This is a genomic window from Streptomyces sp. H39-C1 (assembly GCF_027158125.1).
GTDB lineage: Bacteria > Actinomycetota > Actinomycetes > Streptomycetales > Streptomycetaceae > Actinacidiphila > Actinacidiphila fildesensis.
Genome location: NZ_JAPVLS010000072.1, coordinates 1 through 51175, shown reverse-complemented (window position 1 = coordinate 51175; position 51175 = coordinate 1). Strand labels below are relative to the sequence as shown.

Sequence of the window (51175 nt, the reverse complement as noted above, 5' to 3'; positions counted from 1 at the left end):
TCCGCGGCACCCCGCTGCAGGTGCCCGAGATCTACGCGCGTTCGTCCCCGTCGAGTTACGCCGCCTCGGTCCGGGCACCGCTGCTGGTGGTCGCCGCGACCCAGGACGCCAAGTGCCCGCCGGAACAGGTCGAGACGTATCTGGCGGCGCTGCGCGCCTCCGGCGTCCGGCACGACGCGCTGTGGCTGGACAGCGGTCATGACGGGCACGACGGCGGCGACCACGTACAGGTGCTGCACCGGGCGCTGGTCTTCCTGGACCGGCATCTGCGCGGCCCCCGTCGTCCGCAGCGCGCCGCGTACGAAGAGCTCCCCGCCCCGTCAGGGGTGGGGGCCAGGGGACCGGCGGCCGAACCCGCCGGTTCCACCCGCCGGAACGCAGAGAGGAGGTAGCCACCATGCAGAAGGACGTCATCCACAACGATCCGCTCGAGGACGAGGCGGAGAACCGGAAGCCGGGCGTGGGGGTGGTCATCAGGATCCCCTTCCGTAACGCCGACGAGCCGGAGAACAGCTGAGTCCGGAGGCCGGCCCGGCTCAAGCCGCCGGGCCGGCCCACTCCGCACCACCCGATGCACACCGTTACCGAATCCCTGTGCTGAACCCCTGTGCGACGAGGAAGAGAAGAAGCCGTGCGCGTACTCCTGGTGAACATGCCCTGGTCCCCCATCGACCTTCCGTCGCTCGCGCTGGGCATCCTCAAGCGCAGCGTCGACGAGAAGACCCCCGGAGCGAGTGCGGAGGTGTTGCACGCCAACCTCGAATACGTGGACTGGATCACCCGACGGCGGGAGTTCACGCTGGAGGACTACGAGTACTTCTCGCTCTCCTCCTACTTCATGGGATGCGGCGACTGGGTCTTCTCCGCCGCCCTGTACGAGGACCCGCAGTGGCGGGTCGCCGAGTTCACCGAGGCGATGAAGGGCCGGCTGCGCAAGGAGCGCATGGCCATGACCCTCGAACTGCACGAGGACGCGGCCGAGTTCGTCCAGCTGATGGCCGACCGGATCGTGGCGGCCGAGCCCGACGTCGTCGGCTTCACCTCGACGTTCCAGCAGAACACCGCGGCGCTGGCCGCGGCCAAGTACGTCAAGCGCATGGCCCCGCACATCCGCATCGTCATGGGCGGCGCCAACTGCGACGGCGCGCAGGGCGAGTCGGTGCACCGGAACTTCCCGTTCGTCGACTTCGTGATCCGCGGCGAGGGCGAGCAGACGTTCCCCGCGCTCCTGACCGCGCTCCAGGAGGACACCGACCTGACGAAGGTCCCCGGTCTGTGCCACCGGGTGGACGGGCGGAGCGTGGCCAACCCGATGAGCACCGTGCCGATGCCGCCGGCCGCCATCCTGCCGCCCGACTACACCGGCTACTTCGAGCGGCTGGCCGCGTCGAAGGCCCGGTCCTGGGTGGAGCCCAAGCTGGTGGTCGAGGGCGCCCGCGGCTGCTGGTGGGGCGAGAAGCACCACTGCACGTTCTGCGGCCTCAACGGCTCGTCGATGCAGTTCCGCAGCAAGAGCCCGGACACCTTCTACGAGGAGATCATCGGCCTCGCAGAGAAGCACAAGGTGCTGGACATGTACGTCGTCGACAACATCCTCGACATGGGCTACCTCAGCACCGTCCTGCCGCGCATCATCGAGAGCGACTACGACCTGCGCATGCACATCGAGATCAAGTCCAACATGCGCGTCAACCAGCTGCAGATCCTCGCCGACGCCGGACTGATCTATGTGCAGCCCGGCATCGAGAGCCTCAACAGCCGGGTGCTCGACCTGATGGACAAGGGGGTCAGCGGCACCCAGAACGTGCGGATGCTGCGCGACGGCGCCGCGGTGGGGCTGTCCATCTCCTGGAACTACCTGCACGGCTTCCCCGGCGAGACCGCCGCCGACTACGACGACGTCATCGCCCAGATTCCGGCACTCGAGCACCTCAACCCGCCGGTCGACCTGTCGGCGCGGATCGCCATCGAACGGTTCAGCCCCTACTTCAACAAGCCCGAACTGGGCTTCTCCGAACTGCGTCCCGCGGAGCCCTACCGGCTGACGTACGACCTGCCGGAATCGGAGATGCTCGATCTGGCGTACGTCTTCGACGTGCCTCCGCGCGGCGTGGGCGACGAGACGGTCAAGCCGCTCAACGACGCCCTTGCCGCCTGGAAGACGAACTACCGCAGCAGCCGTCTCACCCACGCGGACCTCGGTGACCGCGTCATCCTGGTCAACCGCCGGCGCGCCTTCGACTGGACCACCCTCGAACTCGCCGACCCCGTCCAGGTGTCCGCGTTCCGGCTGCTGGAGCAGCCGCACTCGCCGGCCGCCCTCACCCGCAAGATCGCCGCCCGTAACCCGGGGGTGGCGGTTACCGAGGCGTCGGTCGCGGAGCTGCTGCTCGAATGGCGCCGGCTGGGAGTGGTGTTCACCGACGGCGGCCAGTACGTCCACGTGGCGCCGCCGGCGGTCAACGAGGACATGCTGCGGCTGGACTTCATGCGCTACGCCCACCAGGTCCGGCAGGTACAGCCCCCGGCCCTGGTGTGACCGGCCCCGGCACCTTCTCGTCGCCGGATCGGCACCGGCCCCGCACACAACAGCACCAGCGTCCGCGCACGCGAAGGAGACTCCGTTGAGCATCACCACCGACACCACCCGGCCACCGGCCACGCTGACGATCACCGCCTGGCGCGACCACGATCCGGCCGCCTGCGAGCTTCCCGGCATGCTGCTGGGACGGCTGGAGGTCCAGGGCGGCGGATCGGCGGCGGTCCGGCAGCTGTGGGACCAGGGCGCGCGCCGGGTCGAACTGCCGGGCGTCGTCGATCTGACCGACCCCACCGCGGCCGCGGACACCGTCCGTACTCTGTGCCTCATCCGCGATCTGACCGCCCGCGCCGTCTACGTCGACTGGCGGCTGCGCACCGGACCGGATCCGGAGGCCTGGCTGCCGCTGAACCATCTGCACCCGCCCCTGGAGGTGGAGGGTCCGCCGGACCCCGAGGAGGTGGTGCGCCAATGGCGCGACGGGCACTACCTGTGCAAGTGCATCTGGCGCAACGGTCCCGGCTTCGTGCAGATCCGCGACCGGCGCTGGGGCGAACTGCACCGCTTCACCGCCGAGGAGCCGCACTACCACCGGGCGATCACCCTGCTGGAGCACGGCGCACCGGCCGCGGAGCTTCCCGCGGACGTGCTGGCCGACTTCCGCGAGGAGCGGCTGATCGGTGAGGTCGGCGAGCTGGCGTGGTGGCTGCCGTACCGGATCCAGCGCTGGATCCACACAGCGATGGTGGTGTGAGCTCCGCTCTCCTTCAGCTGGTGTCGTGGCGGCCTCCTGCGCAGGCGATCGATCGTAACGATCGAAAAGCGATCGATATGATAGAGGCGTAGAGTGCGGTCAGTGTCGTGAGCGGATCGCACACGGCCGGCCATTGCTGCCGCGACCAGGGGGAATCCAATGCGGATGCACGTCGACCAGCGTCATGAACTGGTGCTGAAGCTCGTCCGCGAACGGGGCAGTATCCGGGTCGCCGACCTGGCCGCCGAGCTGGGCGTCTCCTCCGTCACGCTACGCCGGGACGTGGAGACGCTGGCCGAGCAGGGGCGGGTGCGCAGGCTGCACGGATCGGTCGTCTGGCCGCACGATCCGCAGGCCGCCGACCGGGCCGCGCCGAGCGCTCCCGCCGCCCCGGCCGGCGGCGGCCAGGGGCCCGTGATCGGCATGGTCGTGCCCACCACCGACTACTACTTCGCGGCCGTCGTCGCCGGCGCCCGCGAGGCCGCCGCCGCCCGTGGCGCGCGCCTGGTCATCGGCCTGTCGCAGTACCTGCCGCACGAGGACCGCGCGCAGGCCGCGCGGCTGCTGTCGACAGGCGCCGACGGGCTGCTGCTCACCCCGAGCTGGGGGCACGGCGTGCCGGAGCCCGGCCAGGAGGAGTGGATCGCGCAGCAGGGCGTCCCCGCCGTGCTGGTGGAGCGCTGGGCGCCGCTCGGCAGTCCGGCGGCGGCGCTGGACCGGGTGCGTACCGACCACGCGCACGGCGCCGCGCTCGCCGTGCGCCATCTGGCCTCGCTCGGGCACCGTACGGTCGCGCTGGCCGCCCAGGAGAGCCCGACCGCCGTGCAGTTGGCCATCGGGCACGCGGCCGCGGTCGAAGCGCTGGGACTCGACCCGGCCCCCCGGTCGCCGCTGGAACTCGAGCCGTCGCGCGACGAGTCCGACCGGTTCGACCGGACGTTGGAGTACCTGTGCGACGCGGTCGGCAAGCACGGGGTGACGGCGACGCTGGTGCACAGCGACGCGGACGCCATCGTGCTCATCCCACGGTTGCAGGCGCGCGGTGTGCGGGTGCCCGAGGACCTGGCCCTGATCGCGTACGACGACGAGGTCGCGGGTCTCGCGGATCTGCCGCTGACGGCGGTCGCCCCGCCGAAGCGCGTGGTCGGGGCGCTCGCCGCCGACCTGCTGCTCGACCGGCTCGCGGAGCACTCCCAGGGGGCCCCGGCGCAGCCGCGCCGGCATGTGGAGCTGCTGCCGGAGCTGCGGGTACGGCAGTCCTGCGGTGCGGCGGCCGGTAGCACGCTGAGCGAGTGATCGCAGTTATCTGATCGATATTCGATCTAGACGATCGAATCACTCATTCGCTCTTGACGGCGATCGATGTTGCGCAAATGATGGCCTGCATTCACCTCATCTGTCGGGGTCACCGTAGGAGCACGCGCAATGAAGCCCATCTCCCAGCCCACCTCCCGTACGACCCGTCTCGCGCTCGCGGCCGTTGTGGCCTCCCTCGCGCTGGCCACCACCGCCTGCGGTGGGGACAAGGCCGCGGCCGGCGGCGCCGCGCCGGACGCCAAGCCGGTCACCCTGACGTACTGGGGGTGGGCCAAGGGGGCCCAGGCGACCGTCGACGCGTTCAACAAGACCCACAAGGACATCCACGTCAGGTACTCGGAGATCGCCGGGGGTCCGGACGGATACTCCAAGATCACCAACGCGGTCAAGGCCGGCAACGCCCCCGACGTGGCGGGGATCGAGTACACCCAGCTTCCGGAGTTCGCCAGCCAGGGACTGCTCGAGGACCTGACCGAGCGGGCCGGCGACACCGTCAAGCAGAAGTTCCCGGCCTCCATCCAGGACCTGGTGACCTTCGGCGGCAAGACCTGGGCCGTGCCCTACGACGTCGCGCCCCAGCTGTACTACTACCGCACGGACCTGTTCCAGAAGTACGGCATAGCCGTCCCCAAGACCTGGGCAGAGTTCAAGACCGCCGGCGAGAAGCTCCAGCAGGCCGACAAGAACGTGCACATCGCGTCCTGGCCCGACAACGACGCCGTGCTGCTCGCGGCCCTCGCCTGGCAGGGCGGCGGCAAGTGGTTCAGCACCGAGGGCGACGCCTGGAAGGTCGGCATCAACGACGCCGCGTCCCAGAAGGTCGCCTCCTACTGGCAGGGACTCGTCGACAGCGGCGTCGTCAACTCCATCCCGGCCGGCAGCGAGGACGAGACCAAGGCCAGGACCTCCGGCACCGTCGCCAGCTTCCTCGGTGCCTCCTGGAGCGCGGGCGGCATGACCGTCGCGATGCCGAAGCTGAGCGGCAAGTGGGGGATCGCCCCGCTGCCCACCTGGGACGGGAAGCCCGCCAGCGGCGGCTACGGCGGCACCACGTACGCCGTGCCGAAGGGCAGCAAGCACGTCAAGGAAGCGGCCGAGTTCTCCCGGTGGGTCACCACGGACGCCGCCGCCGTCACCGCCCGCCTCAGCTCGCTGACCTCGCCGAGCAGCGCCCTGCCCGCCAACGTCGAGATGCGTGACGTGGCCGCGAAGGCGTTCAAGGGCGGGGCCTACTACGCGGGCTTCGACGTCTACAAGATCACCGGTGCGCAGGTCGACACCATCGTCCCGGGCTGGACGTTCGGCCCCGTGCAGATCGCGACCAACACCGCCATCACCGACGCGGCGGCCAAGGGAAACCTGACTCAGGGACTGACGGCAGGTCAGGCGTCCGCCGAGAAGGGCATCAAGGAGCGCGGGCTGAACCTGGTCAAGTGACCGCCGGGCCGGCGGGACCGCCCGCCGGCCCCGTCGTCCGGTCTCCGGCCACCCGCCGGGCACGCGCTGACGTGCCCGGCGGGCCCCACTCCCCACGACCCCGCTCCCAAGGAGTCCCCCGTGGCAGTACCACTCGCCCGGACCCCGCGCCGCCGCGCCGCCGCCCGACCGGGCCAACGCGGCGCCGTGACCGTGCTCCTGGTCCCGTTCTTCGCCCTGTTCGGCCTCGTGATGGTGGCGCCCATCGGCTACGCGGTGTGGATGAGCCTGTTCCAGGAACGCTCCTCCGGTCTCGGCTTCGGCGGCACCGAACGCGTCTTCTCGGGCCTGGGCAACTACTCCAGAGCCCTGTCCGACCCGGCGTTCCGTACCTCGTTCCTGCACATCGCCGTGTACTGCGTCGCCTACATCCCGGTGATGATCGGCGGCGCGCTCGTCCTCGCGCTGCTCCTGGACTCCGCTCTCAGCAGGGCGAAGCGCTTCCTTCAGCTCGCCCTCTTCCTGCCGCACGCGGTGCCCAGCATGATCGCGGCGATCATCTGGATCTACCTCTACACGCCGGGCCTCAGCCCGGTCACCGGCTGGATCGAGAGCCTCGGCGGCAACTGGGCCTTCTTCTCCGCCGACCACGCGCTCTCCTCGATGATCAATATCGCGGTGTGGCAGTGGATCGGCTACAACATGGTCATCTTCTACGCCGCGCTGCAGGCCGTCCCGCGCGAGACGCTGGAGGCGGCGGTGGTCGACGGGGCGGGCGAACTGCGGATCGCCTGGCAGATCAAGGTGCCGGTGATCCGCTCGTCCGTGGTGCTGACACTGCTGTTCACCTGCGTCGGCGCGGTCCAGCTCTTCAACGAGCCCAAGATCCTCTCCAGTCGGGCCTCCTCCCTCGGCTCGACCTGGTCACCGACGATGTACATCTTCAAAGCCGCCTTCGAACGCCATGACTACGGTCTGGCCGCCGCGTCCTCGCTGCTGCTGGCCCTGGCCGCCGCCGCACTCTCCTTCATCGTCACCAGGATCGGAAACCGGGGGAAGACGGCATGAGCACCCTTGATCTCGACGGCCGCCAGGCCGTCCCCGGCACGCTTCCGGCCACCCCCGTTCGCGAAGCGCCCGGGCCGGACCACCGCCCCACCGGACGCTCCCGGCGCCGGCGCCCCACCGGCGCCCTGCTGTCCCGGGCGGCAGTCAACGGCCTGCTCGCCGTCGCCGCCCTCTACACCCTGATGCCGCTGGCCTGGCTGCTGATCGCGGCGACCAAGGACCACGGCGATCTGTTCGGCACCGGCGGCTTCACCCTCGGCGCGTTCCACCTCTTCGACAACCTCCGGGCCGTGTTCACCGCCGACGGCGGCATCTACGGCCGCTGGCTGCTCAACAGCCTGCTGTACTCGCTCGTGGGCTCGCTCGTCTCGACCCTCATCTGCGTGGCCGCCGGATACGCCTTCGACAAGTACCACTTCGCGGGCAAGGACAAGCTCTTCGGTGTCGTCCTGGCGGGCATCCTCGTACCCGGCACCGTCATCTCGCTGCCCATGTACCTGCTCGCCTCCGAGGCCGGCCTGGTCAACACCTACTGGGCGGTGCTGATCCCGTCCCTGGTCAACCCGTTCGGGGTCTATCTGGCCCGGGTCTTCTCCGAGGGCTACATCCCGAACGAGGTGCTGGAAGCGGCCCGGATGGACGGCGCGGGCGAGCTGAAGACGTTCCGTACCGTCTCGCTGCCCATGCTGGCGCCGGGCTTCATGACCATCTTCCTGTTCTCGTTCACCGGCAGCTGGAACAGCTTCTACCTGCCGCTGATGATGCTCAACGACCAGCACCTCTACCCGGTCGGCCTGGGCATCTACAACTGGAACACCGTCGTCGTGAACAACCCCGAGTACTACAGCCTGGCGATCACCGGAGCCCTCGTCGCCGTACTGCCCCTCATCGCCGTCTTCATCGGCCTGCAGCGCTTCTGGCGCTCCGGCCTCACCGCCGGAGCCGTCAAGTGAACCGTCCCCGCACCGTCCTGGCCATGAGCGCCGAGACCCGGGACTCCGTCCTCGACCCGGCCGCGCTGCGCCGGCTGGAACGCACCGTGCAGATCGACACCGGCCTGCTGGCCGTTGACTTCAGCCCCCGTGACACCGCGCTGACCAGGGCCCTGAGCGAAGCGGAAGTGCTGTTCACCGGCTGGGGCTGCCCGCCTCTGACGCGGCAGGCGCTCGCCGGGATGCCCCGGCTGCGCGCCGTCGTGCACGCGGCCGGCTCCGTCAAGGGCCATATGACGGAGGCGGCCTGGGAGTGCGGCATCACGGTGTCCACGGCCGCGGCCGCCAACGCGCTGCCGGTCGCCGAGTACACGCTCGCCGCCGTCCTGTTCGCCAACAAGCGCGTCCTGGCGGGCGCCGAGGCCTACCGGCGTACCCGCGACCGGGTCCGGTTGCTCGAACATTTTCCGACGGTCGGCAACTACCGCCGCACCATCGGCGTGGTCGGCGCTTCCGCCGTCGGCCGCCGCGTCATCGAACTCCTGCGGCCGTTCGATCTCATCGTCCTCGTCCACGACCCGTATCTCGAACCGTCGGAAGCGGCCCTTCTGGGCGCGACCCCGGTCGAGCTCGACGACCTGGTGCGGCGCAGCGACGTGGTCACCATCCACGCCCCCGAACTGCCCGAGACCCGGAACCTGTTCGGCGCCGCCAGGATCGCCCTGATGCGGGACGGCGCCACGCTCGTCAACACCGCGCGCGGTTCGCTCGTCGACACCCAGGCGCTCACGGCCGAACTCGTCTCCGGCCGCCTGCACGCGGTCCTGGACATCACCGTCCCCGACGTCCTCCCGGCGGGCTCCCCGCTCTACGACCTGCCGAACGTCCTGCTGACCCCGCACATGGCCGGCTCGCTGGGCGGCGAACTGCGGCGGCTCGCCGACACGGCCATCGATGAACTGGAGCGGTACGCGCAGGGGTTGCCCTTCGCGCACCCGGTGCACGCCGCCGCACTCGTGCACTCCGCCTGATCCGTCTCGTCCGCCACCACCGGCCACGTACGTTCCGCCCGAGAGGAAACCCCGTTGTCCGAGCCGTCCCAGCCCGCATCCACGCCGGAGAAGGCGCGTCGTGTCCTGGTCGTCGGGATCGACGGTGTCCGTCACGACGTCCTCCTCGCGCTCCCGACCCCGCACATCGACGCGGTCGCGGCCGCCGGCTTCCTGGCCGCCGTCGAGGTCGCCGACGGCACGCCCACGATGTCGGGGCCGTGCTGGGCCACGATCACCACCGGGGTCACCGTCGACAAGCACGCGGTCTGGAGCAACGACTTCTCCGGGAACCGGCTCAGGGTCTTTCCCGACTTCGCCACCCGCCTCGCCCGGCAGGACGGCAGGCGCACGTATGTCGCCGCCGGCTGGGACCCGCTGGTCACCGTCGCGAACGGCGGGCCACTCTTCGCGCACCCGTCCCGGCTGAGCTACAGCGCCCCGGCCGCCGACACTCCCCAGGCGTGGGAGGACTGCGACGAGCAGATCACCGAGGACGCCGTGCGGGTCCTCGGTACCGACGACTCCGAGGCCTCGTTCGTCTACCTCGGAGCCCCGGACGAGACCGCCCACTTCCTGGGCTGCGGGGCGGAGTACGAGCGGTCCGTCGTCCGGGCCGACGAGCGGCTGGGCCGCATACTGGCCGCCGTTCGCCACCGGGCCGGCTACGACGACGAGACCTGGACGGTGATCGTGGTGACCGACCACGGCCACGTCCGGGCCGGCGGCCACGGCGGTCGGTCGGGCGCGGAACGCACCGCCTGGGTGGCCTGCTCAGGACCGGACGTCACTGCGGGCCGCACCCCGGACCGGGTACGCCACGAGGACGTGGCGGCGCATGTGTACGCGGCCCTGGGGCGGACCGCCGACCGGCACTGGACGCTCGACGGACGTCCGTTCACCGCGGCGCCGCGCGCGGTGCTGTTCGACATGGACGGCACCCTCGTCGACACCGAATCCCTGTGGTGGCAGACGGTCGCGGCGCTCGCCCAGGAGCTCGGCCACGAACTCGGCGACGCGGACCTGCCGGCCGTCCTGGGCCGGAGCGTCCACGACACCGCCGCCCATCTGCACGACGTCACCGGCACCGGCCGCGAGCCGGCCGGGCTCGCCGCCGAACTCGACCGCCGGTTCCTCGCCGCCGTCCAGGAGCGGACCGTCGCACGGCCCGGTGCCGTCGAACTCCTCGACCTGCTGGAACGCGAGGGCGTTCCGGTCGGGTTGGTGTCGGCGTCGCCGCGAAGTGTCATGGACGCCGTACTGAAAACCCTGGGCGCGTACCGCTTCCAGGTCACCGTCGCCGAGGGCGAGACCCCCGCCACGAAGCCGGCCCCCGATCCGTATCTCGCCGCCGCCGGGTCACTCGGCGTGCCGCCCGCCGCCTGCGTCGCGGTGGAGGACACCCCGGTCGGGGTGGCCTCGGCGGAGGCCGCGGGCTGCGTCGTGCTCGCGGTGCCGTCGCTCGCACCCATCCCCGCGGCGCCCGGCCGGACGGTGCGCGGCAGCCTCGAAGGGATCGACTTCGACTGGCTGAGGACGCTCGTCGCCGCGGGGAACGCGTCAGGACCCCTCAGGCAGGGTGGTTGAAGTAGCGGTCACCCTTCTCGATGAGATGGGACGAGTAGATCCAGCCCAGAGCGGGCTTGCCGCGGAAGAGTCCGACGTAGTGCCGGGCGGTGTCGACCACGACGGGCCGGGCGAAGCAGGCGAACTGGTTGCGCTGCTTCTCCTCCGCCCACGCCATCGCGGCCGGATCGACGCGCTCGCTGACGAGGACGGGGAAGACGGCGACCCCGGTCTGCAACCCCACGGGGAGGCCGCCCTTGTTCTTCTTGGCGAAGCTCAGGGTCTGCGTGGTGAACGTGTCAATGGTGGCGGCGGTTATCTCGGGGACGGCCGCGGCGATCGTGAACACATGCAGATTGGTGGCCATCCAGCGCAGCCGGAAGTCGGACCGCCGGCCGACCAGCACGCGGACACCGGACCAGTCCTGCCACTGCGGGTTGCAGCCGTCGGCCGTCAGCCGGCTTTCCACCGCGGCCAGATAGTTTCGTGGTGACTCTTCGCTCATGGACGCGATTGTCCCCGGAACCGCCGCCCCCGTGAAGATCCCGGGAGGGGCGGACCCGAACCGGGTCCGCCCCTCCGTACGACCGGGCGGGCTCCGCCCGTTACACGGAGGAGGAGGCGGGAACCTCGGACCGCGCGGGGGTCACGGAACCGGTGTCGTTGCCGTCGTGCGAGCCGGAGGCGAAGACCGCCGCGGCCGGTGCGACGGCCGTCGCGGTGTTGTTGGCGGCGATCCGCCCGAACAGCGCGTCGAGCGACCAGCGGCCCGGGCCGGCGACGACGATCAGCAGAAACGTCCAGGCGTACAGCGCGGCCGGCTCGCCGCCGTTCTGGATCGGCCACAGGGCGTGCTGCTGGTGCTCGGTGAAGTACGCGTAGGCCATCGAGCCGGAGCAGATCAGCGCGGCGTACCGGGTCCCGAGGCCGAGCATCACCAGCCCGCCGCCGACGAACTGGATCACCGCCGCGTACCAGCCGGGCCACGTACCGGCCGCGACGGTCCCGCCGCCGAACGCACCACCGAGGACACCGAAGAGCGAAGCGGCGCCATGGCACGCGAAGAGCAACCCGACGACGATCCGGAACAGCGACAGCACCTGCTCCTGAGCGAGGGCGGCCGACGTCCGTGAAGTGGAGAAACGCATGGGGGGTCTCCTACGGCAGAAAGGGAGGTACCGATGCGGGAAGAGTAGGAAGATTGGTTGAAGCCGGGCTTAAATCCCGTGCGGCACCCGTGTGTCGCCGACCGCGGTACAGCCGAATGGTGGAACGGCGTGTTGACGCCCACGGCATGCCACCCCACCGCCAAGGGCGCGGGGGCACGGCTCAGTGCGGGAACGTACGCGGCGGCCGCTGCCGGGGCAGGTCGTCGCGGAACTCCGCTATTCGGCTGCTGATCTGACGCACGAGCTGGGTGTCCTCGATGCGGTCGAGGTAGCGGGAACGGCGAGCGACACCGTCCAGATCGAACGAGAAGTACAGGGTCATGAGGGGGTTGATGAAGAGTTCGGAACGCCGGGTGCGGTCGGTGAACCGCACATCGCCGAACTCCCCTCGTACCGCCGCGGCGATCGAGCCGTTGACGATGCTCGGGTGCACGGCGGTCTCCGCCTGGGCATGGGCCACCGCGTCCAGGTACAGGGCGCCCTCGGGGGTGTCCCGGGGGACGGACAGCGCCCCGAGATACGCGCCGTCGCGGTCGAGAGCGGCGATGTTCTCCAACACGTGGGAGTGGTTCACCCCGTGGTACGCGTCGATGCCGAAGCCCAGGCACACGACGAGCCGGTTCGGTACCGCGAGTCCGCGCACGGCCGCGAGGCTCGCCATGTCCTCCTCCGGCGTGCCGAGCCCCGACTCGTCGCCGCGCATGAGGATGTCCGTGCCCCCGTCGACCAGCACGATCGCATCCACGGCGAGGTGGCCGACCAGCGCCTCGTAAGCCGCCCGCAGCGGCTGCACCCCGATCGACGGGAAGGCGTACACGGTCTCCGGCATGCCCTGCCGCCGCAGCCAGCGCGCCAGCGTCCGCTCGGGAAAGTACTCCGCGGCCGACACGGTGTCCGGCCCGATCTCGGCGACGTCCGGCGCGAGCCACACCTCGGAGTCGAGCCCGTGGAGATCGCTGAACGAGAAGTTCGCCAGGTGGACGTCCTTGCCCTGGGCCCGGAGCGCCAGCGCCAACGGCAGACCGGCGTACACATCGAAGCCACCGCCCGCGCCGGCGATGAGCACCCGGCGGGCCGGTCCGAGGCGGGCGAAAAGGGGCGGTACGGCAAAAGAGGACATGGCAGGGGATCGTACCGGCGTAGCCGGAACCCGGAGGTGCTGTGGTGTATCCCTGGGCGTGGAGGACGGATCCGGCGCTGCCCGGACGCCGTCCCCGCATCACCCGAAGGGAGCCGCCGCCGTGGCCACTGTCCTGCGTGATGCCTGGAAGACCCTGGTCCCTGATCTCGACAGCCGGCATGGGCCGCTGCCACCGCTGCTCCTCGCGCTGACCGTCGTCACTGGGCTCGTCGACGCCTTCAGCTATCTGGTGCTGGGACATGTCTTCGTGGCCAACATGACGGGCAACGTCGTCTTCATGGCCTTCTCACTGGCCGGTGCCGAGGGCTTCTCCCTGATGGCCTCGCTGGTGTCGCTCGCCTCCTTCGTCGTGGGGGCGGTGATCGGCGGGCGGAGCGCCAACCGCTTTCCGGACCACCGCGCACGACTGCTGCTCGCGGCGACCGCCCTCGAAGGCGTCCTCGTCCTGGCGGCCTACCTGAGCAGCGAACTGACCGCCGATCCACCGTCCACGGCCGCCCGCTATCTGCTCATCGTTCTGCTCGGCCTGGCCATGGGCGGGCAGAACGCCGCCGCCCGACGGCTGGGCGTCCCCGATCTCACCACCACGGTCCTGACGCAGACCATCACCGGTATCGCCGCCGACGGGCGGCTCGCGGGAGGCACCGCCGGCAAGACCGGCACCCGTGCCCTGTCGGCGATCGCGATGTTCCTGGGAGCCCTGGCCGGCGGACTGCTCATCCACAACTCCGACCCGGCGCTGCCGCTGCTGATCGCCGTTCTGACACTGGCGGCGATGGTCGCGGTGGCGGCTCTCCAGGTCCGCTCCACGCGGCCCTGGATCGCCGCCTGACGCCACTACGCGTCCGCTACGCGTGCGGAGGCGGTGTCACTCCGTGCCGTGCACCGGCCGCCAGAGCGGGTACATCGCCTCGGGGTCGAAGGGCAGGGCCAGCGGCTCGCCGAGATCGGTGTAGCCGTGCCGCAGGTAGAGCTTGCGGCTGGCGGGGCTGGTCGCCTCCAGATAGGACGGGCGGCCGGCCCGGTCGAGCGTCTCGTGGTGCAGCCGGAGCAGCAGCGAGCCGATGCCGTTGCCCTGCAGGTCCGGGTGGACGACCAGGAACGCCAGGTGCTCGTAGTCGCCGAGATCGGTGGGATGGGCGCGCTCCATGGCCTCATCGAGCTCGTGGAACCGCCCGACGTGCTCCTGGCACGCGGCCGACAGCAGCTCGTCGTAGCCCTCGATGGCGGGGGAGGGCTCCGGGAGCCAGACCGCGGCGGCCCGCAGATCGTCGGTCACATGGACCGTGCCGTGGCGCAGCGCGTGTCCGACGAGGATCCGGAAGAAGTGCGGGAAGATCGCCGGGTGCCGTTCGCGCACGGGGACCAGCCAACTGTGCAGCGGCAGTTCGTCGAAGACGGTCGCCAGGAGCCGGGCGACGGTCTCCTCCTCGGCGATGACGGCCTGTCGGACGGATATCCCGGTCACGCGCGCACTCCTATGGTCGGCTTCTGGCGGCCGGGCCAGATCCTATCCGCCGTCCGTCGGCAACCGGTCATCGACCAGGGCGACTTCCCCCTCCGCCCCGGGCCGGCGGGGGAGGGCCGGTGCCGATTCCGTAGACTCCGGTTTCGGAACGGGGCCGCCGTAGCGGCCGCCGCACAGCCGCTGGGCGGGACGACGTACGCCTGAGTCCATGAATGCGAGGCAGACCGATGACCGCCGATCAGCACCCGTACCCCCTCATTCCCGGCACCACGGGTTCGGAGACCGCCGATTCCGTCGACGAGGCGCACGCCGTCCGGTCGTCGGTCCGCCGGGACGCGCGGGGCATGGTGCATCACGAGGCCGAGGAAGCGCTGGAGAAGGCCCGGTCCGAGGAGGACGGTGGCGAACACGGTCGGGATGGCGAGGACGGCGAGGACGGTCCCATCAGCCCGGCGGTCGAGGAGTGGGAGCGCATCGTCGATCTGCTCACCACGCACGCCGGCCCCTACGACCCGGACTCCGATCCGTTCGTGCAGGGCGAACTCACCGCGCACGCCAACCGGGCAGCGGCCCGGCGGACCGAAGGCAACGGCAACACCAACGGCACCGACGGCACGGACACCGGCGAAGCCGGCGCCGATGACGCCAGGGACACCCTGTTGCGCGCGCTGGCCCGTACCGGGGTACGGGACGGAGCCGGCAGCGAGAACGAGTCCGTGGTGTCCCGGATCGTCCAGGCCGACCCGGCCGCCGCGCTCGCCGTGAGCCGCTGGCTCGACGCCGCCTTCGCCTCCGGCCGCGCCCGGACCGAGGACTGAGGACCGGCCTTCTCCAGGGACCTAGCGCCGGCCGAGCAGAGCCATGTCCGCCTCGTCGAGTACGAGGGCGCCCGCCGCCATGTTCTCCGCCAGGTGGGAGAGCGAGCCGGTGCCGGGGATCTGAACGATCGAGGGCGAACGGGCCAGGCCCCAGGCGATGGCCACTGGGATCGCGGTCGCACGGTGCCGCTGCGCGACCTTGTGCAGGTTCTCGTCGGAGAGCGGGCTGTGACCGCCGCCGAGCGCGAAGAACGGCATGAAGGTGAAGAACGGTATGAAGGTGCAGGAACCGGCGCGCGAAGCGTGGGGCACGGCAGTGGAATCCCGGGGCCGAGCAGTGCGGGAGGGCCGTGGGGTTGGCTGCCGGGCCGGGCGGTCCGGCAAGGGCCGTCCAGTTGGTACCACAGTGTTGTGCGCCGGCGTGGGCAACGCCGTGTGGATGAGGCGGGAAACCGTATGGGGCTCCGGAGCCGGCAGGCGGCTCCGGAGCCCCACGCACGTTTCCCCGAGCCGTGGCCGGTTGTCCGTCCGCCCGGGACCGGGCGCCGGGGTCCGGTGCGGAGCTCAGGGGGAGGAGACTGCACCAATGACAGTTCAACGCCGCCCGCTGGGCACCGGACCGCTCCCCGACACCGATCCGGACGAGGGGCGGGCCCAACGGGCGATGACGCCCGCCGAACGCGCGGCCGCGGAAGCGGCGAGAGCGGCGGTGGAGGAGCAGCTTCCGGCGGAACCGGCGTCCGTGAGGCGCCCACTGGGCGACGGCTCGCAGCCGGACGCCTGATCCCGGGCCGCCGCCCTCGAAACCCCTGACGCATCGGCCGGCCGTCAGGGGCCGGGCGGCGTGGCGGCCTGGAGTCGTCCGCGTAGGGACTGTTCTCGCGCGGGCTCCGCGGATCACCGGGCTCCGGATCACCGGGCCCCGGACCGCCCGAGCCCCGGATCACCTGGTTCCGGTCATCCGGGTTCCGGATCACCCTCCGCGCCGTCGCCGTGCTGCTCGTACCAGCGCCGGATCCGTTCCATCTTCCAGATCACCGCCCGGTCGATCTCCTCCGCGCTCAGCCCCGTGGCGGCCGACAGGGTGTCAGGACCGATGAGGTCCTCGGGGCGGCCCTGCAGCGCGCGGCTGATCTTTCCCGCCCACAACTCCTCGGCCACGAACGGGCGCCTCCGGTACTCGTCCCGCAGTGCGGTCAGGTGCTCGGGCGAGCAGACGACGATCAGCCGCTTCCCGTCCTTGCCCGGATCCCGGGCATGCACCGCCGAGGAGTCCGGCACCAGATCGAGGCGGCCCTGCGCACCGATGCGCTGGCCGCAGAGGTCGCAGATGTCCGGGAACGGTGCGGGCTCGTCCGATGCCATACCCAAGGGCTACCCCGAAGTAGCGCGCCGATAGCGGCCCACCCGCCGGCGTGGGGTGGTCACGGGGGCGCTCGTCGCGGGCCGGGCTCCCAGCGCCCACGCGGCCCGGAATCCCCACTCTAGAGACATGGGATGTCTCAGTCCAGCCCACCCCTGCCTCGATGGAGACAACCGCGCTTCCTTTTGTTCAAGATGGCATCGCACAAGCGATATTGGCCACTTGCCTTGGGGTTCGAGGGCGACGTAGAGTCCGAGCGAAAGTCGAGACATCGGATGTCTTCCAGGCTCCGGTTCTCCACTGCCCGCGCTCCACACCCCGGCCGATCAGAGAGAAAAGCTCCGTGAAACTGCTGCGCTTCGGCGCCTCCGGCCATGAGCGGCCGGGCGTCCTCACCGACGAAGGTGCGGTGCTCGACCTGTCGGCGCTCACCTCCGACATCGACGGGGCGTTCCTCGCCTCCGGCGGTCCTGACCGGGTCAGGACCGCGCTCGCCGCGGGCACCCTGCCCGTCGTGGACGTCACGGGGCTGCGGGTGGGTGCCCCCGTCGCGCGCCCCGGCAAGGTGGTCTGCGTCGGCCTCAACTACCGCGGTCACGCCGAGGAGACCGGCGCGGCCATCCCGCCGCGACCCGTGGTCTTCATGAAGGATCCGGGCACGGTGGTCGGGCCGTACGACGAGGTACTGATCCCGCGCGGATCGTCGAAGACCGACTGGGAGGTCGAGCTCGCGGTCGTCATCGGCAGCCGGGCCCGCTATCTGGAATCGCCGCTGCACGCTCTCGACGCCGTCGGCGGATACGCGGTCAGCAACGACGTCTCGGAGCGCGAGTTCCAGCTGGAGTTCTCCCCGCAGTGGGACCTCGGCAAGTCCTGCGAGACGTTCAATCCGCTGGGCCCCTGGCTGGTGACGCCGGACGAGGCCGGCGACCCGCAGAAGCTCGGCCTGCGGCTGTCGGTCAACGGCACGCAGCGGCAGAACAGCGCGACCGGCGACATGATCTTCGACGTGGCGTATCTCGTCTGGTACCTGAGTCAGTACATGGTCCTGGAGCCCGGCGACGTCATCAACACCGGCACTCCGGCGGGGGTCGCCCTCGGCCTGCCGGGGACCCCGTACCTGCGCCCCGGCGACACCGTGGAACTCGCCATCGACGGTCTCGGCGCGCAGCGTCAGACGTTCGCCCAAGCGTGAGAGGCCCGTTCATGACGCCGACCACCGCCCGGATCACCGCGGTCGACACGTACGACATCCGGTTCCCCACCTCGCGTGAGCTGGACGGCTCGGACGCGATGAACCCGGATCCCGACTACTCCGCCGCGTACCTGATCCTGCGCACCGACGCCGGTGACGGGCTGGAGGGCCACGGGTTCACCTTCACCATCGGGCGGGGCAACGACGTGCAGGTCGCCGCGATCGACGCGTTGCGCGGGCACATCGTCGGCCGGCCCCTCGACGCCCTGTGCGCCGACCCGGGATCATTGAACCGCGACCTGATCGGGGACAGCCAACTGCGCTGGCTCGGCCCGGAGAAGGGCGTCATGCATATGGCGATCGGTGCCGTCGTCAACGCGGTGTGGGACCTCGCCGCGAAGCGCGCGGACAAGCCGCTGTGGAAGCTGCTGTCCGACGCCGACCCAGAGTGGCTCGTCTCCCAGGTCGACTTCCGCTACATCGCCGATGTCCTCACCCGTGAGGAGGCGCTCGGCCTGCTGCGCCGGGCCGCGCCGGACCGGGCCGCGCGTGAGGCGGACCTGCTGCGACGCGGCTACCCCGGATACACCACCTCGCCCGGCTGGCTCGGCTACTCCGACGAGAAGCTGACGCGGCTCGCGCGGCAGGCCGTCGCCGACGGCTTCACCCAGATCAAGCTGAAGGTCGGCGCCAACCTTGGTGACGACATCCGGCGGCTGCGGGCCGCCCGTGCCGCCGTCGGTCCCGACTTCCGGATCGCCATCGACGCGAACCAGCGGTGGAACGTGGGCGAAGCCATCGAGTGGACGAAGGCGCTGACCGAGTTCGACCCGTACTGGGTCGAGGAGCCCACCAGCCCCGACGACATCCTCGGCCACGCGGCGGTGCGCGGCGCGGTGGCGCCGGTCAAGGTCGCCACCGGGGAGCACGTCCAGAACCGCATCGTCTTCAAGCAGCTGCTGCAGGCGGAGGCGATCGACATCCTGCAGATCGACGCTGCCCGGGTCGGCGGCGTCAACGAGAATCTCGCGGTCCTGCTGCTCGCGGCGAAGTTCGGGATCCCGGTGTGCCCGCACGCCGGCGGGGTCGGACTCTGCGAGTTGGTGCAGCACCTGTCGATGTTCGACTACGTCGCGCTGTCCGGTACGACCGAGGACCGGGTCATCGAGTACGTCGACCATCTGCACGGGCACTTCGAGAACCCGGTCGTCATGCGGCGCGGGCACTATGCCGCGCCGCTGGCACCCGGATTCTCCGCCGAGATGCTTGCCACGTCGATCGAGGAGTACACCTATCCGGACGGCACCTTCTGGGCCGCCGATCTCGTCGGCCGGGAGACCGCGGCATGAGTGACCTTTCCGTCGGGAACAGACACAGCCGGGAAGAGACACGGAACGGGCCCCAGCAGGATCAGGCCTGACCACGAACAGGCACGGAGGGAGACCCGCCATGAGAGTCGCGCTGCACACGAAGGTCCGCGAGGACCGCATCGAGGAGTACGAGGCCGCGCACCGGCAGGTGCCGGAGGAACTGGTCACCACGATCCGCGCGGCCGGTGCCACCTCATGGACGATCTGGCGCAGTGGCACCGACCTCTTCCATGTCCTGGAGGTCGAGGACTACGCGGCGATGATCGCCGAACTGGCCAAGCTCCCGGTCAACGTTGCCTGGCAGGCCCGGATGGGTGAGCTGACGGAGATCGCGCACGACTACTCGGCGGGCGGCTCCGACGCGTCGCTGCCTGTGGTGTGGGAGCTGTGACCCGGATGCGCATCGTCGATTCCCATCACCATCTGTGGGACCTGGCGGTCCGCGACCAGGACTGGATCACGGGTGACGCGCTGGCCCCGCTGCGCCGGAACTTCGCCCTGGCGGACCTGGAGCCCGAGGCGCGTGCCGCCGGAGTCGAAGCGACCGTCGTGGTCCAGACGGTCACCGTCCCGGAGGAGACGCCGGAACTGCTGGCTCTCGTGAACGGCGACAACCTGGTCGCCGGTGTGGTGGGCTGGGCCGACCTGACCCACCCGGGCATCGCCGACACCCTCGCCGCCCTGCGGGAACTGCCGGGAGGCGACCGGCTCGTCGGCATCCGGCACCAGGTGCAGAGCGAGCCGGATCCGCGGTGGCTGCTGCGCCGGGACGTGCTGCGCGGGCTGGCGGCCGTCGCCGCGGCGGAACTCGTCTACGAGCTGGTGATCCTTCCGCACCAGCTGCCCGCCGCGTACACGGCCGCCGAGCTGCGGCCCGAGCTCACCTTCGTCCTCGACCATCTCGGCAAGCCGCCGATCGCGAGCGACGAACTCCGACCCTGGGCCGATACCGTGCGCCAGCTGGCCACGCTGCCCAACACCGTCTGCAAACTCTCCGGGATGATCACCGAGGCCGACTGGGACACCTGGACGACCGCCGGTCTCGCACCGTACGCGGACACGGTGCTCGACGCGTTCGGCCCGGACCGGCTGATGTTCGGATCGGACTGGCCGGTCTGCCGGCTGGCCGGCTCGTACGCCCAGGTCGTCGCCACCGCACGGGAGCTGACCGGCTCCCTCGGCCCGGCCGAGCGCGAGGCGGTCTTCTCCGGCACCGCCACCCGCGTCTACGGCCTGTGACGGAAGCGGACCAGGAGTGGGCCGGGAGCGGGACCAGAATCGGGACCAGGAGTGGACCCGCAACCGGCCACCCGCCCTTCCAAATGGCTGATGGCTTGGAAAACCATTAGGAAGAGGTTTACAGTCGGGACCATGGACACCTCGGATCCGCAGCCCGGCGCGCCGCTGCTCGGTGAGCCGCTGCCGGTCGAGCTGATGAACACCGTCTGGGCCGACCGGGACGGTCTCCATGACGCGCTGGCCGACACCGACGACCTGGCGCGATGGCTGCGAGCCGTGGCCCCGCGCTTCGAGCCCGCGCTCGCCCTGGACGAACCGGCCGCGGCTTCCGGGCCGTCGCTGCCGGCGCCGCTCCTGGACCGGTATCAGCAGCTGCGTGACGCGCTGCGGCGGCTGGCGGCCGTCGTCACCGAGGACCCCCGCCCGGCGGCGGCCTCGGCGGCTCCCGATCTCGCGGCGGCGGTGGAGGCGGTCAACCAGGCCTGCGCCTACGCGCCCGAGTGGTCGCGGCTGGTGTGGCCCGAAGGGGGAACGCCGTCCCTCGCCACAGCCAGTGCGCCGTCACACGCCACCGCGGCGGCCGCAGCCCTGTCGCGGATCGCGGAACAGGCCGTCCAACTGTTCGCCGGACCGGACCGGGGAGCGCTGCGGGCCTGCCGGGCTCCCGGCTGCGTGCTGTATTTCGTGCGGGCCCACCCCCGCCGGGAATGGTGCTCGGCGAACTGCGGAAACCGCGCCCGCGTCGCACGCCACTACCAACGGCACCACGCCGATTCCCCCGCGTAGTTCGGTCGGGGCACGACCCGGCCGGCTGAACGGTCGGCCGGCCGGGTCGTGCGTCACTGATCAGGAGCAGCTGATGATCAGCGAGGTGATGACGGTGCAGGTGCGGGTGGCGCTGTTGTTGGCGGAGTTCAGGTCGACCGGCGCACTGGCGGTGCGGGTCGCGGTGACGCTGTAGGGCAGGTTGAGCGACAACAGGCCCACGGGGACGGTGAAGTGGCGCGTGGTGGCGGCGCCGGAGGACAGCGTTCCCACGGTGCAGTTGATGTGGCCCGCGCTGACACCGCAGTCACTGGAGGTGGCGGTCATCGGCGTGGGCAGAGCCGCGGTGACCGCTGCGGAGGTCAGTGCGGAGGGACCGTGGTTGGTGACGGTCAGCGTGTAGTTGATCTTCCCGCCGAGCAGTCCCGGCGCGGGGCCGGCCACCAGGGCGACACTCACATCGGCGGCGGCGTAGGTGAAGTGGTCGGCGGCACTGACGGCACTGGTGCCGGCCGCCGTGGTGACCCGCACATCCACCGTGCCGACCGTGCCCGCCGGAGCGACCGCGGTGCAGGAGGTCGGCGAGCAGGTGACGGCGGCGGCGTTGTGCCCGGCACCGAAGGTGACCGCGGTGGCGTCGGACAGGGCCGTACCGGTGATGGTGACGGTGGTGCCGCCCGCGGGCGGGCCCGTGTTGGGGCTGACCCCGGTCACGACGGGCGGCGGAACGGGCGCGACGGTCGTACCGATCGCCACGCCGATCGGGTTGCGGCCGACCGCGGTGGTGGTGGCGACCGCGGCGGTCGCGGTGTCGATGACGGAGGCGGTGTTGGAGCCGAGGTTGGCGACGTACACATGGGCGCTGTTCGGGGTGACCGCCACGGCGGTCGGGCTGGAGCCCACCGGTGTGGTGGCGACGACGGAGTCGGTGGCGGTGGTGTCGATGACCGACACGGTGTTGGAACTGACGTTGGGTAGGTAGACATGCGCACCGTCCGGTGCCGCCGCCACGCCCTGGGGGCCGAAGCCGACGGGAATGGTGGCGGTGACGGTGTTGGTGGCGGTGTCGACCGCCGACACCGTGTTGTCGCTGGCGTTGGCGACGTAGGCGGTCGTGGCACCCGCCGGGACCGCGTGGGCCGGGGCGGCAACCGCCGTGAGGCCGGTGAGGCCCAAGGCGGCCGACGCGGCCAGTGCGGTGAACCTCTGACGCCTTCCGGGATGCGGATTTCTGGCGAGACCCTGGCACTGCCTGGCGAATTACGGACCGTGTCCACCCGCGCGGGTGGGCGCGCCCGGGACCCGGTTCGGTGCTCGGTTCGTGGCGGCCGGGACGATAGGCTGATCAACGCCACATGCCGCACTTCCGGCGTACGGTCGCGGCCGGGGGGCCGTCCGACCGGCCGGGACGGCAGGGGGAAACCTGCGACCGATGGACGGTCTCTACGCCAACTACATGCACCGGCCTGCCCTCGCACTGCCTCCGGGCACGAGGGCCGGGGAGGATCCAACGTGTCACGCCAGGTACACACCGTCGGTCCGGACCGGCCGGATGCCTTCCGCACCATCGGTGAGGCCCTGGAACGGGCCCGGTCCGGAGCCGTACTGCGGATCCTCCCGGGCAAGTACGAGGAACGGCTCACCATCACCTGCTCGGTGACCCTGCTCGCCGCCGAGGGTCCCGGCACGGTGGAGATCGCCCCCCGGCACGGAACCGCCCTCACTCTCCTCACCGACGCCGTCCAGCTGACCGACCTCGGACTGCGCGGCTACGATGCCGAGCTGCCGGTCGCCGACACACCGCGCGGCCAGCTCGCCATGGACGGCTGCGACATCACCGGCTCCGCCTGGACCGCGATCCTCAGCCGTGCGAGCGGCTCGCTGGCACTGCGCGACTGCCGGATCTCCAACTCGACCGGTGCTGCCGTGGTGATCACCTCTGGCGCGGAGAGCTACCTCGAAGCCTGCGTCATGGAGAACCTGGGCACCTCCGGTGTGGTGATCGCCGAACGCGGCAGCGCGACGGTACGCCGCTGTGTCCTCCGCGACGCCCGGGGGAACGGCATACTCGCCAACGGCGAGGCGCAGGGCGTCGTGGAGGACTGCCGGATCTCGGGAACCGAGAAACCCGCGGTGGCGCTCGAGGGCGAGAGCGCCCTGCGGGTCGTCAGGACCGAGGTGCACGACGCGGTGGTCGGCGTCTACATCACCTCCGGCGGCCGCAGCGTCCTGGAGGACGTGTCGGTCACCGGAACCACCGGCCACGGCTTCGTCCTCACCGCCGGCACCGCACCGCACCTCACGCGCTGCCGGAGCGAACGCACCCGCGGCCACGGCCTGCTGGTGACGGACCGGGCCCGTGGCACGTTCGAGGAGTGTGTGTTCCACACCGCCGAGGGCGCGGCGATCCGGGTCGCGGGACCGTCCTCGCCGGTGTTCACCGGGATCCGGGTACAGAACAGTGCCGCGGTCGGCGTGCTCCTGGAAGAGGAGTCGGCCGCGGAGTTCGACGGACTCGACGTCGAGGGAGCCGGGGAAGCGGCCGTCCGCGTCCGGTCCGGCGCCGCTCCGGTGCTGCGCCGCGTACGGATATCCGACGGCGCGGGACCCGGGGTCGAGGTCACGGCCGGCGGCCGCGGCCGGCTGGAGGACAGCAGCATCGACCGGTCCGGCGGAGCGGCGATCCGGGTGGAGGTGCAGGGCACCCTCAGCGTGGCCGGCACCGTGGTGCGCGCGCCGGAGGGTTTCGGGGTGTCGGTGGGGTCGTCCGGCACGGTCACGCTGCGCGACTGCGATGTCGAGGGCGCCGTGGCCGGGGGCGTCCTGGTGGAGGACGGGGGAGAGGTCGCGGCGACCCGCGTCCGGGTGGAGAGGTCCGGAACCCACGGAGTGCTGGTCGCGGCCGGCGGCCGCGCCTCGTTCACCGCATGCGAGGTGTCGACGAGCGACGGTGACGGGATCAGGGTGCAGAGCACCGGGCCGGTGACGATCACCGCCTGCTCCGTACGGGAGAACCGGGACAGCGGACTGCGGCAGACGGTGGCCGGCGAACGGCTGGTCGTGGCGGAACTCGACAGTTCGGGCAACGGAGTTCCCGACATCTGGGGCACCCCCGAGGCCGCGCGGGAGGCGGGCGGTGGCCGGCTGCCCGCCGGGACGGCACCCGCGCCGGTTCCCGGGCGCGCGACCGAGGGTCCGATCGGCGAACTGGAGGCGCTGATCGGCCTGGCCGGCGTCAAGCAGCAGGTGCTGACACTGATCAATCTGAACCGGCTCGCGCAGCGCCGGGCGAGCCTGGGTCTGCCGCTGCCGCCCATGAGCCGTCATCTGGTGTTCGCGGGACCGCCCGGCACGGGCAAGACCACGGTCGCCCGGTTGTACGGCAGCATCCTGGCGCAGCTGGGCGTTCTGCGCTCCGGTCATCTGGTGGAGGTGTCGCGGGCGGATCTGGTGGCGCAGGTCATCGGCGGCACCGCGATCAAGACCACTGAGGCGTTCACCCGGGCGCTGGGCGGTGTGCTGTTCATCGACGAGGCGTACACCCTGCTCTCGGACGGGAAGGGTTCGGGCGCCGACTTCGGCCAGGAGGCGATCGACAGCCTGGTCAAACTCATGGAGGACCACCGCGACGACGTTGTGGTGGTGGCCGCGGGCTACGGCCCCGACATGGAGTCGTTCCTGGCGTCCAACCCGGGACTCGCCTCGCGGTTCACCCGCAGCATCGAGTTCGTCGACTACACGACCGACGAACTGGTCACCATCGTCGACAGCATGTGCACCGCGCACCGCTACGAACTGGATCCGTCCGCCCGTGAGGCGCTCGTGGTGTGTTTCGACCGGATCCCGCGGGACGCGCTGTTCGGCAACGGCCGGACCGCGCGCAAGACCTTCGAGGAGATGGTCGACCGGCAGGCGTTCCGGCTCGCGGAACTGCCGGACGCCAACGAGCGCGACCTGACGCTCCTGGTGGCCGAGGACGTCGGGGTCTCCACGGAGGACGACACCGCCGGAACCGCCGGGCCCGGACCGCTGGACAGGCTCCAGGCGATGGTGGGTCTGGCCGCGGTCAAGCGCGAAGTGACGGACCTGGTCAATCTGCTGGCGACGACGAAGCGCCGGACCGAGGCCGGGCTGCCGGGTCCCCGGATCAGCAACCATCTGGTGTTCGCCGGGCCGCCCGGCACCGGCAAGACCACGACCGCCCGGCTCTACGGGGAGCTGCTGGCCTCGCTCGGGGTACTGCCGCAGGGCCAGTTGATCGAGGTGTCCCGGGCGGACCTGGTCGGCCGCTACATCGGGCACACCGCGCAGCTGACCCGGGAGGCGTTCGACCGGGCGCGCGGCGGTGTCCTGTTCATCGACGAGGCCTACGCGCTCACCCCGGAAGCGGGGAGCGGCTCGGACTTCGGGCAGGAAGCGGTGGAGACCCTGCTGAAGCTGATGGAGGACCACCGGGACGAGGTGGTGGTGATCGCGGCCGGCTACACCGAGGAGATGGACCGCTTCCTGGCGTCCAACCCCGGTCTGGCGTCGCGGTTCACCCGGCATGTGGAGTTCGAGAACTACACGTCGGAGGAACTGGTCACCATCGTCCGCGACCACGCGCTGGCCAACGGGTACGAGTGCGCTCCGGGAACCGCGGCCGTGCTGACCGAACTCTTCGACGCGGCGCCCAGGGGCAGATCGTTCGGCAACGCCCGGCTGGCGCGGCAGACGGTCGAGGCGATGATGACCCGTCAGGCGGGCCGGGTGGCCGCGCTGGCGGAGCCCGATGTCGAGGATCTGCGCATGCTGCTGGTGAAGGACATTCCGCCGGCCGGTGCCCGGCACGGAGTCGGCGGATGAGTACGAACGGCGGCCGGACGGAACCGGCCAACCGGCGCGACCCCGAGGAACACTGCGTGAATGCCACCGTCCCCGCCCGTCCGCGCCCCTTCGCGCAGCGCCGCTGGCCGGCCGCGGCCGCCGGTGCGGTCCTGCTGACCGTCGCCGCCGTACCGTCCGTGGCGTCCGCGGACGGGATCGACCTCCCGCCCGTCCCGACGGCGGTGGACCGGGACAAGCCGTGCACAGCTGCCTCGTCGACGGTGGCCCGCGCGGTTCCCTGGGCGCAGCAGAGCCTCGATCTCACCCATGTGTGGAAGCTCGGCCAAGGCGCTGGAGTGACGGTCGCGGTGGTCGGCACCGGTGTGTCCGGCACCGCGCCCACCCTCACCGGACAGGTGTCCGCGCTGGGGGACGCCGGTACGGACTGCGTCGGCCACGGTACGTTCCTGGCCGGTCTGATCGCCGCGCGGCCGAGCGCGGGCCAGGGATTCTCCGGGATCGCGCCGCGCTCCCGGATCCTCGCGGTGCGCGGTACGGGTGATCGCGGGGAGCCGGACGCCGGCCGGCTGGCCGCCGGAATCACCTCGGCCGCCGACGCGGGCGCCAAGGTCATCGTGGTCGGAACGGCGCTGTCGAAGGAGACCCCGGCACTGCGGGCCGCCGTGCGGCACGCGGTGGACAAGGACGCCCTGGTGGTGGCCCCCGCCGCGCCGGAGACCTCGTCACCGGACGCCGCACCGGCCCCGGCGTATCCGGCGGCGCTGCCCGGGGTCCTCTCGGTGGTCGACACGGGCCCGGAGGGCGTCAGGCCGCAGAATGCGCCGGTGCCGGAGCGGGCCGATCTGTCGGCGCCGGGCGACGGAATGGTGAGCGTGGGACCGCGCGGCGGCGGCCATTGGACGGCGTCCGGCAGCGCGGAAGCGGCAGCCGTGGTGGGCGGGGCGGCGGCGCTGGTCCGTTCGTACCACCCGGAGCTGACCGGGGCCGGGGTACGGGACCGGCTGCTGGCGACGGCGTACCCCGGAGCGCAGCCCGCGCTGGATGTGTACGCCGCGGTCTCGGCGGTGCAGCCGCCGAGCGCGCGCCCCGAGCGAGCGGTCGGGCCGCGCACGGTAGCGGTGCCTGCCGCGGTCGTGGGCGGCGGTGCGCGGCACACCGCGCTGCTCGTCGCGGGCGGTGCGGCCGGTGTACTGGTGCTTTCCGTGGTGCTGATGACCGTGGTTCCCCGGGGCCGTGCCCGCCGCTGGCGGCCGGGTACCTTCGGAGCCTGAGCACATACACCGGGACGCCCGGCCGCCGGAGCGGCGGCCGGGCGTCCCGGGATTCCTCCGGTGCGGTCGCCGGCTCCTGCGGAGCGTCCGGGAGCGCCAGTTGGACCATCGTCGTCCTGCGGCGGGCGATCCGCAGCGCCCGGCCCGGCGGCAGGGTGCGCGGCTTGACGTTGCCGAACAGATATCCCTCGGCGGCCGGGCAGGACATCAGCAGGGCGGGTGTGTTGACCTCCTGCATGCGGCGCAGCAGGGCGTCGTTGAGGCCGCGGCCCGCGCCGGCCGCCGAGCGGGCGACGATCACATGCAGTCCGACCTCGAAGCCGAGCGGCAGATGCTCCAGGATCGCGTCGAACGGGCTGCGCATGGCGGTGGAACCGATCATGTCGTAGTCGTCGACCAGGACGAAGATACGAGGCCCGGTCCACCAGTCGCGCAACCGCATCCGGGCGGGGGTGATGTCCTCGCCGGGCAGCCGGGTGGTCATCGCCCGGCCGGTGCCGTCGATGAGGTCACGCAGCGGGTCGGCGGAGACCGCGTGTCCCAGCCGGTACTCCTCGGGAACGGCGTCGATCAGACCGCGGCGGTAGTCGACCACCAGGACCTTGGCCTCGGCCGGGGTGTAGCGGTCGGTGATCGCCTTGGCGACCAGCCGCAGGACGGACGTCTTGCCGCTCTCGTTGTCGCCGACCACGATCAGGTGCGGGTTGTCCGCGAAGTCGTGCCACACGGGGGCGAGCAGATCCTCGTCCACCCCGATGGCCATCCGCAGATCGCCGTCGGGTGCGGGCATTTCGGTGGCGCTGAGTGAGGTCGGCAGCATCCGGACCCGCGGGGCCGGCGGGGCATCCCAGCTCTCGGCGACCGCCTCGACGAACGCGGCCACGCCCTCGGAGAGGTCCTCGGGATCCTCGATACCGTCGATGCGCGGAAGCGCACCGAGGAAGTGGAGCTTGTCGGGCGTCAGCCCCCGGCCGGGTACCCGCGGAACCGCGGCGGCCTTGCGGATGTCGATGCCGGACTCCATGGGGTCGCCCATCCGCAGTTCGAGGCGGGTACCCGTCTGGTCGCGGACGGCGGGGGAGAGTTCGGCCCAGCGGGCGGTGGTGATCACCACGTGCACGCCGTAGTTGAGGCCACGGCCGATGACCCCGTTGACCACGGAGACCAGGTCGTTGAAGTCGTTGCGCAACGTGGACCAGCCGTCGATCACCAGGAAGACATCGCCGAACGGCTCCTCGGGGAACTCCCCGGCCGCGCGCCGCCGGCGGTAGGTGGCCATCGAGTCGATCCCGCGCTCGGCGAAGAACAGCTCGCGCTGGTTCAGCAGTGAGGTGACCTCCGAGACGGTGCGGCCGATCCGCTCGGTGTCCATCCGGCCCGCGACGCCGCCGATGTGCGGCAGGCCGGTGAGCCCCGCTAGGGTGCCGCCGCCGAAGTCCAGGCAGTAGAACTGCACTTCGCGCGGACTATGGGTGAGGGCGAGAGCCGAGATCAGGGTGCGCAGCAGGGTGCTCTTGCCGCTCTGCGGACCGCCCGCGATACCGACATGGCCGCCGGCTCCCGACAGGTCCACGGTGAACAGTTCGCGCTGCTGCTCGAAGGGCTTGTCGACGATGCCGACAGGGACCACCAACCGGGCCCGTACCTGGGGATCGGAGACGGTCAGTCCGTGTGCGGCGTCGGGCTCCAGCGGCGGAAGCACCTGGTCGAGGGTGGGTGGCAGACCCAGCGGCGGCAGCCACACCTGGTGGGCCGCCGGTCCGGCGTCGGCGAGCCGCTCCAGTGCGACGGAGAGCAGCGTCTCCCCGTTGTCGGGTTCCGGTCCGACGGGATCCGGGTCCGGGTCGGGCGTCGAGGGAAGATCGCGGGGGACCGTCCAGGAGGTGGTCCAGGGCACGATCTGGCCGGCGACCCGTGACGGTGGAATGGCACCGGCCCTGCTGCCGCGGTGCGGTCCTGACACGTAGGCGGCCCGGAAGCGGGTGAGGGCTTCGACTCCGCTCTTGAGGTAGCCGCTGCCGGGCTGCGGCGGCAGGTGATAGGCGTCGGGGACGCCCAGAACGCCGCGGCTCTCCATCGCGGAGAAGGTGCGCAGTCCGATCCGGTAGGACAGATGGCTCTCGAGTTGGTGCATGCGCCCCTCGTCCAGGCGCTGGGAGGCGAGCAGCAGGTGTACGCCGAGGCTGCGCCCGAGCCGTCCGATCATGACGAACAGTTCGATGAACTCCCGGTGTGCGGCGAGCAGTTCGCTGAACTCGTCGACGACGACGAACAGCGAGGGAAGCGGGGCGAGCGGTGTCCCGGCGGCGCGGGCCTTCTCGTACTCCAGAACCGAGGTGTAGTTCCCGGCCTTGCGGAGCAGCTCCTGCCGACGCATCAGTTCACCGTGCAGGGCGTCCTGCATACGGCCGACCAGCGCGCTCTCGTCCGCGAGGTTGGTGATGACCGCTGAGGTGTGCGGCAGGCTGTCGAGTCCGAGGAAGGTGGCGCCGCCCTTGAAGTCGACCAGGACGAAGTTGAGTGTCTCCGAGGAGTGGGTGAGGGCCAGGCCCAGCACCAGCGTGCGCAGCAGTTCGCTCTTGCCGGATCCGGTGGCGCCGATGAGCATGCCGTGCGGTCCCATGCCGCCGAGCGCCGACTCCTTGATGTCCAGCTCCACCGCGGTGCCGTCCTCGCCGATCGCGATGGGCACCTTGAGCCGGTCGGGACCCTCGGCGCGGCGCTGCCACAAGGTGGCCGGTACGTGCCGCCGCAGATCGGGGATGCCGAGCAGGGCGGTGAGTTCGGTGTCCGCGGCCATCGGCTCGCCGGCATCGGTGTTGATGCCCACGCGGTACGGGGAGATCAGGGCGGCGAGGCCACGGGCGCCGACCGGTCCCAGCGCGTCGGGGCGGCCCAGGTCGGTGGTCTGTTCCTTGCGTTCGCGGTCCGTGCGGACCAGCCCCACCGTCCCGTCGTCCACCTGGAGCCGCAGGGTGGTGCGGCCGGGCTTCCAGGACAGTTCGCCGGACAGGTCGATGACCACGGTGTTGCGGTAGCCGGGGCCGTCCGCACGGTGCCCGCCGGGAACCTTGCCGCCGTCGACGATCAGGACGGTGTACGGCTCCTCCCTGCCGGGCATGGCCTCCGGGTCGAAGGGCGATCTGGCGGTGAAGTCCGCGCCGAGCCGGTCCTCCAACTCGCCGAGGGTGGCACCCACCAACCGGGCGGGGCCCGCGCCGTCCTGCTCGCCCGGGTGCTGGGTGTGCGGCAGCCACTTCACCCAGTCCCACTCGGCGCGCCGTTCGTCACTGACGCACAGCGCGATCCACAGATCCTCGGGCGAGTGGAAGACGGCGAGTTGGGCGAGCATCGCGCGGACCAGGGCCCGGCTCTGCGCCTCGTCACCGCGCAGCAGTACCCGTGACCAGGCCCGCAGATACAGCGCGATGGGCTGGTCGGGCACGGTGCCGTAGGCCCGGATGAAGCTGCGCAGTGCGTGCGCGGACAGCGGTTCCAGGTCCTCGACCGGCTTGGTGGACATCGGTGCCAGCCGGACGGACAACCGCTGGTCGCCGACCGCGACCCGGATCTCGGCGAAGTCCTCGTCGGTGGGCCGGCGCTCCCAGAGCCGGGTGGTGCGGACCAGGGCCCACAGTCCGGCCGGCTCGGGATGGCGCCAGGCCAGGGCGAGTTGCTGTTCACCGATGGTGCGCCGGACCCGGCGCCGGGTCTGGGCCAGGTACCGCAGGTAGTCGCGGCGCTCGCCGCGCAGCCGGCGCTTGCGGTCTCCGGAGGTGCGCACCAACTGGCCGACGACCATGGCGACGGAGGAGAGCAGCATCAGGCCGATCGCCATGTAGCTCATGACGGTGGCCTCGCCGGGGCGGACGAACATCAGCAGCATCGCGACCGAAGTGAGTCCCATCGGCAGGTACATCCACATCGCCGAGGAGTTCGGCTGGGCCTCCGGGAGCGTCGGCGGCTCCTGCAGACTCAGCTCGCCCTGGGGCATGTCGGGACCCCGGCGCCGGGCAGGCCGCCGGAACAGAACCGTGCTCAAAGGGGAAGACTCCTACGGATCGGGGCTCTGTCCTGCCAAGGCGCTCACGCGCGGGGCGAAGCCATCTGCGTACTGGTTTCGCACGACGATCGATCGTCCAGGGATCTCCGCGTCACGGGTTTTCCCATGGCGTGGCGGCGGACTGCGAACGACGGGCTGGTCTGGCTGAGCCGATCCGGGGAACCCCTTCCCGATCACGGCTCAGGGAGACCGTACGTCAGGAGTGCGCCCGATGGCGAGCTAGGGTCTCGAATCACCGCTCTGTCATGATGCTGTCCGATCGTCAGGTGATCGTGAGGCAACGCCACAGCGGTAACGTGCCTCCTCATCCTCGGAACAACCCCTCATCGAAGTGTGGCGCTCCCATGACTGAATCCACGGTGGCCGGCCTGTGCCGGCTGACGGTCCGCACCCCAGAAAGGGTCGTTGACCTGGCAGTACCCGTCGCGGTCCCGATCGCCGACCTGCTGCCTGCCCTCGTCTCCTACGGTGGCGACGACTTGGCGGAGAGTGGCCTCGAACACAGCGGCTGGGTACTCCAGAAGCTGGGCGGCGAGCCGCTGGACGAGGAGAGCACCACACAGTCGCTGGGACTTCGCGACGGCGAAGTGCTCTACTTGCGGCCTCGCGCCGAGCAGTTGCCCGAGGTACATTTCGACGACCTCGTCGACGGTGTCGCCACGACGATGCGGGCCCGTGGGAACGCCTGGGACGCGCGGTGCAGCCGGGTGGTGCTCCGCGCTGTGGTGATGGCGGTGCTGGCGGCGGGTCTGCTGGCGCTCGCGCTGCCCGGCGGCGACCGGCAACTGCGTGCCGCGGTGGCGGCGGTGGCCGGAATCGTCGTGCTGGCCGGCGCCGCAACGGCGAGCCGGGCGGTGGGAGACTCCGCCGCGGGTGCGGCGATCGGCCTGATGGCGGCGCCGTATCTGGCCCTGGCCGGTGCCTTGTTGCCGTCCGGCGGCGCGGCGAAGGCGCCGGTGGGAGAGCTGCTGGGAGCCCAGCTGCTGGCCGGTTCCGCCGCCGGAGCGGGTGGCGCCGTACTGGCGGTGGCGGCAGTGGCCGCGTATGTGCCCCTGCTGACGGCACCGGCTCTGGTGGCCCTGGCGGGGGTGGCGTGGGGTTCGCTGATGCTGCTGATGGAGGTTCCCGCGTCCCATGCGGCGAGCATGACGGCCGTACTGGCCCTGGTGTTCGGCGCGTTGGTGCCGGCGCTGTCCGCGCGGCTCTCCGGACTGCGACTGCCGGCGCTGCCGACCAATGCCGAGGAGTTGCAGCAGGGCATCGATCCGCACAGCAACGAACTGGTCGTGGTGCGTGCCGCGCTCGCCGAGGAGTGGATGACGGCCCTGTTCGCGGCGGCCGGTCTGGTCTGCGGCGGCTGCCTTGCGGGTCTGCTGCTGGACCACCCGAAGCTCCCGGCCCTGATCACGGCCGGAGTGCTGGCCCTGGTCCTGCTCCTGCACGCACGCGGGATCGGCGGTGCGTGGTCCCGGCTGGCGGTGCTGCTGCCAGGACTGGCCGGCGGGCTGCTGATGGCCTGCGTCGCGTCGGCCGCGATCTCCCCGGGCACGCGACCGGTCCTGGTGGGCGTCCTGTTGGCGGTGGCGGCCGCCGCGGCGATCGCCTCGTGGTCCGTGCCCGGCCGGCGGTTGGTGCCGTACTGGGGCCGGATCGCCGACCTGCTGCACTCGATCGCCGCCGTCGCGCTGCTGCCGCTGGCGCTGTGGGTGCTCGGCGCGTTCGGCGCACTCCGCGGCCTCGGCAGCTGATCCGGTGACAGTGCGTTCCACGGCAGCGCTTCCGGCGACTACGGCTCCGACGACAACGGCTTCGACGACAACGGGGGAGGGACATCATGCAGTCCAGGCGTGATCAGGTACAGGCGCACATGTTCGTCGTCGGCAGGCTCACTTCGGGCATGCTGCGGGCGGACCCGGACGCCCCGGAGAGCCCGGTGGGCCGCACCATGCGCGGGCTGGGCGTCGGCATCGCGGTGTCGCTGCTGCTCTCGGTGGGCTTCGGGCTGTACGGCATGCTCTCGCCCGGCGGCGGCCAGTCGTTCGGAGACGGCCGGTCGCTGATCGTGGAGAAGGAGACCGGCAACCGGTACCTGCTGATCGAAGGCACCCTGCGGCCCGTCACGGACTACGCCTCGGTGCGGCTGATTCTCGGCGAGCAGCCCAAGGTGCGGACCGTCACGGTCCGGTCGCTGAGCGGGCTGCCGCACGGACTGCCGATGGGCATCGCCGGCGCGCCGGGAGCACTGCCCGCGCCCGGTGATCTCAATCAGGGCATGTGGTTCGTGTGCGCCACCACGGTCGCGGACCCGTCGGGAACCCCGCTCGCGCGGACCTCACTGAGGATCGGGACTCCGCGCTCCGGTCCCGACCCGGTGGCTGCCGGCCGGGACCCGGGCGACCAGGCACTGCTGGTGTCCGCTCCGGACGGTGCCCGGTACGTCCTGTGGCGCAATCAGCGACTGCGGCTCGACACGGCCCACGGCGCGGCACAGGCACTCGGCTACGCGTCCGCTCCTGCCCGCCCGGTCAGCGGAGCGTTCCTCGACAGTGTGCCGGCCGGCCCCGATCTGACGGCGCCGGAGATCTCCGGCGGTGGCACTTCCGGGCGCTCGCTGGGTGGAGCGGCGACGAGAGTCGGGCAGGTCTTCCTGGTCCGTCCGCCCGGTGGCCAGGAGCAGTACTACCTGATGACCACGGGTGGACTGCGGCCGGTGTCCGCGACGGTGGCGGCCCTGGTGCTCGGTGACCCGCGGACCACACAACACGCCTACGCGGGAAGGCCGGCCACGGCCCTGCCGCTGGGCGCCGACCAGTTGGCGGGCGCCGTGCCGCCCGCGACCGGGGGGACGACGGTTCCGAGTGCCTCGGACGGGCTGCCGGCGGTGCCTCCCCGGCTGCTGGCACCCGCGGACGGAGACGGACTGTGCGTCACGGTGCTGCCGGACGGGGCCAATCCCCGTGTCGGGCTCACCGTCGTGCCGGATGCGCGGGCCGCGGTCACCACGGTCGCTGTGCCCACCGGACTGGGTACCGCGCCGGCCTGCCTGCCGGTGGACCAGGTGTCGGTGTCCGCCGGGGGAGGAGCACTCGTCCAGGCGCTGGGCGCGGGCGGCGGCAGCATCGGATCCACCGCGTACCTGGTCACGGACACCGGAGTGAAGTACCGGTTGGCGTCGAAGGCCACGGCCAAGGCACTGGGCTACGACGGGACCGCCGCTCAGGGGGTGCCGTCCCGGTTGCTGGCCATGCTCCCCACCGGACCGACGCTGGATCCGGCTGTCGCCGCGCGAACGGTGACGGCTCCGCCTCTCTCCACCGGGTGCCGGGGCTGACCCGGTACAGGACCCGAGCCGCGGCACCAACGCCCGGTGGAAGGGAAGTTGACGAACGGCAGATATCAGACGTTGTCGAAGTTCGGCCGGATATATTGCGCCACGGTGGAACCGGACGGTTCCTGCGGCACTCTCCCCGGTCACATGTTTGATCATCGCGACTCCGCATGTCAGATGTGCAGCGCCAGACCTCAGACCTCAGCACCGCCCGTCAGAGCGGTGCCGACTCAGGGAAGGACTCCTCCATGGCGGAAGAGAACATCATGAACGGGCAGAAGTCGTCCGTCGCGTCGACCCGCAGCGGTATCGCGGCGCTGGAGCAGGCCTTCAGCGGCATCATGCGGATCCGCAACGACGTCAACTCCACGCAGCACACGCTCGGTTCGGGCTACCAGGGCTCCGACGGCGGCGGCTTCCAGAAGCTGCTCACCGCCTGGGACGAGCAGGTGGACGTGATCCTGCGGAACCTCGACAGCATGGTCGACACGCTCAACCAGACCATGGCCAAGCACAACGAGCAGCAGGGGTCCACGAACCAGGACATCGACTCGGCGTTCAGCCGGTCCGAGGCCGCCTTCAAGGCCATCACGGGCTGATCGCCCGACTCCGGTCGGCCAGGGCTGACCCCGGCCGAATCAGGTTCCTGACGAATCGTTCCCCCAGCACGGTGCCCGCGAACCGCGGGCACGCTCACCGAGGAGAGACCCCGTATGGCCGGCAACACGAGCGACGGCTTCATCCACGTCGACTACAGCTCCATGAACAACTCCGCCGACGACATGGTCCAGCAGACCAAGGCCATCGCGGCGACCATCGCCAGTCTCGACCAGGAACTCAGCACCCTGAAGGCCAGCTGGTCCGGTACCGACGCCGAGACCTACACCGGCAAGCAGCAGGCGTGGGACAACGCGGTCAAGGCACTGGAGCAGATGCTCACCTCGCACGCCGGTCTGCTCGGCCAGATCTCGGACAGCTACAAGTACACCGAGAACAGCCTGCAGCAGATGTGGAGTTCCGTGAAGATCGGCTGACGCCGGTCCCCCATAGCCGCGGCGCCGGCCGCCGCCCGCCCCCGTGGCGACAGCCGGCGCCGCACCCGACTCCCCCCTTCCCCCACCCTGTCAGCGGGGTCCGGACAACCAGCAGGAGCAAGTCGTGGCAGAGGCCGTAAACCTGACGCACTTCGACGGGGCGTCCCTGAAAACCTTCCTCCAGGACCACCTGATGCCGTTCGCCAATGATCTGAAGGCGATCCAGGACGACACCAGCGACGGCATCGCGTCCATGCCTCACGTGGCCGAGCGGCTGGCCGACACCAAGGCGGTTCATCTCTCCCCGCCCCTGAACATCGGGTACATGGGAAACGACGGCGGGGGCATCGTCGGCCATGCGCTGATCGCGAACACCGTGGCGGTGGCGAAGTCCGTCGGCGATGTCATGACGTCGCACGAGAAGCTCTTCAGGGACATCAACAAGGACCTCCTGGCGACGATCGACAAATACCTGAAAGCCCAGGGCGACAACCTCGATTCCATCGACGGCCAGAAATTCCTGGAAGGCATGAAGGACGTGGACCTGGACCTCGTGCCCAAGGGCCAGCCGCCGACGGTCCCGCCGACCGTACCGCCGCCGGTGACCAAGCCGTAGAACACCACCGGCCCGGTCCTTCCGCCCTGTTCCGCATTGCTTCTGGAGACGCACCGTCATGGCAGAGAAAACACCCGCCGACCCCCACACCTGGGAGGGGGCGGTCGCGTTGGTCACCGGCTTCGTCGGACCCACCCGGGAGGAGGTCGGGAAGATACCCGGAAGCAGCGAGATCCCGTGGCTCAAGGTGAACATTTCCAAGAGTTCGCCGTCGACCTCCCACACCTTGACGCTGAAGTACTGCGACGAACCGGACGGGGCGTGGAGTGTGACTCTCCTCGAACCCACCTACAAATACATCACGGTCGACTTTCCGTTCAGCGGGGCGACCCGCGGCCAGGACTTCAGCAACGGTGGCATAGCGGGGGTCTACGACTGGGGGTACGGAAACGCACTGGCCAAGCTCAAGAGCGCTCCGTACACCACCAAGGGATTCTCCGTCGGCCTCGACTACATCGTGGACGACACCGCGGCCGTCGATCTGACGAGCTTCGAGAAGACGGCCAGGGCTTTCGACCGGGCGGGAGAGTTCTTCAGGAAGCACGCGGACACTCTCGCGGCCTGGTCCAAGAGCCTGGGTGAGCCGGAATCGGCCTGGCGGGGAAATGCCGCAGGAATGTTCGCCCATCTGATCGACGAACTCGACACGGCTTATCAGAGCTACCAGAAGCAGTTGGAGCCGACCGGCTGGACCACCACCAACCATTCGGTCACCGACCCCTCGTACTCAAGCCTCACGCTGCAGGGGGACGGGCTGATCCGGGCGCAGATCGCCCTGCACACCTGTGTGGAGACCCTCCAGACCGCATGGGACAAGTGGATCAAAGCCGACAAGGCGACAGTGGCTTCCACGCTGCCGGACGGGACGGCGGGCACATCGGGTGCCCACTACCTGCCCACCAACACCACCACTGTTCTGTTGAACGAAATTGTCGACTGGGTCAATGCGAACAACACCGGGAAGATCCAGTACGGCACGTTCGTCACTACGGGCGAGAGCACGTTCAAGTCCACGACGACATGGGGAAAGCTCAGTGACATGGCCACCTGGAAGGCCATTGCGGACGAGGCGGTCAATCGCTGGAAACTGAACATCAAGGCGCAGCTCGACGCCCAGGTGGTCATCGCTCTGTCCGCGCTCAACGATGCCTGGAACGACATCAGCGACGGCAGCTCCGTCACGGGCGGCGGATTCAATCCGGGCGTGATCCACACGCTGACCCAGGACCTCGCCGACGACGTGACGAAGGGGACTCTCGACGACAAGAAGGACCCGGACGGCAACGACACCAAGGACAAGGACGGGTCCGGCGGGGCGGGCGACAAGGACGATCCAGGCGGTAAGGGCGGCCACATTCCGCCGAATCAGGTGACCTCGCACATCAAGCCGCCCGGCGGTCCCGGTCAGACCATCAAGAACCCGGACGGCAGTACCTCCACCCGTAACCCCGACGGCAGCACCACGACACACAACCCGGACGGCAGCGTGACCGTCCGCAAGCCGGACGGCAGTCAGATCACGACGGAGCGGAACGGGCAGACCCATGCAGGGGGTCCCAACGTGCTGCTCCCGCCCCCGCCGCCGCAGTCGCACATCCCTCCCGGCTCCGACCCGCGCAACCCCCTCAATCCGGGCGGCGGCGGTCCGCGGACGGTACGGAACCCGGACGGCAGCCAGACCACGTACAACCCGGCGGACGGCTCCCGCAGCACGAAGTTCCCCGACGGCACCACCACCACGATCGCCAAGGACGGCACCACCACGACCGTCAACCCGGACGGTGCCACCACGGTGCTGCACAAGGACGGCAGTGAGACCGTCACCTACCCGGACGGCACCCGCACCACCATCACCAAGGACGGCACGTCCAGCACGCACTACCAGGACGGCAGCAGCACCACCCATACCAAGGACGGGAAGCTCGTCACCACCGACGCGTCCGGCCACAGCACGGTCACCCGCCCGCCACCCGGAACCGTGGTCCACAACCCGGACGGCGGCACCACGACCTACAACGCCGACGGCAGCACGACCTCGACGCACATCAACGGGACGAAGACCACCATCGACCCGAAGGGCATCGTCACCACGACGGACCCGGACGGCACCAGGACCGTCTCCGATCTGCAGCACGGCACCTCGACGATCCGCTATGCCGACGGCAGCACGGCCGAGGTGGGCCAGGACGGCAGGGTCACCACGCACCACAAGGACGGCAGCAGCACTGTCCTCGCCCAGGACGGCACGCTGACGACCAAGGACCCGTCGGGCCACAGCACCACGACTCACCTCGGGGCCACCGACGACGGTTCGGCCGGCAACCCGGGCGGTCCCACCGTGCGCCACGGCAACGACGGGTCGACCACGACGACCTATTCCGACGGGACGGTCACCAAGAAGCTGGCGGACGGCACGGTGACCACCACCTATCGGGACGGCAGCACCTACACCACGGCTCCCGACGGCCGGGTGACCACCACACCGTCGAACGCCACCAGACTGCTGCAGGACTCCATGCACCGCAGCGGACCGTTGAACACGCCGATCCCGCTGGGCTCTTCGCATCCGCCGCCCGGCCTGGGAGGCGGCAGCGGACTGTCATCGCGGCCGGCCGGCGCGCCGGGCGAGACCGCCGGCGGGCCGGCGGTCCGCACCACGTCGACGCGTGCGTCCGGCTCGGCACTGGCGGCGGCCGAGGAGGCCGCCGCCCTCAAGGCCGGAGCCCGTCCGGCGACCACCTCCGGATCCGGAATGCCGATGATGCCGCCGGGCGGTGGCGGTGGCGGCGCCCCCGGTGCCGGAACCCAGAGCGACGAACGGGAACGCGTCACCTGGCTGGCGGCGGACGAGGACGTCTGGGGCACCGACGAAGGCGGCGCACCGGCCGTCATCGGACGCTGACCCACGCACCTCCCGTACCCCGCACCGCACAAACCGCACCCCACCGCACCCGCAGTCAGGAGGAACCACCGTGGGCAGTTCCATGGAGGAGAGCATCAACAAGTCGCTCGCCGAGTTCGAGGAGCGCCGCGCCCAGATCATGGAGCTGCAACGCGAGTTCCAGAGCGCAGCGGTCACCTCCACCAGCAAGGACCGGACGGTGGAGGTCACCGTGGACGCACAGGGCGGTATCACGGGACTGCGCTTCCTGAACACGAAGTACCGCACCATGCCGTCCGCCGAACTGGCGGCCGTGCTCATGCAGACGATCGGTGACGCCCGCGCGCAGGTGGCCCAGCAGGTGCTGGAGGCCTTCCAGCCGTTGAGTGGGAAGCAGCTCGGTGGTGGCGGTGCTGGAGGCGGCGGCCTGGACTGGGAGCAGTTGTTCGCACCGCTGCGGGCGGAGGGGATGACCACCCCGCCCGTCCGGCCCCCTTCGGGCAGTGGTCCCGCACGCACCGCACTCTCCGACGAGATCACCGAGGACGACGAACCCGCCGCCCCGGCAGCCCCTTTCCCCACCGACCGGAAGGACGAACGATGAGCGCCCTGAACGCCTCGACCCACGGCATGAAGGCGGGGGCCGTCACGACGAGCGATGTGTCCGCCTATGTCCACGAGATGATCAAAGACTTCACGCAGGGTGTCCAGGGCTGGTCCTCCTACGCGGGCACCGATGAGATCGGCGCCGCGTTCCGCGAGAAGTACGACCAGTCGGGACGCGCACTCGCGGACGCGGTCACCGGCTACGGCACCGCCGTCGAATCCAGTGCCCAGACCGTTCTCGACGGGGCCGCCCGGCTGCAGCACACCCAGAACAACGCGAACGGTGCCATGCCGCACCACAGCGGGAAGAAGTAGCACCCAGTGGCGATCCAGATCCCGTCGGAGTTCAAGTCCTTCATGGAAGTGCTGAGCGGCATGAAGATGCCCGACGGCAACGAGGACAAGATGTTCGCGCTCGCCGGCGTGCACCGGGATCTGGAGAAGCGGCTCAACGATCTGCCACAGATGCTCAACGACTGCGTGTCCTACACCGCCGGCTCGTTCAGCGGCCCGGCCGCGCAGCAGTACCGGGAGGCGATGGCGCCCTTCCTGAACAGCACCGGCATCGACTACATCAAGTCGATGTCGGGACAGGCCGCCATGATCGCCGAGTTCACCTCGGACACGGCGACCCAGATCCAGTACGCCAAGTACATGATCATCGCTCAGTGCATCGAACTGATGCTGGAGCTGGCCATCGCGCTCGCGCTCGCCTTCTTCACCGGCGGCGCCTCGATCCTCGAGTATCTGGCGAGCCGCGCCGTCGTCGAGTTCTTCATGAAGAACATGCTGGCCAGGATCCTCGGCCAGATCCTGCTGCACGAAGTCATCAGCATCGGCATGGGTGCGGCGATGGACAGCATGGTCCAGTGGATCCAGTTGCTGCAGGGCACCCGGGACCACTTCGACACCAAGTCGCTGATCGAAGCGGTGAAGTTCGGTGCCATCCAGGGTCTGATCACGCTGCCGATGGGCGCGGTGGGCGGGCTGCTCGGGAAGGGTCTCGGCAACCTCTTCGGCAAGAACATCTCCAGGGAGATCAGCAACACGGTCGGCAACACCCTCGGGAACAAGGCGTTCGGCAAGGAGTTGGGGGACATCCTCGGCCCCGCGCTGACCCGCGGAAACGGCCCGCTCAGCGAAGCGGCGGCCAACGCGCTCACCAGGAACGTCGGGAAGGCCTTCGCCGACCGGCTGGGCACCGCGGGCGAGCGGGAGATCGCACGCGCAGCAGGTGAGAAGTGGGCGAGAGAACTGCTGGGCAACTTCGGGAAGTCGACGCTGCCCGCCGCTCTGCGTACCTCGCTGGCCGGGCTGGAAGGCGTCATCGGCAAGGACCTGATGAAGGCGCTGAGCAAGGGCGTGCCCGACACGCTCGCCCGCGATCTGGCCCGCTCGTTCGGCAATCACCTCGGCCAGGGCCTGACCGAGGGCGTGACCCAGGTACTGGCCGAGGGCACCTACAACCTCATCTTCGGCGAGAACCACACCTTCGAATCGTCCGCGCTGACCTTCGGCTCCGGTGTGGTCGGGGGCCGGCTCGGGCATCTGGCGGAGACCGCCGGCAGTCATATCGGCGTCGGGCTCCACGAGAAGGTGTTCGGCGGATCACCGCAGGCAGCGGGCATCGGTACCCCTCCCACAGGGCTCACGGCGGGCTCCGGGAACGGCGGGACAGCGGCCGCCGCGACGACCGGCGGCGACACGACCACGACACAGGCCCCGACCACGACCGGCGATTCCACCACCGGAACGGGGACCGACGAGACGCTCCCCGTGCTTCCCCTCAGTGAAGTGACGGACAGCGACTGGGAGGAGTACTGGGGTGCGCCGGACGCTCATTCCGGCGCGGATGACTCCACGATGGACAAGGGCGACGGGGAGAGCAGCCCTCCTGTTCCCGTCATGGCGGCACCGATCGCCGTTCCCACGGCCTCCGGACCGGCCAGCTCGACTACTCCTACGACCCCGACGACCGCAACCCCGGGGAACGCGGGCCGGACCGTATCCGGACAGCAGGAGAAGCCCGGCGGCACCCCCGTCGCCGCGGAGACTCCCGGCAGCACCGGCACCGGCACCGGCAGCGGTACGTCCGAGGGCGGCGAGAGCTCGCCGACGCCGATCACCACGACGGACTCCTCGCCGGACCTGAACCCGGACGTGACGCCGGATGGAACCCCGGACGGGAATCCGGACGGGACGCCGGATTCCCCCCGGGTTCAGCCGGACACCGAGTCGGGGGAGCTGCAGTACCTCGCCGTCGGAGACGATCACCACACCGCGCCGCCGGAAACCGAGGCGCCCGTCTCCGTGGCCACGACGTCGGCGAACGACCCCACAAGGCCGCCCACCACGCCACCGACCGAGCCCCCCGCCGCCGTACAGCCACCGCCGACCAGGATGCTGGGAGCCCTGCCGGGCACCCAGACCGCACACGTGCCGGATGTGACCACGCCGCAGGATCACTCCCAGACCCCCGTCGTCACGGCGACGCCGGACGTCGCCGTCGTGCAGCCCCCCGTTCAGCCCCCGGTGCAGGCCCCGCCGCTCCTGCGGATCGCCGGCCGCTACTACGTGCCCACCGAGGGCCCGAGGGCGGGCGAATACACGTGGCAGAGCTACGAGGACTCGGCGACGGTGAAACTGCTGGGGCCGAACGGCGCGGAGGGCCTCACACCCGACAAGGTCACCGACTGGTTCGCGGAACACGGCATCGCGCTGCCGCCGGGTGGTATCCGGGACGCCCTGGACCACTTCCTCTACGACACCGCGCGGGACGCTCCCGTCGTCTACACACCTGATCAGGCGCGGCAGTTCAGGACGGAACTCGCCGCCCAGTCCTCGGCGAAGCACGCCGAGGCGCAGGAGCGGGTCCTGGAGGCGGTGTCAGGGCTCGCCAGGAGGATCACCGAGACGTATCCACCGGAAGAGCACGTCTACATCGGGCTCGGACGCAGTCCGGGCGCGGTGATCGCGGCACTTCAGGTGCACGCGACCACGGAGACCCAGGCCCACTCGATACCCCTGTCGGCGTTCCGCCCGGGGCCGGAGAGCCCCGGCTCGATCCAGTACCAGGCGTTCCTGCAGGGGCCCCAGCGCATACCGTTGGCTCCCTTGACGCTCGAACAGCGGGACATGCTGTTCGCTCACTTCGACGAGTTCGTCCCCGAGATCCCGCTCGGCAAGAGCGTGGTGCTTATCGACTACACCCAGGGCGGCCTCTCCCTGTTCGCGGCCGAACGGTTGCTGGGTGAGTACTTCGTCGACAAGGACCGGACCGACGTCGTCGTCAACTCCCTCGCCCTGCACCAGGACATCAACACGGACAGCATCCACCGCACCTACGCCGGGATCGGCAAGCCCCGGGGCATGTTCCAGGACCCCGGCGACTGGTTCGCGAACACGTCGGCCCGCGAGGAGTGGGCACGGCGGGTCGAACTGCTCTCCCTCCGGGCGGACGGAGAACTCGGCCCGGACGGAAAGGTGCTGGGGGAGTCCTTCAAGCACGAGGCGTTCGACGGGCTCTCCGAATTCGGCTCGTACAAACTGCTGGAAGTGGACCCGGCGACCTTCGATGCGGAGCGGCCCCGGCGCGTGGACGGTGAGCAGGCGACGGGCTACCACCAGACGCTCAAGCGCCAGCTCGGGGAGAACCAGGACGCCCCCGCCCCGATCCACACCACCAGCGAGGAGCCGACGGCACCGACCGCTCTCCACAGCCCTGACCAGGTGGGCGCCACACACCCGGACTCCCCGCACCCCGCGCCGGATTTCGGCGACCGGCAGGTGGTGTTCAAGGGTTCCGTGCAGGAGCAGATCCGGCAGGTGACGGAACGGTATCCGTGGCTGCCGGACGTGAACCCGCACCGGGACACGATCGAGGAGGCGCGGACCAACTGTCTGCTGACCGCGATCGCCACCGACATGTCACTGGCGGAGAACGTCGGCCACCAGGCGCCGCCCGCGGAGCTGAGTCCGGCCGACCATCTGGCCAACTACCGGCAGGACCGCCCTCCGCTGGCCGTGCACTCGTACGAGGACGTGGTGGCGGCGATGCACCAGGCCGGCCCCGGCGCGCGCGGCATGGTCGTCATCGGGACCGCCGGCGACCCCGTCGCGCACGTCCTCAACGTCGTTCACGACGAGAACGGCATCGTCTTCCTCGACGGCCAGACCGGCCTTCTCGCCGATCTCCCGCATGCCCCCGACCGGCTGGAGTTCTTTCCCACCCACGGCGATTTCAGCGAACCGACCACCCCGCACCATGAGGGCGTACCGGACGGCGGAAGCGGGCCACTGGGCGCCATCGTCAGCAAGAACCGCTGGCCGGCGGAGGTGCCGTCCGAGAAGCAGTGGAAGAGCTCGTCGAGTGTGGCGCTGGCGTCCCGGCCGGACGCGCTGACCGCCCTCGACCACGCCGTCACCGCCTTCCACGCCGCCCCGTCGGCCACACCGTCCGAGCGCCGGAGCCGGCTCGACGCCCTGCAGACGGCCGTCGAGAGCTGGGAGGACAAGCACCGGACGTTCACCGGCGAGGAGATCACCGAGAAGCGGGTGGGCGCGGTCCGGGACCTGCGCGGCTCGGTGGACGCGGCGCGGGTGCGGCTGGCTCTTGACCTGCGGGGTCCGCAGGCCGGCGACCCCCTGCCGTTCGTGGAGTACCGCCGGGTGGCCGTTTACTCCGCCGGTGCCATGACCGAGCGGGACGGGACGTTCCTGGGGGAGTCGAGGACGGACTACGAGGCGGCGAGGCAGGAGCTTCCCGGCTCGGCCCGCGAGGCCGACATCCGGGTCCGGATGCTGGAGACCAGGATCCGGGAGGCCCACGCCGACTTCGTGCGCAAGCAGGAGGCGCATCCGCCGGGTGAGGACCTGCTGGGTCTGTTCACCGCGCCCGAGTGGTTCTTCAAGCGACCGGAGATCCCCTTCACCCTCGGGGAGAAGGAAATGATCATCACGTCGATGCTCAACCTGAGCGCGGAACTCCCCGGGCTGCTGATCGTGCCCGGATCGACGGTGTGGTCCGAGCCGGGCACGCCCGGGAGCGTTGCCACCGACGGGCAGGTCTTCCGCGGCGACACCACGTTCAAAGCCGGTACGTCCGCTGTGCTGAACGGACGGCTGGTCCATGAGACGACGAAGAAGTCCGAGGGCATGGACGTCACGGGCTATACGCCGGACCGGGATACCCGCCGGACCATGGGCCCGGACCGGGCGGCCGTCGCGCAGAAGCGAGGTGAGGACTTCGCCCATGACTTCAACCGCGCGGGATCCGGCGTCACCGACACGGCGGCCTTCACCGTCGGAAACCGGACGATCACCGTCGAGATCTGCCTCGACCACGCCAAGAACCGGGCGTTCGACGAATTGAGCGCAGCCCCGAAGGCCGATCTCCAGATCGTTGTCTCGCACGGCGCCGCACTCACCCGTTCCGCCCTGCGGGCGGGCGGTATCGCCGTCCACAACGATGCTTCGGACCACTCCGGGAACACGGCCGGCGCCGTCCGCTCGGTGCACCGGGTCGACGACGAGGCCATGGTGCACTTCCCGCGGCCGCCGGGGAATGCCAGGCCGGCGACGGAGGTGCGTGAGTTCCACACGTACGCCGACGTGCGCAACCTCGACATGGGCATCCACGACCTGCCCGGCGCTGCCCAGCACCTCCTGGGTGCCGTGTCCGGCGGCCACCACGTGCCGACGGTGGGAGCGGAACCGGATCTGGGCACGCAGCGCGTCGTGCACGGGGGCTCGTCCGACCAGCTGACCCGCGCCGGGCTGGTGGAGCGGCACTATCCGTGGCTGCCGGGCGTGAACCCGTTCCGGGACACGATCGAGCAGGCCCGGACGAACTGTCTGCTGACCGCGATCGCCACCGATCTGTCGCTGTCCGAGGGCGTCGGCCACCAGGCCCCGCCCAGCGAGCTCAGCCCTGCCCACGACCTGGCCAACTACCGGGACCGCCCGCCGGTCACCGTCACCTCGTACGCGGAGGTCGTGGCGGCGATGCACCAGGCAGGGCCCGGGGCCCGGGGCATGGTGGTGGTCGGGACCGCCGGCGATCCCGTCGCGCATGTCTTCAACGTGGTCCACGACGAGAACGGTGTCGTGCTCCTCGACGGCCAGACCGGGCGTCTCGCCGACCTCCCGCCCGCGCCCGACCGGCTGGAATTCCTCCCCACACACGGCGACTTCCCCGAGCGGGACCCGTCGCCGCACCACGTGGCGGACGCGGGCGGCGACGAAGGACGGGAGGGGCCGCTCGGTGCGACGGACCGGGACAACCCGTCGGTCAGCACGCCGCCCAGGATGCCGTCCACCGCCGAGTGGAAGGCGTCCTCGGAGGTTTCGGGCTCCTTGAGGTCGCGGCGACTGCGGGACATCGATGCCGCTCTCGACGCCTACCACGCACCGTCCGGATCGGAGCGGACAATCACTCCGCAGGACCGGCTGAGCAGGCTCGGCACTGTACAGAAGGCCATCGAGGCCTGGGAGAGCACGAAACGGGACTTCACCGGAGCAGCCGTCGTCAGCGACCGTTCCGGCGCGGTCGCCGGGCTGCGGGGGTCGGTGGACGAGGTCCGCAGGAACCTCACACTCGAACTGCGGTCGTCCCTCGCCCCCGATCCGGGTCCTGCCCGGCGGTTCGAGCGGATCGCCGTCTACGGGGCCGGCGCCATGACGGACCGGAACGGTGCCTTTCTCCGTGAGTCGGAGGCCGCGCACGACCGCGTCATGACACGACTGCCCAGCACGGCCACCGAGGTCGACATCCGCATCGAGATGCTGAGCGACCGGGTCCGCGAGGCGCACCGTGATTTTCTGGTGCGGCAGCGGTCGGAGGCCGACCCGGACGCCCTTCTGGGGCTGTTCACCGCCCCCGAGTGGTACTTCAAGCGCCCGAAGATCCCGTTCACCCTGGGCGAGAAGGAAATGATCATTACGTCCATGGTCGCCCTGAGCCGGGAGCACCCGGATCTTCTGATCATTCCCGGGTCGACGGTGTGGGCGGAGCCGCACCCTTCCGGGAACGGCATCGTCATCAAGGCCGGATCGTCCGCGGTGCTGAACGGCCGGCTGGTCCATGAAACGACCAAGATGCGGGAGGGACTCGACGTCGACGGCTATACCCCCGGCCGGGAGGACCGCGCCGACTGGAAGGAGGACCGGAAGCGGCAGGCGCAGGCCCTGGCCAACGATCTCTACAACGGGTTCAACGCCGCGGGCAGTCAGGTCACCGACAGAGCCACGTTCACCGTCGGCAATCGCACCATCGCTCTGGAGATCTGCCAGGACCACAACAACCGGCGCGCGGTCAACGAGCGGACTCCCGCCGATGTCCAGATCCTCGTGGCGCACGGCTCCGATCTCCGCAACTCCGCTCTCCGGGACGGTGGCATCGGCGTCTTCAACGACGCCACCGACCACAGCACCATCATCGAGGACCCCAAGCCCGTGGGGGCGATGCGTCAGGTGAAGGTCGCCGACGGCGCCGGACGCCCGAACGCCTCCAGACTCCTGACGAACCGCACGCGATTCATCGAGTACGGCGATGTGGACTCCCTCTACATGGGCGTCTACGACCTGCCGGCGAACCCGGACCCCGTCCCGGGCGCCGTCGCGGAACCGGTTCCGGACACCGTTTCCTCCGACGGCCTGCTCGGCAGTGTCTGGAACATGAGCACACTCTCCTCGGAACTGCCGACGGAGACCGGCGGTCCCGGTTCCACGACGGTTTCCACCCGTCCCGGTTCCCTCGCCGACGAGACGTTCCTCGCCATCATCGGCGGCCAGGACACGGCAGCCCCGGAACACCCACAGGGCACGAAGCGACTCCGCGACGCGGACCCGGACGCGCACACCGATCCGTCGCAGGAGACGCCACCGGCCAAGCGCCCGTACACCGACGCCCCCCAGGGCGACCGGGGACTCATCGACCGCGGACTCGTGCCGCCCACCCCGGAACAGCACCGTGCCCTGAACGACCACGTCGCCTCGCTGAACCTCGCCGACGGCCAACTGCCGCACGTCACCTCCGAGTTGCTGCGCTTCGTCGCACCCACCGAGGACCGGGCGAACTGTCTGGAAGCGAACCTGTCCCTCTGGGACACCCTCGACGGCCGCCCCCGTGCGGCCGGCACGCTGCCCGGCAGCAGCCCCGAGCGGCTCGCCGTCTGGTCCCTGAGCAAGCTCCAGGGTCCCGCCTGGCACTTCGGCGAGGGCCCCCAGGGCATGGAGCAGGTCCGCACGCTCGTCCGTGACGGCGGCCCCGGCACCCGTGCTCTGGTGCTCGTCGCCGGAAACGGTGAGGTCGGGCACGCCGTCACGGTGCTGCACACCGCCGACGGGCGGATCCAGCTGATCGACCCCCAGCAGCGGACCGTTCACGACATCACGCAGGGCGACACCACCCCGCCGCTGCCCGACGACTCGTCGCGGCACAGCGTGTGGGCGCACGTCCGTGACGGTGACGGCATGCTGCTCAGGGGTGAGGGACAGTACGACGAGTCGCTGTACCACGACCATGCGGAAGGCACGTCGGGCCGTGACTTCGGCATGCTGCCCGGCGGGGAGGGCGAGGGCCTGCAACGGCTCTTCCCCCGGCGGCCGGCCGTCGAGCTTCCCGGCTGGAAGGCAGCCGCCGAGTCGTTCGAGACCCGGGTCGCGAAGCACGCCTACCGGCTGAGCAGGGGTGCCGGCCCCGCTCTGGACACCAACTCGCCGGTCACCAAGGCCCTCGCACGGCTCAAGAACGGGCTTGACGAGTTCTTCGGTACCGCGTCGGCGGCCGTATCCCTGCGGCCGTTCCTCAAGAATGACCGTGGCAGTGCGGGCCAGATCCAGCGCACCGGTCTCGCCGACGGCCATGTCGTGGAAATGCTGACGGGCGGAAATCCGCGGGAGAAGTTCACCGCCTTCTACAACGCCGCCTATTACGCCTCCAACGCGGGAACTCCCGCGGAGGACCGCGGGTTCAAGAAGGCCCTGATCGAACTGATGAGGACCGAGGACTGGGCCGCCGCGGGAAGAATGGGACTCGACGTCGACGCGTTGAAGTCCTACCGGGCGCAGCTGTACGGACCGCGGCGGGAGAACCTCCACGGTTTCCTGGAGCGGGCGCTCCCCGGGCAGGCCTACATGTTCGCCAACGATCCCTTCGCGCTGGGCAATCTGATCCTGTCGAAGGACGGTGCGACCTCGAGCCTGGTCGAGATGGTGCTCAGCCAGATATACCGCACGGCCCGCCCGGTGGACGACCACGAGTTCGGTTCCGGGAAGCTCACACCGGCTCAACTGGAGCGGCACAAGGCCGAACTCAGCGCGCGGGAACTGCGCTTCCTCCAGGACCATCAGGAGCTGGTCCGCATTCTCGGGGTTGACCTCGCCGCCGCCGAACTCGCCACCGTCCCCCGACTGCCCAACGGACTGCCCGACATCGAACAGATCATGCGCGATACGCCGGGGGCGGTGAACGTGAGGTACCGGGCGTCGGTGGAGCTGCCCGGAGCCTTCGAGAGCCATTTCACCCTCCACGAAGTGACGGTCCTGGTGGAGGCGCGGATGCGGCCGCGGGAAGGTGACCTCCCGCCGTTCATCAACGGACTTCCGGTCTCGGGGCCGGAACTGCCGCTGAGGTCGATCGGAGGCGAGGCCTACTACACGCTGGCCGAGTCCCGCTGGACCCGGGACATGGAGCAGCGCGGCATCCCCGTGATCGCGGGACTGTCCGGCACCACGACGAGAATGCTCAGCGCGTTCCAGTGGCTCAATGTCAGCGGCGCGACCCAGGCGGAATTCCTGGTCGGCCTCATCGGCTGGATGCGCCTGCACAACGACCACTCGCTGTACGAGATCCTGCGCGGCGCGCAGATGGCCGGTTTCGAGGGGGAGGGCGGCCGGAAGTTCGACCTGACCGACGCGGCGTCGATGTACCGCAGCCTCAGCGCGCTCGGACCGGCCTTCGACATGCGGACCTTCCGCGAGATACCCGTGGCCGACCGGCTGGGACCGGACAACCCCGACCCGATCCCCTGGCGGTACGGCCTGCTGCCGCACGAACTCCTCTACCGCGATGCGGCGCACAGCCCCGAAGGGTTCCTGGCGCTCGAGCGTGATCCGCTCGATCCCCAGGCGGACGATCCGCTGGAGCTGGCGACGGATCTGACACGGGAGCTGTTCGAGGAGAGCGTGACCCCCGGAAGTTCGGGAAACACCGAACTCGCCGACTGGTTCACCGCCCACCACCTCGATGCGGCGGACCTCGTGGTGACCTTCAACAAGGCGCACATCATCGCGCTGCTCGCGTACACCGGAAGCAACCACACGCTGATCAACCTGGCGATCGAGAGGCAACTTGGCGCGGACAGCAGGGTTCCGCTCCTGGACTCGATCTCGGTCGCCGCTCGCCTCAAGCTCCGGGGTTTCGTGGCCAAGGAACTGGCGGGGACGGATCCGGAGCTCCCCAGCATGTTCTTCCACGACCGGGCCGTGGCCGAGAACATCAGGGACTTCCACGCGGCTCCCGCGACCGACCTCGTGACGAGAGGCAGGCTCGAAGCGGAGCTCTACGCGAGGGTCGACGAACTCCTGCCCCGCATCGTCAAGGAGGCCAAGCTGCACGCCGACATGGCCGTGGAGGCGCTCCGTATCCTTCCCGGCGCCACCGCCGGACCCTTGTGGCGCGGTGACTGGGCGGCCGGCGCCGACACGACGTCACTCGGGGTCCTGGGTTCGCTGATGTTCACCTATTCCGGCGACACCGTGACGACCAGCAGCATCGCGAGCAGCAGCACCGACCATGACGTCGCGCTGGGCTTCGCGACCGACAACCCTTTGCTGCCCATGACGCACCGCGTGCTCCTGGAGATCACGCCGAACGGAGCCAACGGGCGGGACATCCACCCCTTCTCCGCGATCGACGGGGAGGGGGAGGTCACCTTCCTCCCCGGTGCCCGGCTCCGGATCACCGGGCGGGAGTGGCGAACGAGGTACGTCCCAGGGCCGAACGGCGCGCTGGAGCCACGGAAGTACGAGCTGATCACCTTGACGGAAGTGTGATCCGCCGCGCGCACGGTCGTACGCACACCATCGCAGGCACCGGACATCGGAGTACACGCATGACAACTGGCCGCCACGGCTGCCGCCCGCGCGTCGGACCGCGGAGCGTCGTATGACGCCGCGATGTCCCGCGCTGCCGCGCTGGTTCGGTGCGGCGGAGCGGCCGCAACCAGGAACCGACGGAACACCGGACGCTGCCGCCGGTGCCCCCGCCCCGGCGATCGGCCGACCCACCGCGGTCGCCCTGGCAGCCACCGGCCCGGGCACCGGCGAACCGGAAGCGTGCGCACCCGGCACACATCGGCTCGGCAGCACGGTGCTGCCG

General features: G+C 70.5%; 34 protein-coding genes and 3 pseudogenes. 29 read left to right on the top strand and 8 right to left on the bottom strand.

Going from position 1 to position 51175, the window contains the following annotated elements; all coding sequences use genetic code 11:
• The 9 genes from O3W51_RS35230 to O3W51_RS35190 form a co-directional block, all read left to right on the top strand.
• The coding region (locus O3W51_RS35230; RefSeq protein ID WP_269288330.1) for an alpha/beta hydrolase family protein at positions 1-392 on the top strand (392 nt) is incomplete at its 5' end.
• A gap of 239 nt (positions 393-631) precedes the next feature.
• A complete protein-coding gene (locus O3W51_RS35225) occupies positions 632-2539 on the top strand; it encodes a RiPP maturation radical SAM C-methyltransferase (RefSeq protein WP_269288329.1) in 1908 nt (635 codons plus the stop codon).
• An 85-nt stretch (positions 2540-2624) separates the two neighbouring features.
• Positions 2625-3293, top strand: coding sequence for a DUF5825 family protein (locus O3W51_RS35220; RefSeq protein ID WP_203672314.1), 669 nt, complete (start codon positions 2625-2627; stop codon positions 3291-3293).
• 159 nt (positions 3294-3452) lie between these two features.
• Positions 3453-4589 (top strand): substrate-binding domain-containing protein, encoded by a 1137-nt coding sequence (locus O3W51_RS35215; protein WP_138355644.1) that lies wholly within the window; start codon positions 3453-3455, stop codon positions 4587-4589.
• A 129-nt stretch (positions 4590-4718) separates the two neighbouring features.
• Complete coding sequence (locus O3W51_RS35210; protein ID WP_269288328.1) at positions 4719-6047, top strand: ABC transporter substrate-binding protein; 1329 nt, start codon at positions 4719-4721, stop codon at positions 6045-6047.
• Between the two features lie 231 nt (positions 6048-6278).
• Entirely contained in the window at positions 6279-7094 is an 816-nt protein-coding gene (locus O3W51_RS35205) for a carbohydrate ABC transporter permease (RefSeq protein WP_203672367.1), read from the top strand.
• Complete coding sequence (locus tag O3W51_RS35200; protein ID WP_443048375.1) at positions 7091-8047, top strand: carbohydrate ABC transporter permease; 957 nt, start codon at positions 7091-7093, stop codon at positions 8045-8047. Before O3W51_RS35205 ends, O3W51_RS35200 begins: the two co-directional genes overlap by 4 nt.
• Before the next feature lie 23 nt (positions 8048-8070).
• Positions 8071-9057 carry a hydroxyacid dehydrogenase gene (locus O3W51_RS35195; RefSeq protein ID WP_269288326.1) on the top strand — a complete coding sequence of 329 codons (987 nt, stop codon included), beginning with the start codon at positions 8071-8073 and terminating at the stop codon, positions 9055-9057.
• Positions 9058-9111: 54 nt separating this feature from the next.
• Positions 9112-10662, top strand: a complete 1551-nt coding sequence (locus O3W51_RS35190) for an HAD-IA family hydrolase (protein ID WP_198357525.1) — start codon at positions 9112-9114, stop codon at positions 10660-10662.
• Here the strand turns inward: O3W51_RS35190 and O3W51_RS35185 are convergent.
• The 3 genes and pseudogenes from O3W51_RS35185 to O3W51_RS35175 all read right to left on the bottom strand — a co-directional run bounded on the left by O3W51_RS35185 (position 10646) and on the right by O3W51_RS35175 (position 12930).
• Positions 10646-11146 (bottom strand): levansucrase, encoded by a 501-nt coding sequence (locus O3W51_RS35185; RefSeq protein WP_198357526.1) that lies wholly within the window; start codon positions 11144-11146, stop codon positions 10646-10648. The genes O3W51_RS35190 and O3W51_RS35185 overlap by 17 nt on opposite strands.
• Before the next feature lie 205 nt (positions 11147-11351).
• Positions 11352-11789, bottom strand: a pseudogene (locus O3W51_RS35180) (DoxX family protein); the annotation flags it as partial.
• A gap of 181 nt (positions 11790-11970) precedes the next feature.
• On the bottom strand, positions 11971-12930 hold the full coding sequence (locus tag O3W51_RS35175) for a DUF1152 domain-containing protein (protein ID WP_138355651.1): 960 nt from the start codon (positions 12928-12930) through the stop codon (positions 11971-11973).
• Between the two features lie 121 nt (positions 12931-13051).
• Between O3W51_RS35175 and O3W51_RS35170 the strand changes: the two genes are divergently transcribed.
• Positions 13052-13783 (top strand): YoaK family protein, encoded by a 732-nt coding sequence (locus O3W51_RS35170; RefSeq protein WP_164293915.1) that lies wholly within the window; start codon positions 13052-13054, stop codon positions 13781-13783.
• Positions 13784-13819: 36 nt separating this feature from the next.
• Here O3W51_RS35170 and O3W51_RS35165 read toward each other — a convergent pair whose 3' ends face one another.
• Entirely contained in the window at positions 13820-14419 is a 600-nt protein-coding gene (locus O3W51_RS35165; protein WP_138355653.1) for a GNAT family N-acetyltransferase, read from the bottom strand.
• 227 nt (positions 14420-14646) lie between these two features.
• Here O3W51_RS35165 and O3W51_RS35160 point away from each other — a divergent pair, with 227 nt between their 5' ends.
• Complete coding sequence (locus tag O3W51_RS35160) at positions 14647-15237, top strand: hypothetical protein (protein ID WP_138355654.1); 591 nt, start codon at positions 14647-14649, stop codon at positions 15235-15237.
• Positions 15238-15258: 21 nt separating this feature from the next.
• On the opposite strand, the gene O3W51_RS35155 is transcribed toward O3W51_RS35160, so the two are convergent.
• The gene (locus O3W51_RS35155; RefSeq protein ID WP_244809635.1) at positions 15259-15549 is read right to left on the bottom strand and encodes an aldo/keto reductase; all 291 of its coding nucleotides are present in this window, start codon (positions 15547-15549) and stop codon (positions 15259-15261) included.
• A 274-nt stretch (positions 15550-15823) separates the two neighbouring features.
• On the opposite strand from O3W51_RS35155, the gene O3W51_RS35150 reads away from it, so the two are divergent.
• Positions 15824-16021 carry a hypothetical protein gene (locus O3W51_RS35150; RefSeq protein WP_138355655.1) on the top strand — a complete coding sequence of 66 codons (198 nt, stop codon included), beginning with the start codon at positions 15824-15826 and terminating at the stop codon, positions 16019-16021.
• A 173-nt stretch (positions 16022-16194) separates the two neighbouring features.
• On the opposite strand, the gene O3W51_RS35145 is transcribed toward O3W51_RS35150, so the two are convergent.
• Entirely contained in the window at positions 16195-16602 is a 408-nt protein-coding gene (locus O3W51_RS35145) for a hypothetical protein (RefSeq protein WP_244809636.1), read from the bottom strand.
• A gap of 341 nt (positions 16603-16943) precedes the next feature.
• Here O3W51_RS35145 and O3W51_RS35140 point away from each other — a divergent pair, with 341 nt between their 5' ends.
• From O3W51_RS35140 to O3W51_RS35120, 5 genes are all read left to right on the top strand, one after another.
• Positions 16944-17795 carry a fumarylacetoacetate hydrolase family protein gene (locus O3W51_RS35140; RefSeq protein ID WP_138355656.1) on the top strand — a complete coding sequence of 284 codons (852 nt, stop codon included), beginning with the start codon at positions 16944-16946 and terminating at the stop codon, positions 17793-17795.
• 11 nt (positions 17796-17806) lie between these two features.
• Positions 17807-19144 carry an enolase C-terminal domain-like protein gene (locus tag O3W51_RS35135; RefSeq protein ID WP_269288325.1) on the top strand — a complete coding sequence of 446 codons (1338 nt, stop codon included), beginning with the start codon at positions 17807-17809 and terminating at the stop codon, positions 19142-19144.
• 100 nt (positions 19145-19244) lie between these two features.
• Positions 19245-19556 carry an L-rhamnose mutarotase gene (locus O3W51_RS35130; protein ID WP_269288324.1) on the top strand — a complete coding sequence of 104 codons (312 nt, stop codon included), beginning with the start codon at positions 19245-19247 and terminating at the stop codon, positions 19554-19556.
• 5 nt (positions 19557-19561) lie between these two features.
• Entirely contained in the window at positions 19562-20404 is an 843-nt protein-coding gene (locus O3W51_RS35125) for an amidohydrolase family protein (RefSeq protein ID WP_138355659.1), read from the top strand.
• 132 nt (positions 20405-20536) lie between these two features.
• Positions 20537-21190, top strand: a complete 654-nt coding sequence (locus tag O3W51_RS35120; protein WP_138355660.1) for a CGNR zinc finger domain-containing protein — start codon at positions 20537-20539, stop codon at positions 21188-21190.
• 60 nt (positions 21191-21250) lie between these two features.
• Here the strand turns inward: O3W51_RS35120 and O3W51_RS35115 are convergent, their stop codons facing one another.
• Positions 21251-22345, bottom strand: coding sequence for an IPT/TIG domain-containing protein (locus O3W51_RS35115; RefSeq protein WP_269288322.1), 1095 nt, complete (start codon positions 22343-22345; stop codon positions 21251-21253).
• A gap of 336 nt (positions 22346-22681) precedes the next feature.
• On the opposite strand from O3W51_RS35115, the gene O3W51_RS35110 reads away from it, so the two are divergent.
• Positions 22682-26014, top strand: coding sequence for a right-handed parallel beta-helix repeat-containing protein (locus O3W51_RS35110; RefSeq protein WP_269288321.1), 3333 nt, complete (start codon positions 22682-22684; stop codon positions 26012-26014).
• Complete coding sequence (locus O3W51_RS35105) at positions 26011-27267, top strand: S8 family serine peptidase (protein ID WP_138355663.1); 1257 nt, start codon at positions 26011-26013, stop codon at positions 27265-27267. The genes O3W51_RS35110 and O3W51_RS35105 overlap by 4 nt, the downstream gene beginning before the upstream one ends.
• 85 nt (positions 27268-27352) lie before the next feature.
• Here O3W51_RS35105 and eccCa read toward each other — a convergent pair.
• Positions 27353-31309 (bottom strand): annotated as a pseudogene (eccCa, locus tag O3W51_RS35100) (type VII secretion protein EccCa); the annotation flags it as partial.
• A gap of 365 nt (positions 31310-31674) precedes the next feature.
• On the opposite strand from eccCa, the gene eccD reads away from it, so the two are divergent.
• From eccD to O3W51_RS35050, 10 genes and pseudogenes are all read left to right on the top strand, one after another.
• Entirely contained in the window at positions 31675-33078 is a 1404-nt protein-coding gene (gene eccD / locus O3W51_RS35095) for a type VII secretion integral membrane protein EccD (protein WP_138355664.1), read from the top strand.
• Between the two features lie 86 nt (positions 33079-33164).
• Positions 33165-34661: a type VII secretion protein EccB gene (eccB, locus tag O3W51_RS35090; protein ID WP_198357534.1), complete on the top strand. Its 1497-nt coding sequence runs from the start codon at positions 33165-33167 to the stop codon at positions 34659-34661.
• A 245-nt stretch (positions 34662-34906) separates the two neighbouring features.
• A complete protein-coding gene (locus O3W51_RS35085; RefSeq protein ID WP_232485105.1) occupies positions 34907-35257 on the top strand; it encodes a WXG100 family type VII secretion target in 351 nt (116 codons plus the stop codon).
• A 114-nt stretch (positions 35258-35371) separates the two neighbouring features.
• Complete coding sequence (locus O3W51_RS35080) at positions 35372-35692, top strand: WXG100 family type VII secretion target (RefSeq protein ID WP_138355667.1); 321 nt, start codon at positions 35372-35374, stop codon at positions 35690-35692.
• A gap of 124 nt (positions 35693-35816) precedes the next feature.
• Entirely contained in the window at positions 35817-36308 is a 492-nt protein-coding gene (locus tag O3W51_RS35075) for a type VII secretion system-associated protein (RefSeq protein WP_187145147.1), read from the top strand.
• A gap of 58 nt (positions 36309-36366) precedes the next feature.
• A complete protein-coding gene (locus O3W51_RS35070) occupies positions 36367-39210 on the top strand; it encodes an AAWKG family protein (RefSeq protein ID WP_269288320.1) in 2844 nt (947 codons plus the stop codon).
• A 70-nt stretch (positions 39211-39280) separates the two neighbouring features.
• Positions 39281-39793, top strand: a complete 513-nt coding sequence (locus O3W51_RS35065) for a YbaB/EbfC family nucleoid-associated protein (RefSeq protein WP_138355671.1) — start codon at positions 39281-39283, stop codon at positions 39791-39793.
• Complete coding sequence (locus tag O3W51_RS35060) at positions 39790-40110, top strand: hypothetical protein (RefSeq protein ID WP_138355673.1); 321 nt, start codon at positions 39790-39792, stop codon at positions 40108-40110. Before O3W51_RS35065 ends, O3W51_RS35060 begins: the two co-directional genes overlap by 4 nt.
• A gap of 6 nt (positions 40111-40116) precedes the next feature.
• A complete protein-coding gene (locus O3W51_RS35055) occupies positions 40117-50850 on the top strand; it encodes a toxin glutamine deamidase domain-containing protein (RefSeq protein ID WP_269288319.1) in 10734 nt (3577 codons plus the stop codon).
• 112 nt (positions 50851-50962) lie between these two features.
• Positions 50963-51175: pseudogene (locus O3W51_RS35050) on the top strand (hypothetical protein); the annotation flags it as partial.

Coding starts and splice junctions, on each gene's coding strand:
- O3W51_RS35185 (WP_198357526.1), bottom strand. CDS start 11,146: ATGAGCGAAGAGTCACCACGAAACTATCTGGCCGCGGTGGAAAGCCGG.
- O3W51_RS35120 (WP_138355660.1), top strand. CDS start 20,537: ATGGACACCTCGGATCCGCAGCCCGGCGCGCCGCTGCTCGGTGAGCCG.
- O3W51_RS35160 (WP_138355654.1), top strand. CDS start 14,647: ATGACCGCCGATCAGCACCCGTACCCCCTCATTCCCGGCACCACGGGT.
- O3W51_RS35070 (WP_269288320.1), top strand. CDS start 36,367: ATGGCAGAGAAAACACCCGCCGACCCCCACACCTGGGAGGGGGCGGTC.
- O3W51_RS35205 (WP_203672367.1), top strand. CDS start 6,279: ATGGTGGCGCCCATCGGCTACGCGGTGTGGATGAGCCTGTTCCAGGAA.
- O3W51_RS35125 (WP_138355659.1), top strand. CDS start 19,562: ATGCGCATCGTCGATTCCCATCACCATCTGTGGGACCTGGCGGTCCGC.
- O3W51_RS35175 (WP_138355651.1), bottom strand. CDS start 12,930: ATGTCCTCTTTTGCCGTACCGCCCCTTTTCGCCCGCCTCGGACCGGCC.
- O3W51_RS35150 (WP_138355655.1), top strand. CDS start 15,824: ATGACAGTTCAACGCCGCCCGCTGGGCACCGGACCGCTCCCCGACACC.
- O3W51_RS35215 (WP_138355644.1), top strand. CDS start 3,453: ATGCGGATGCACGTCGACCAGCGTCATGAACTGGTGCTGAAGCTCGTC.
- eccB (WP_198357534.1), top strand. CDS start 33,165: ATGCAGTCCAGGCGTGATCAGGTACAGGCGCACATGTTCGTCGTCGGC.
- O3W51_RS35105 (WP_138355663.1), top strand. CDS start 26,011: ATGAGTACGAACGGCGGCCGGACGGAACCGGCCAACCGGCGCGACCCC.
- O3W51_RS35080 (WP_138355667.1), top strand. CDS start 35,372: ATGGCCGGCAACACGAGCGACGGCTTCATCCACGTCGACTACAGCTCC.
- eccD (WP_138355664.1), top strand. CDS start 31,675: ATGACTGAATCCACGGTGGCCGGCCTGTGCCGGCTGACGGTCCGCACC.
- O3W51_RS35060 (WP_138355673.1), top strand. CDS start 39,790: ATGAGCGCCCTGAACGCCTCGACCCACGGCATGAAGGCGGGGGCCGTC.
- O3W51_RS35210 (WP_269288328.1), top strand. CDS start 4,719: ATGAAGCCCATCTCCCAGCCCACCTCCCGTACGACCCGTCTCGCGCTC.
- O3W51_RS35085 (WP_232485105.1), top strand. CDS start 34,907: ATGGCGGAAGAGAACATCATGAACGGGCAGAAGTCGTCCGTCGCGTCG.
- O3W51_RS35145 (WP_244809636.1), bottom strand. CDS start 16,602: ATGGCATCGGACGAGCCCGCACCGTTCCCGGACATCTGCGACCTCTGC.
- O3W51_RS35130 (WP_269288324.1), top strand. CDS start 19,245: ATGAGAGTCGCGCTGCACACGAAGGTCCGCGAGGACCGCATCGAGGAG.
- O3W51_RS35200 (WP_443048375.1), top strand. CDS start 7,091: ATGAGCACCCTTGATCTCGACGGCCGCCAGGCCGTCCCCGGCACGCTT.
- O3W51_RS35195 (WP_269288326.1), top strand. CDS start 8,071: ATGAGCGCCGAGACCCGGGACTCCGTCCTCGACCCGGCCGCGCTGCGC.
- O3W51_RS35135 (WP_269288325.1), top strand. CDS start 17,807: ATGACGCCGACCACCGCCCGGATCACCGCGGTCGACACGTACGACATC.